Source organism: Streptomyces sp. NPDC025793 (assembly GCF_055558375.1).
This window is the reverse complement of sequence record NZ_JBVHMR010000007.1, coordinates 1-57,426: the sequence shown is the minus strand read 5'-3', so window position 1 is coordinate 57,426 and position 57,426 is coordinate 1. Positions and strand designations below refer to the sequence as shown.

Sequence of the window (57,426 nt, the reverse complement as noted above, 5' to 3'; positions counted from 1 at the left end):
TCCTGGCGCAAGGAGGCGGCCCGCGCCCCGGCCCGGGCCGCCGTACCGGCCTGCTCGGCGGCGTAGGCGACGACGCCGATCTGGATCCCGGCCAGCGCGACGATCAGCAGGACGGGGATGAACCCCAGGTATTCGATGGCCACTTGGCCGCTGTCCCGGCCACGAAGGCGACGGCGGTACGGCATCTCAGTCCTTCACCTCCTCCACGGCACCGGCGTGCCCGTGCACGGTGAGGGGGAAGTCGACGGAGCCGGGGAAGAGGACCGGGACCTTGACGCCCACGTCCACGGTCACATAGCCGCTCTGGTCGCAACCGCTCACGCTGGCACCCCCTCGCCACGCCCCCGACAGATGCTTCAGCGCCGCCTGCCGGCACACCCCGTACCGCTCCCCCCGCGGCGCCGCCGTCCCCGCCCGCACCCCCTCGTCCGCAGCATTCCCCGCGAGCGTGAAGGCGTACCCCACGAGCACGGCCTGCCACACGAGCACCAGGGTGAGAATGATCAGCGGTGTCATCCCGAGGAACTCGATGCTCACCTGCCCCCTGTCCCCGCCGGGCCTCCTCATCGCCCGCTCACTCCTTCCGCCGCCGGAATCCCACCGCGCCCCGTCCGCCGCCCCGATGGGCCCCCTCGGCCGCCGCCTTCACGAGGCCCAGCTCTCCGGCGAGCGCCCACAGCGCCTGCTTCACGGTGCTCCTGCCGTCGAGTTCATGGACCCGCCCCGCGTCCACGACGGCCTGAAGTTCCTTGAAATTGGCGGGTACGGCGGTGCGCGCGAGCGCCGTGCCCGTGATGCGCCGGACGAGCGCGGGCTGGATCTCCGCGCTGCGCGCCAGCCGGTTGACGACGGTCGTCGTCTCCTCGGCCTTGCGGATCTGGAGCCGGTCCCACATCCGTACGGTCCGTTTGGCGGCGCGGACGGCGATCACGTCCGGGGTCGTGACCAGCAGCGCGGTGTCGGCCATCTCCACGGCCGCCGCACCCGCGCCGCTCAGTTGGGCCCCGCAGTCGACGACGACGACCTCGTAGCGGGAGCGCAGGGCGCGGACGATCTGCCGGGCGGCGCGGTCGCTGACCTCCTCGCCGCGTTCTCCCTCGGCCGGGGCGAGGAGCAGGGCGAGCCCGGTGTCGTGGCGGAAGACGGCGTCGGCGAGGACGCGGGGCGAGATGTCGGTGATCGCGGCGAGGTCGGCGACGGACCGGCGGAACTGGATGTCCAGGTAGGAGGCGATGTCCCCGGTCTGGAGGTCCAGGTCGACCAGGGCGGTGGGCCGGCCGGAGGCCTGCGCGGCGAGGGCGAGCTGGATGGCGGCCAGCGTCGTGCCCACTCCCCCCTTGGCGCCGCTGACCGTGACGACCGTACCGCCGACGCCGCCCAGCACGTCGGTGCCGTGGCCGAGATGGCGCCGTACCCCGGTCGACCACTGGGCGACGGCCTGGACGCGGCTGGCGAGTTCCTCGTACGACAGCGGGAGGGCGACCAGGCCGCGGGCGCCGGCGTCCATGGCGGCGGCGAACAGCCCGGGGCTCGCGTCGGTGGTGACGAGGATGACGCCGACGGCCGGGAAGCGGAGCGCGACCTCGCGGATCAGGTCGAGGGCCGCGACCGGGCCGACCCGTTCATGGACGACGACGACCTCCGGCAGCTCCTCCACGGACTCGGCGGCGAGCCGGGCGAGGGTGTCGACGAGCTGGGTGGAGTCGACGACGGGCGGCTGCGGCTCGGCGTCGGGGAGCTGGCTGAGGAGGGTGACGAGGGAGCGGACGGCGTCGGGGTCCGCACCGGCCGGGAGGATCCTGGTGGGCATGCGGGCCGCCTCTCACTTGTCCGTCGCGAGTTCGTACGTGCGGTCCTTGTCCGGAACGCTGGTCTCGCTGCCGGGGGCCACCAGGGCGAGCCGCACGCGCTGGGCGAAGGACTCGGCGTAGGTGATGCGCTGGGCGTCGAGGGTGGACAGCGCGAAGGTGATCGGGACGCCCTCGCTGAGCTGGCTCTGACTCTGGCTCTGGGTCTGGTTCTTGGTGGAGTCGTCGAGGGCGGTGATGCGGCCGACGTCGAGGACCCGGGCGTTGGTGACGATGATCTTCGACTGGTCGGGATCGCCGTTGTTCTTCCCGGCGAAGGTGGCGTACACGTTGACCCGGGAGCCCGGAGTGATCTTCCCCGCGACCCCGGTCGCCGCGTCGATCATGATGGCGACCTCCTGCTGTCCGGGCTGGAGGGCGGGCTGGTCGACGATCATGTCGCTCTGGAGGAGCGACCCGGCGCGCAGGGTGGTGACGGCGATCTTGCCCTGGATCTGCCGCAGGTCGGTGACGGCGTTGTCGGACAGCCACCGCTTCGGCATCTCGATCTTCTCGAACTGGCCGGTGTCCAGGGCGGTGTACGGCTTCACGTCGGACCTGACCCGATAGGCGCTGACCTCGGGCCCGACCTTGGAATTGACGTTGTGGACGACGGAGAGCACGCCGGCGAACGCGCCGAGAGCGCACAGGACCGACAGGATCAGCAGTATCACGCCGCGGCGCTGACGGGAGTTCATGAACCGTGCAACCTCGTTGGGGGAATCGGTCGAGCGGGATACGAGTCTGTTTTCCGGGGCCGGTCAGGCGGGCGAGCGCTGTTCCAGGGCGCGGGGCGCGGCGGGTTCGTGGGCGGGCGGGGTGGCGGAGCAGAAGACGCACAGGTCGCCGATGACGTCCAGGCCGCACCAGTGACAGCTGGTCTGCCGTACGGAGGCGACCAGTTGGTAGAGGACCGACAGATCGGCGAGGTAGCCGCAGAACTCGATCACGCGGCCGGTCCCCCACCAGTCCCTGGACTCGGCGGGCAGCGGGACCTCGCGCAGCCCGTGCACGCTCCACTGCCCGCCGAGTCCGCCGACCCACTCGCTCTGCAGCTGCCCCTTGGCGACGAGCATCCAGGTGCTGAACTCGGGCCCCTTGAGCGTGACTTCGGGCGCGATCTTGACGAGCTGCGGCTCGGGGTGGGCCAGCACGGCGAACTGGCTGCCCGGCACCCAGGATCTGGCGTGGGCCTTGAGCCCGACCGGCACCCGGTCCAGGCGCGCGACCGAGCCCAGCACCGCCCCGGCGTGGAGGTAGTGGGTGAGCAGCCGCCCGGCGGAGGCGAGGATCCCCGGGCTCAGATCGCAGGAGGCGAGCTGGCGCAGCTGCCGGGCGAGCACGGCGATGCCGAGCGGGGGCAGTTCGGGCCGGAAGAAGGCGACACGGTCGCTCTCCAGCAGCGAGCGCAGGGTGTACAGCCGCTGCATGACGCTCGCGGGCGTGGCGCTGGAACAGACCACGACGAGGTACCCGTACTGCTCGATCAGGGCGTGGAGCTCCACGACCGCCTGCTCCAGCGGCTTCTGGTCGATACCGCTCAGCACGACGGCGGGCACGGTCCGTTCGTCCTGAGCCGGCAGTGCCATGTCGGCACTGGTCACGGCAATGGCAGTTGGCACGCGCAGCTCCCCGCTCTTCACACCCGCCGGCCGTCCGGGGCCACTCCCGTTCCGCCGGGACGACTTCACTGCGTGACTACGTGAGCACTGTATCCACGGCCGTATGGCCGGAGAACAGCGTTTGTGAAGCTCGCGTGGAACTCTCTCGGCACAAAGACCGCGCAAGTCCCGCCAAAACAGGACAGGTTGAGCGAGGTTGCGAAATCCATTTTGGTCTGGACCTCTTGACACCCGAATTGGTCTGGACCAAATTGTCAGCCCAGCGACGGCAACCATCCCTCCCCCATCTCCCCTTCTCCCTCCCGGAGGCCCCAGTGGAGCGCGCACCAGACACAGGCATACCCGGATACGGATACGGCAGACGACGCATGACCCTGCTGTGGTCGGCCGTCACGACCCTGGCCCTGTCGGTCGCGGGCCTCACGGCGACCGCCGCCCCGGCAGCCGCGGCGGACGTCAACAACGCGACGAACGCGGGCTTCGAGTCGGGCCTGAGCGGCTGGACGTGCACGGCGGGCAGCGGCACGACCGTCTCCTCCCCGGTCCACAGCGGCTCGTCGGCACTGAAGGCGACCCCGGCCGGCCAGGACGACGCCCAGTGCACCCAGGCGGTCGCGGTCGCGCCCAACTCGACGTACACGCTGAGCGCGTGGGTGCAGGGCGGGTACTCCTACCTGGGCGTGACGGGCACGGGCACGACGGACGTCTCCACCTGGACCCCCGACACGACCACCTGGAAGCAGCTGTCGACGACCTTCACCACGGGCGCGTCAACGACCTCGGTCACGGTGTACACGCACGGGTGGTACGGCCAGGCGGCCTACTACGCCGACGACGTCTCGGTCTACGGCCCCGACGGCGGGGGCGGAGGCGGCACCCCGCCCCCCACGGTCCCGGCGACCCCGACCGGCCTGTCGGTCTCGTCCACCACGTCCTCCTCGGCCACCCTCTCCTGGTCCCCGGTGTCGGGCGCGACGGGCTACGACGTCTACCAGGACGGCACGAAGGCGACGGCGGTGACGGGCACGTCGGCGACGCTGACGGGGCTGACCGCCGCCACGTCGTACAGCTTCCAGGTGACGGCGACGAACGCGGCGGGCGAGTCGGCGAAGTCGGCGCCGGTGACGGCGACGACGTCCTCCGGATCGAGCGGTGGAGGAGGCGGGGGTGTGCTGCCGAAGCACGCGGTGACCGGCTACTGGCAGAACTTCAACAACGGCGCGACGGTCCAGAAACTCTCCGACGTCCCCTCCTCCTACGACATCATCGCGGTGGCCTTCGCGGACGCGACGACGACGCCGGGCGCGGTGACCTTCAACCTCGACTCGGCCGACCTCGGCGGCTACACCGTCGACCAGTTCAAGGCGGACATCAAGGCGAAGCAGGCGGCCGGCAAGAAGGTCGTCATCTCGATCGGCGGCCAGAACGGCACGGTGTCGGTGAGCGACTCGACGTCGGCGACGAACTTCGCGAACTCCGTCTACTCGCTGATGCAGACGTACGGCTTCGACGGCGTCGACATCGACCTGGAGAACGGCCTCGACGCGACGTACATGACACAGGCGCTGCGCGCCCTCTCCGCCAAGGCCGGCTCGTCCTTCGTCCTCACCATGGCCCCGCAGACGATCGACATGCAGTCGACGTCGAACTCGTACTTCCAGACGGCCCTGAACGTGAAGGACATCCTGACGGTCGTCAACATGCAGTACTACAACAGCGGTTCCATGCTGGGCTGCGACGGCAAGGTCTACAGCCAGGGCTCGGTCGACTTCCTGACCACCCTCGCCTGCATCCAGCTCCAGGGCGGCCTCTCCCCGTCCCAGGTGGGCCTCGGCCTCCCCGCCTCGACGAGCGCGGCGGGCAGCGGCTACGTGTCGCCGACCGTGGTGAACAACGCCCTCGACTGCCTGACGGCCGGCACGAACTGCGGCACCTTCAAACCGTCCAAGACCTACCCCGACCTCCGGGGCGCGATGACCTGGTCCACGAACTGGGACGCGGCATCGGGCAACGCGTGGTCGAGCTCGGTGGGGGCGCATGTGCATGCACTGCCGTGAGGTGAGATAGGCGCGGTGGTCACGCCCGGACCCAGAGGGTCCGGGCGTTGCTGCCTGTCAAGGGCAGGACATGACGCTTGCCCACTCCGGCGGCGGTACGACGTCGTGATCAACTAGCTAGGCCGCCGCAAGTTCGCACCACACGTACTTCCCCCGGTCCCCGAACCGTGCCGACGGCTGCCACCCCCACAGGTTCGCGCAGGCCGACACCAGCCCCAGACCCCGCCCGTCCTCCGACTCCCCCACCTCCTCCAGCGCACGCGGCGGATCGGGCGACGCCGGGTCCGTGTCCCACGCCCCGATCCACACGACGCCCTCCGAGGTGCGGCGGACCCTGAGCGCGGCGGGGCCCTTCGTGTGCCGTACCGCGTTCGACACCAGCTCCGCGGCGAGGAGTTCGGCGGTGTCCACCAGGTTGATCAGACCGTGCAGGGCCAGGATCAGGCGCAGCGTGCGGCGGCACACCGTGACGGCTCTGGGGTCGTTGGGGATGTAGAGGGTGTAGTCCCAGGTTTCGGGCATGCGTCATCAACTCCGGGGAAACGAGGTGGATTTCACGCACAGGGTGGCAACGCCGCGGCACGCGGTGCACTTCCGCTGCGTGTGCGGTACGTCACTGACGGTAGGGCATAAATTTCATTCGCTGCAAGCAGGTCGCGTAACGTGACCCCGAACGAGTCACCTCACCAGGGCCGTTGAGGAAAGAAGGGCGCTGTGCCAGCACGACGGAACCCCACAGCACGCCAGGTACGCCTGGGCACCGAACTACGCAGGCTGCGCGAGGCCGCCGGACTCAAGGCAACCGAGGCAGCCGGCCTGCTGGGGACGAACTCCGTCCAGATGAGCCAGATCGAGTCCGGGATCGCGGGCGTGAGCGAGCAGCGGGTGCGGCGACTTGCCGCCAACTACGCCTGCTCCGACGGCGAGTTGATCGACGCGCTCGCCGACATGGCGAGCGACCGAACCCGTGGGTGGTGGGAGGAGTACCGGGGCACCCTGCCCGCCGCCTACCAGGATCTCGCCGAACTGGACCATCACGCGAGGTTCCGTAACGACGTGGCGGTGATCCACGTGCCCGGACTTCTCCAGACCGAGAACTACGCCCGAGCCCTCTTCGCCTACATGAACCCCGAGTTCCCGGACAGCGAGGTGGATCTCCGGGTTGCACATCGAATGAAGCGCAGGGTCGTCATCGAGGGCGCCGACCCCATCCCGTACGAGACCGTGATCCATGAAGCGGCGCTGCGGATCAGGGTGGCCGGGCGGGCAGCCTCCCGGTCTCAGCTCGGCCGCATCCTGGAGGTGTCCGAGGCCGACCACGTCACGGTGCGGGTCGTCCCCCTCGCGCTGGACGACTTCGCCGGAGCCGGAAGCACCATGGTGCACCTGGGCGGATCGGTCCCACGGCTGGACACCGTCGTACGCGACGCTCCCCATGGCACGGCCTTCGTCGACTCGGAGGCCCAGCTGGAGCACTTCCGAAGGCTCTTCCGTAAGGTGAAGGAACAGGCACTGCCCCCTCAGCAGTCGCGCGATCTCATCCACCGGCTCACGAAGGAGTTGTGAGGACCCGCATGAGCGCCCCCACCTCGTGGAAGAAGTCGTCCTACTCCGGCGGGGGTGAGGGGAACGACTGCGTCGAAGTGGCCGACCAGGACACCCACATAGCCCTCCGCGACTCCAAAGCCCCCGCCCGAGCCACCCTCACTTTCCCCGCCACCGCCTTCGCCCCCTTCATCGACGCCCTGAAGCGGTCCAGCCGGTGGCGGAAGTCGCCCCTCTCCCTCGGCGACACCGAGAAGTGAGGAACCACCGGTCGAGTCACGACTCGACCGGCCGGCGTTCCGTCTCCGTCTACTCGCCGTCCTCGAAGTACGCGTCCAGCACCGCGTCGATCTGCTCGTCCCACTCCTTGAAGCGGGACCTCGACGCCGCCTCGATCTCGATCGGGAACCAGCGGCGCTCGGGGGTGTGGACCGTGATCGTGTAGCGCTTGCCGAAGCGGGGGGACTCCGTCTCGACCGCCGCGATCTCGTCCCAGCGGAACTCGCAGGACTCCTCGTCGAGGCGGAGGCGGACGCCCTTGCGGTCGGCCACTATCCGCGCCCGGCGGTCGGACGCCTCGAAGACCGGGCCGTCGCCGTCAGCGGCGTCGCCGTCAGCGGCGTCGCTGTCCGTGGCGTCGTCGGCCGTGACGTCGTCCGGCGTGGCGGTACCGGCCGCCTCCTCCGACTTCTCCGGAGCCGGAGCCGGATCCGGGTCCGGGTCCGGCTTCGCCTCCTTCGGCGTCGACGTGTCCGCCTTGGCCGGAGCCGTGAGCCCCGGGATGAAGGCCGGGTCGAAACCGGCGCCCGTGACGGGCTCGGTCTTCAACGGCTCGGCCTTCGACGGCTTGCTGCTCGCTCCTGTGCGCTGCTCCACGGCGGCAGTATGGACGACTTCCCTGTGCCGGAACCAGTCGGACCGCTCATCCCATGGGCAACATCAGTCACCTTCGGAGCCTTCACGGCCTTTGGAGCCTTCAGACGAACAGGCTCATTGCCGCCGCCACGGCGAAACCGGACACCGAGAGCACGGACTCCAGGACCGTCCAGGTCCTGAGCGTGTCGCGTTCGCTGATGCCGAAGTACTTGGCGACCATCCAGAAGCCGCCGTCGTTCACGTGCGAGGCGAAGATCGAGCCCGCCGAGATCGCCATGATGACCAGGGCCACGAAGGGCTGGGAGTGGTCGCCCTCGGTGAGGAGAGGGGCCACGATGCCCGCCGTCGTCACGATCGCCACCGTCGCCGAGCCCTGCGCCACCCGCAGGACCAGCGAGATCAGGTAGGCGAGGACGATCACCGGGAGGCCCACGCCGTGGAAGGTGTCCGAGAGGGCCTGGGCCACCCCGCTCGCCTTCAGCACCGCGCCGAAGATCCCGCCCGCGCCGACGACCAGCAGGATGTTGCCGACCGGCTTCAGCGACGAAGTGGACACGGCCTCAAGGGACTTGCGGGTCCAGCCGCGGCGGATGCCCAGCAGGTAGTACGCCAGGAGCAGGGCGAGCGTCAGGGCCACCATGGGGGTGCCGAAGAACTGGAGGACCGAGCGGGTGGGGGACGGGTCCAGGACGATGGAGGAGAAGGTGGCCGAGAGGATCAGGACCAGCGGGGTGCCGATGATCGTCAGGACCACGCCCAGCGGGACCGGGTTCTCCCGTGGTTCCACGCCCTGCGCGCGCTGCTCCGCCGCCACCGCCCGCTTCGCCTCCTCCGCCGCTTCGGCCATGTCCTGCGGTACGGCGACGAAGATCCGCCGGCCGATCCAGGCGGAGAAGGCCCACGCGGCCAGTACGGCGGGGATGCCGCAGACGACGCCCATGAGGATGACCCAGCCGAGCTGGACGTGCAGCAGGCCGGCGGCGGCGACCGGGCCGGGGTGCGGGGGCAGGAAGGCGTGGGTCATGGAGAGGCCGGCGAGGAGGGGGAGGCAGTAGAGGAGGATCGACTTGCCGCCTCGTTTCGCCGCCGCGTAGACCAGCGGGGCCAGGACGAAGATGCCCACGTCGAAGAAGACCGGGATGCCGAAGATCAGGCCCGTCAGGCCCATGGCCAGCGGCGCCCGCTTCTCACCGAACAGCGTCAGCAGGCGCGCGGCCAGTACCTCCGCTCCGCCGCTCACCTCCAGGATCGCGCCGAGCATCGTGCCGAGGCCGATGATGATCGCGACGTGGCCGAGGATGCCGCCCATGCCGGACTCGATGGTGGAGACGGCGCTGGAGCTCTGGACGGTGCCGAAGAGTTCGGTGACCGAGAGGCCGGCCAGCAGGCCCACGGCTATGGAGACGGCGAGGAGGGCCACGAAGGGCTGGAGCCTGACCTTGATGATCAGGAAGAGGAGGAGGGCTATGCCGATTCCGGCGACCGTGAGGAGTCCGGGGGTGCCGCCCAGGAGGAGCAGCAGGCCTCCGGTGTGGGGTGGGGCGGGTGGGATCGTCGCGGCCAGGGGGAGGGAGAGCGGATGGGACATTGGGGGTCCTCTTCGTAAATGCATCGTGCTTTCGGGCAGGGCGGGGCGCGGCACGGCGGCCCGGGGGTGGGGGACGCCGTGCCGTGCGGGACGTGCGGGAGGTGAGGGATCGTCAGGGACTCAGCCGAGTACGGCGAGCGCGTCGATCTCGATGAGGAGGCCGGCCGGGAGACCGACGTAGACCGTGGTCCGGGCGGCGGGCGGCTGGGTGAGGCCCTGCTCCTCGAAGTAGGTGTTGTAGATCTCGTTCATCTCGGCGAAGTGGTCCACGTCCGTCAGGTAGACGCGGATCATCATCACGTCGTCCCAGCTCGCGCCGCCCTCTTCGAGGATCGCCCGGACATTGGCGAGGGTCTGGAGGGTCTGCTCGCGCAGCGTGGGGCCGGCCGGTGTCGGGGGCCTGCCCTCCTCGGCCGGCAGGAAGCCGACCTGGCCGGCGACCTGGAGGATGTTGCCCTTCCGCACGCCGTGCGAGAACTTCGCGGGCGGGGTGGTGTGGGTCTTCGGGGTGAGCGCGGTCTTCTCGGTCATCAGGGGGTTTCCTTGATCGGGGTTCTGCCGGAGTACTCGCTGCTGATCGCGTCCGCCGTACGGCGCACCAGCGGGAGCAGGGTGAGGAGTTCCTCGGCGGTGACGACCACGTTCGGCGCGGAGACCGACATCGCGGCGACCACCCGGCCGTCGGCGCCGCGGACGGGGGCGGCGACGCAGTTGATGGACTCCTCGTGGCCGCCGAGGTCGGTGGCCCAGCCCTGTTCGCGCACCGTGGCCAGCTCCTTGAGGTAGGCCTCGGCGTTCGGCGTCGAACGGGCCGTGTACAGGGGGTAGTCGAGCCGGTCCGCGAGGGCGCGGCGCTCGGGTTCGGGCAGGTCGGCGAGGAGGAGCTTGGCGACGGCCGCGACCGTGATGGCGACGGGCTTGCCGATCCGGGAGTACATGCGGACCGGGTAGCGGCTCTCCACCTTGTCGATGTAGAGGACCTCGTTCTCCTCGTGGACGGCGAGGTGCACGGTGTGACCGCAGGCCTCGTTGAGGCGGACGAGGTGGGGGTGGGCGATCTCGCGGATGTCGAGGTTCTCCATCGCCTCCTGCGCGAGGGCGAACAGGCGGGCGCCGAGGCGGTAGCGCTGGTCGGACTGGCGGTAGACCATGCCGTGTTCGTGCAGGGTGCGCAGCAGGCGCAGCGCCGTGGACTTGTGCACGCCCAGGCGGTCGGCGACCTGCCCGAGGTCTGCGGGGCCCTCGGCGAGCAGCGGCAGGATGCTCAGGGCGCGGTCGACGGTCTGGCTCATGGGGTGTTCGCCTCCTGTTCGGCCACGTCGGCTTGCGTCCAGCCGGGGCCGAGTCGAAGTCTCCCCCATGCGGCGCTGCCGAGGGCGCTCAGCCGGTCGGCGTGGTCCCGGGCGGGGGGCGGGGCGAGGTCGCCGGGGGTGGTGAGGGCCGCGGCGGCGAAGAGGTGGCCGTGGCGCAGCCGGAGCGGCAGGGGCAGGCCGCGCAGGGTGGCGGAGAGGAAGCCGGCGGCGAAGGCGTCGCCGGCGCCGGTGGTGGCGACGACGTCCACGCGCAGGGCCGGTTCGAAGACGGGCGGCCGATGGCTCGCGAACGCCGTCGCGCCCCTCGCGCCCTGCTTCACCACCAGCACGTCCGGCTCGGGCAGCGCCGCGCGGACGGCCTCGGGGCCGCCCTTGACCCCCCAGGCCTGCTCCGCTTCGTCCTCCCCCACGAACACCACGTCCACGCGCCGGGCCAGGTCCAGCAGCACCCGCGGCGCTTCGGCCGTACGCCACAGCCCCGGCCGGTGGTTCACGTCGAAGGAGAGCAGCGGCCGCCCGGCGCGGGGCGCCGTCAGCGCGTGCATCAGCTCCCGGCACTCGGGCGACAGCGCCGCCGTGATCCCCGACAGGTGCAGCACCCGGCCCGCCCGTACCGCCCCGAGGTCCACGTTGCCCGGGCTCATCACCGACGCCGCCGAACCGGTCCGGTAGTACGCCACCTCGTGCGCGCCCGTGCCGCGGTCGCCGGCCGTGCGGAAGTAGATGCCGGTGGGCCGGAGCGCGTCGGTGCCCACGGCGCTCGTGTCGACCCCGTATCCGGCGATCCCCTCCACCAGGTGCTGCCCGAACCCGTCCGCGCCCACGCGGCTCACCCATCGCGCGGAGTGCCCGGCGGCCGCCAGCACGCAGGCCACGTTGGACTCGGCGCCGCCGATCGCGCGGTCGAAGGAGGGCACGTCCGCGAGGCGTCCCGGGCGGCTGGGCAGGAAGGTGACCATGGACTCGCCGAGGGTCACGACGTCCACAGGCTCGTGCGGAACGGTCCCGGCGCACACGGCGTCGTAAGCAGCGTCGTCGATGATGACTCCTGTCGATGGCCGGGCGGCGGCTCCGTTGACCCGGTGTCGGCGAGATGCTAGACACCAGTTAGCAATGCACGCAATGGCCGTTGCATAGATTGCAACAGTCAGGAGAGGGGCTCCATGCGCACCGAAGCGCTCGCCCGACTGGCCGAGGAACGTGTCGACCACCGCTTCAAGGGCCTCCCGCCCGACGCCGACGGCCTGACCGTCGGCGAACTGGCCGCCCAGCGCCGCAACCTCTTCCGCGCGGCCGACGGCTTCGCCACCCCCGTCCTCGCCCTGTCCGCCGAGCGCCTGGAGCACAACCTGGCGCTGATGGAGGCGTACGCCGCCCGGCACGGGCTGGCCTTCGCCCCGCACGGCAAGACCTCCATGGCCCCGCAGCTCTTCCACCGCCAGCTCGAACACGGCGCCTGGGGCATCACCCTGGCGGTGCCCCACCAGGTGCGCGTCGCCCGGGAGTTCGGGGTCCGGCGGATCTTCCTCGCCAATGAACTCGTCGACGCCGCCGCCCTGCGGTGGATCGCGGCCGAGCTGGCCGCCGACCCGGAGTTCCGGTTCGTCGCCTACGTCGACTCCGTGCGCGGGGTGGAGCTGATGGACGCCGCGCTCAAGGGTTCCGCCAGGCCCGTCGACGTCGTCGTCGAGCTGGGGGCCGGCGACGGAGCCCGCACCGGTGTGCGCACGGAGGCGGACGCGCGGGCCGTCGCCGAGGCCGTGGGCCGTGCGTCCGGCACGCTGCGGCTCGTGGGGGTCGCGGGGTACGAGGGCGAGGTGCCGCAGCCCGATCCGGAGCGGGTGCGGGCGTATCTGCGCCGGCTGGTGGCGCTCGCCGCCGGGCTGGACCGCGCCGGGCTGTTCAAGGGCGCGCAGGAGATCGTCGTCAGCGCGGGCGGCAGCGGCTGGTTCGACTCGGTGGCCGAGGTGTTCGCGGAGATCCCCGAACTGTCCGCGCCCGTACTGAAGCTGCTGCGCTCGGGTGCGTACGTCTCGCACGACGACGGGCACTACCGCCGGATCACCCCCTTCGCCCGCGTCCCGGAGGAGGGCGCGCTGGAGCCCGCCTTCCGGCTGTGGGCGCAGGTCGTGTCGCGGCCGACCCCGGAGCAGGCCTTCGCCAACGCGGGCAAGCGCGACGCGGCCTACGACCTGGACCTGCCCGCCGCCCAGGTGGTACGCCGCGGCGAGGTCGAGCGGCCGGCCGACGGGATCACCGTGACGGGGCTGTCCGACCAGCACGCCTGGCTGCGCACCGAACCGGGCGCGGACGTGGAGGTCGGCGACTGGATCGGGCTCGGGCTGTCGCACCCCTGCACGTCGTTCGACAAGTGGCAGTTGATCCCCGTGGCGGAGGCGGACGGGACGGTGGTCGACTTCATCCGTACCTACTTCTAGGGGGCCTTCCGTGGAGGACCTGGTCATCCGGGACGCCGACGTCGTGGACGGCAGCGGCGAACCGTCGTACCGCGCCGACGTGGTGATCGACGGCGGGCGGATCGTCTCGATCGTCGAGGAGGCCGCCCAGGCCGGCTGCCGGCGCCCGCGCGCGATGCGGGAGCTGGACGCGGAGGGCCTGGTCCTCTCCCCCGGCTTCATCGACATGCACGCCCACTCCGACCTGGCCCTGCTGCGCGACCCCGACCACAGCGCCAAGGCCGCGCAGGGCGTCACGCTGGAGGTGCTCGGCCAGGACGGGCTGTCGTACGCACCGGTGGACGACCGCACGCTCCAGGAGGTGCGGCGGGCGATCACCGGGTGGAACGGGTACGGCGACGACCTCGACGTCGACTGGCGGTCGGTCGGGGAGTACCTGGACCGGCTGGACCGGGGCATCGCCGTGAACGCCGCGTACCTGATCCCCCAGGGCACGGTCCGGGCACTCGCCGTCGGCTGGGAGGACCGCGCGGCGACGCCCGAGGAGCTGGACCGGATGCGGCGGTTGGTGGCCGAGGGCATGGAGCAGGGCGCGGTCGGGATGTCCTCCGGGCTGACGTACACGCCCGGCATGTACGCCCCGGACACCGAACTGACCGAGCTGTGCCGGTTGGTGGCGTCGTACGGCGGCTACTACTGCCCGCACCACCGCTCCTACGGCGCGGGCGCCCTGGAGGCCTACGCCGAGATGGTGGAGCTGGCCCGGGAGGCGGGCTGTGCGCTGCACCTGGCCCACGCGACGATGAACTTCGGCGTGAACAAGGGCCGGGCGCCCGAGCTGCTCGCCCTGCTCGACGCGGCCCTCGGCGCCGGCGCGGACATCACGCTGGACACCTATCCCTACACGCCCGGCTCCACCACGCTGGCCGCACTGCTGCCGAGCTGGGCGAGCGCGGGCGGGCCGGAGGAGATCCTGGCCCGGCTCGGCGACCCGGCGACGGCCGGGCGGATCCGGCACGGCCTGGAGGTGGCCGGTGCGGACGGCTGTCACGGGGTGCCGGTGGAGTGGGAGACGATCGAGATCTCCGGCGTCACCGACCCCGCGCTGGGCGCGTTCGTGGGGCGTACGGTCCGGGAGGCGGCACGGCTGCGCGGCGAGTCTCCGTGGGACACCGCCCGGCACCTGCTGCTGGCGGACCGGCTCGGCACGACGATCCTCCAGCACGTCGGGCACGAGGAGAACGTCCGCGCGATCATGCGGCACCGCGCGCACACCGGCGGCTCGGACGGCATCCTGCAAGGCGCCAAGCCGCATCCGCGCGCGTACGGCACGTTCCCGCGCTATCTCGGCCACTACGTACGGGAGTTGGGCGTGCTGGGCCTGGAGGAGTGCGTCGCGCATCTGACGTCCCGGCCCGCGGCCCGGCTGAGGCTGGCGGACCGCGGGCTGGTGCGCGAGGGGTACCGGGCCGACCTGGTGCTGTTCGACCCGGCGACGGTGGCGGCGGGCGCCACCTTCGCCGAGCCGCGCAGGCTGCCCGTGGGGATCCCGTACGTCCTGGTCGACGGCCGGTTCGTCATCGAGGACGGCAGGCGGACGGACGTGCTCGCGGGCCGCTCCGTCCGCCGTGCTCCGAAGTGACCCTGTTTCCCTACGGCTTGGGCAGGGTGCAGCCGGAGGCGTCCAGGTTCAGCTTGTTGCCGGTGGTGAAGCAGGCCGGGATGCTGTACGTCTCCTCGGCGTAGTTGATGCCCTGGCGGACGGTGACGTTGCCGCTCTCGTCGACCTCGCAGGGGTTGTTCTCGGTGCAGCGCTCGCCGTCCTCGTTGCCGGTGTTGTTGACGGCCACGACGTTGCCGGTGGCGGTGTCGATCACCGGGGAGCCGGAGGTGCCGCCGATGGTGTTGCAGGCGGAGGTGTAGCGCAGGGAGTCCTTCCAGGTCCAGTCGCCCTCCTGCAGCCGGTACACGAAGCCGTCCACGTTGCAGCTGTAGATCGTCTTCCAGTAGCCGGAGACGACCTTGATGGCGGCGCCGGCGGTCGGGTGGGTGTCCTGCACGGTCAGCGGGCTGATGCCGTAGCTCTTCTTGATCGCCGCGTACGTGGTGGTCGTGCGGTAGATCGTGACGTCCGTGTCCGTCATGGTCGAGTACACGACCTGGTTGGCGCGCAGGGTGGCGATCTTGCTGCCGGCGGAGTTCAGCAGGCCGAAGGTGCGGCTGGAGGACTGGCCGGTGATGACCTCGCCGGGGCTGGGGAAGCCGGTCTCCAGGCAGTGGCCGTTGGTCAGGACGAGGGCCGGGTCGGTGTCCGCGGAGCCGGGGAAGCGGATGACCGAGCCGGAGCAGTTGCTGAGCGAGACGGTGCCGGCGAAGTCGACCGTGACCGCCTTGGCCGCGGGCGTCTTTGCGGTGTGCGGCTGCGCCGGGTGCGGGGCGGCCACCGCCGGGGTCGCGCCCAGGGCGGCCAGGGCCACGGAGGAGAGCACGGCAAGGAGAGGCTTGTTCATGTGGGGGTCCCCTCTGACGACATGGGCGACCGGAGATCTTCCGGCCGCCCTCATGTTTGTCATGCGCATTCTCAAGGCGAGAGAGGGGTGTGAACAAGAAGGCGTCGAGCGCCATAGGGGTTTCCCTGTGCGCCGCCCAGCGTCCGCACGGGCGCCCGGCGGCACCATCCGCGTGCCTCACGTGGCGGAAGACACGGCCCACGAGGCGATACCGGGCCGTAAGCTCACACATATGCAGGTGATCCAGTCGACCAAGCTCGCCAACGTCTGTTACGAGATCCGGGGCCCGGTGCTCGAGGAGGCCATGCGGCTGGAGGCAGCCGGTCACCGCATCCTCAAGCTCAACACCGGCAACCCGGCCGCCTTCGGCTTCGAGTGCCCGCCGGAGATCCTGGAGGACATCCTCCGCAACGTCTCGACGGCCCACGGATACGGCGACGCCAAGGGTCTGCTGGCCGCCCGGCGCGCGGTCGTCATGCACAACCAGACGCTCGGCATCGAGACCGACGTCGAGCACGTCTTCATCGGCAACGGCGTCTCCGAGCTGATCGTGATGGCCATGCAGGGGCTGCTCGACGACGGCGACGAGGTGCTCGTACCGGCGCCGGACTACCCGCTGTGGACCGCCGCGGTCTCCCTCGCCGGCGGCACGGCCGTGCACTACCGCTGCGACGAGCAGGCGGACTGGACGCCGGACCTCGCCGACATCGAGCGCAAGGTCACCGACCGCACCAAGGCGATCGTGATCATCAACCCGAACAACCCCACGGGCGCGGTCTACGACGAGGCGGTGCTCAAGGGACTGACGGACGTCGCCCGCCGGCACAACCTGCTGGTCTGCTCCGACGAGATCTACGACAAGATCCTCTACGACGGCGCCACGCACACCCCGACCGCGAAGGTCGCCCCCGATCTGCTCACCCTCACCTTCAACGGCATGTCGAAGGCGTACCGGGTGGCCGGGTACCGGGTGGGCTGGATGTCGATCTCCGGTCCGCGCGCGCACGCCGACTCCTACATCGAGGGCCTGACGATCCTGGCGAACATGCGCCTGTGCGCCAACATGCCGGGACAGCACGGCGTGGTCGCCGCGCTCAGCGGACGCCAGTCGATCAACGACCTGGTGCTGCCGGGCGGCCGGCTGAAGGAGCAGATCGACACCGCCCATGAGCTGCTGACCCAGATCCCGGGCGTGAGCTGCGTACGGCCCAGGGGCGCGCTGTACCTCTTCCCGCGCCTCGACCCGCAGGTCTTCAAGATCAAGGACGACCGGCAGATGGTCCTGGACCTGCTCCGCCAGGAGAAGATCATGGTCGTCCAGGGCACGGGCTTCAACTGGCCCGAGCCGGACCACTTCCGGGTGGTGACCCTGCCGACGGTCGGCGATCTGCGGGACGCGATCACCCGGATCGGGAACTTCCTGGACGGATACAGCCAGTAGTAGTCGACGGGCTTCATTCCGTGACACGACTCAACTTTAGACGAAATCCAAGCTAGGATGGTTTCCTGTCACGCACAGGAGGCCATCCCCCATGTACGAACCGATCCGCGCCAAGTCGGTCCACAGCACAGTTCCCGGCGCCTCCTCCGACTTCCCCCACCGGTCGCGCGAGGAGGAGCTGGACATCCAGCTCGCCGGACACCTCGCCGCGCTGCTCGCGGTCACCGACGAACTGCGCGGGCTGGCCCCGTCGGCCGACCTGGACACCGCCGCCGAGCGGCTCGCCGGACAGGTGGCCCGGCTCCGCGGCGGGCGCCCCCCGCTGCGGGCCACAGCGTCCGCCGCCGGCGACCCCGCCGCGCTGCACCGGCGCGCGCACACCCTCGCGGGCCGCGCGCTCGTCGTCGCCGCGTCGCGCGCCGACACGGCGGTGGCGATCCTGACGGCCGGGCGGATGGACGCCCACGCCGCCGCGCTCACCGACCCGAAGGAACTCAGCACCGCCCGCTGATCCCGGGCCGGGGTCCCCCGCGGGGCGCGTCGCAGGGCCGGGGCCGGTATGTCACCCCCCGTTCATGGGCCGGCCCCGGGGAACGCTGGATTCCGCGAGCACGCTCCCCGGCGTGAGACGAATCGCGGGAATCGTCCTCGCGGTGCTGCTGATCGGCGGTGTCGTGGCTGCCGTCGTCGCGGGCCGGCACGGGGACGACAAGGGCACGGCAACGAAGACCGTGCGGGGAGTGATCGGATCGGAGAAGGCGGACTTCTTCGCCGATACCGACGTGGCGAAGGCCCTGGCCGCCAAGGGCTGCACCGTGCGGGTCGAGTCCTCCGGCTCCTGGGCCATGGAGGGACTGGACCTCAAGGGGTACGACTTCGCGTTCCCCCCAGCCAGGCGCCCGCCGACGCGCCGGCCGCCAAGTACCACGCCCAGGAGCCGCTGCCCCGGCCCTTCTACTCGCCGCTCGTCGTCGTGGCCCACCGCAGCGCGGCCGACGTCCTCGCCGCCAACCGGCTCGCGGTACTCGACGGCAGGAACCGGGGCACCCTGAACATGGGCGCCTACCTCGACGCGGCCAGGCAGGGGCGGACCTGGCAGCAGCTCAAAGAGGCCTTGGCGCACGGGGAGTTGACCGGACCGCTCCCCTGCTGCATCGGCTCGTCAGCGTCCAGGGCGCCCAGCAGTCCAGTTCGGACGCGGTGTTCCGGGACTTCGTCAGCGGCGCCGGGAATCCGCTGGTGCTCGTCCACGAGTCCCGGATCGCCGCGCCGCTCCGACAGCAGCACACGGTGGACGACCTCGTCGTGCTCTACCCGGACACCACGGTCAACAGCGACCACACCGTCGTACCGCTCGACGCGAACGGCCGCGCGTTCGGGGAGCTGCTCAGCACCGACCCGACCCTGCGCCTGCCGGCCGTACGGCACGGGTTCCGGCCGCAGGGCGACGCGAGCGAGTTCCTGTCGGCCACCGCCGGTGCGACCGGCTGTCCCGACCAGAAGCTCACCGGCGTACGGCAGGCGCCCGTGCCCACCTCCGAGGTGCCGGCAGGACGTCCCGGAGGCGGTGGACGCCTTCGTCCGCACCCGCTGGTGAACCCGGCCGACCCCGGGCACCGCGCCGCCCGAGCGGCATCCGGAGCGCCGGCTCGGCGCGCTGCACGAGGAGGCCGAGCGGCTGGCCTCGGCGCTGCGGGACGCGGAGGGGCGCCGGCAGGAGGCGCACACGCGGTACTGGAGGACCGGGGCAACTGACACGGGTGCCCCGCACGCCGTTGTGCGGGGCACCCGGGGTCGTCCCACGGCCGGTCGTGACGATCGCTGGTCAGGGCATCCCAACCGGCCGTGGAGTCCGGGGCGGGGCTACGGCACTAGCCGAGGCGCTCCACCAGGGCGTGGTACTGGTCCCACAGCTCCTTCGGGGTGTGGTCGCCGAAGGTGTTCAGGTGCTCGGGGATGAGCGCGGCCTCCTCGCGCCACACCTCCTTGTCGACCGTGAGCAGGAAGTCCAGGTCGGACTCGGACAGTTCGAGACCGTTCGTGTCCAGCGCGCCCTTCGCGGGGAGCACGCCGATCGGGGTCTCGACGCCCTCGGCCCTGCCGTCGAGGCGGTCCACGATCCACTTCAGGACGCGGGAGTTCTCGCCGAAGCCCGGCCAGACGAACGCGCCCTCGTCGTTCTTGCGGAACCAGTTGACGTAGTAGATCTTCGGCAGCTTGGCCTGGTCCTTGTCCTTGGCGACGTCGACCCAGTGGCCCATGTAGTCGCCCATGTTGTAGCCGCAGAACGGCAGCATCGCGAACGGGTCGCGGCGCAGCTCGCCGACCTTGCCCTCGGCGGCGGCGGTCTTCTCGGAGGCCACGTTGGCGCCGAGGAAGACGCCGTGGTTCCAGTCGAAGGACTCGGTCACCAGCGGCACCGCGGAGGCGCGGCGGCCGCCGAAGAGGATCGCCGAGATCGGCACGCCCTTGGGGTCCTCCCACTCGGGCGCGATGATCGGGCACTGGGCGGCGGAGACCGTGAAGCGGGAGTTGGGGTGCGCGGCGGGCTCGGCCGAGTCCGGGGTCCAGTCGCGGCCCTTCCAGTCGGTCAGGTGGGCCGGGGTCTCCTCGGTCATGCCCTCCCACCACACGTCGCCGTCGTCGGTGAGCGCGACGTTGGTGAAGACCGCGTTGCCCCACAGGGTCTTCATCGCGTTGGCGTTGGTGTGCTCACCGGTGCCGGGCGCGACGCCGAAGAAGCCGGCCTCGGGGTTGATCGCGTACAGGCGGCCGTCCTCGCCGAACCGCATCCAGGCGATGTCGTCGCCGATGGTCTCCACGGTCCAGCCGGAGATCGTGGGCTCCAGCATGGCGAGGTTGGTCTTGCCGCAGGCGCTCGGGAAGGCGGCGGCGACGTACTTGGACTCGCCCTGCGGCGGGGTGAGCTTGAGGATCAGCATGTGCTCGGCCAGCCAGCCCTCGTCACGCGCCATGACGGAGGCGATGCGCAGCGCGTAGCACTTCTTGCCGAGCAGGGCGTTGCCGCCGTAGCCGGAGCCGTAGGACCAGATCTCGCGGTCCTCGGGGAAGTGCGAGATGTACTTGGTGGAGTTGCACGGCCACGGAACGTCCTGCTGGCCCTCCTCCAGCGGGGCGCCGAGGCTGTGCACGGCCTTCACGAAGAAGCCGTCGTCGCCGAGTTCGTCGAGGACGGCCTGGCCCATGCGCGTCATCGTGCGCATGGAGACGGCGACGTAGGCGGAGTCGGTGATCTCCACGCCGATCGCGGACAGCTTGGAGCCGAGCGGGCCCATGCAGAAGGGAACGACGTACATCGTCCGGCCGCGCATCGAGCCGCGGAAGATCCCCTTCTCACCGGCGAAGATCTCCCGCATCTCGGCGGGGGCCTTCCAGTGGTTGGTGGGGCCGGCGTCCTCCTCCTTCTCGGAGCAGATGAAGGTCCGGTCCTCGACGCGCGCGACGTCGGACGGGTCGGAGGCGGCGTGGTAGGAGTGCGGGCGCTTGATCGGGTCGAGCTTCCTGAACGTTCCCTTGGCGACCAGTTCTTCGGCGAGCCGCTCGTACTCGGCCTCGGAGCCGTCGCACCAGACCACGCTGTCCGGCTGCGTCAGTTCGGCGATCTCGTTGACCCACGAGATCAGTTCCTGGTGGTTGGTGGGGAGGGGAGCCGCGTTGTCGCGCGCCACGGTTGCTCCTAAGTGAGGGTTTTTGGTTTGTCGCCCCGTGGGGGCCGCGACCCGGATGCTTCGCCGCGCCGATCTTGCGCGCGCTCATCCGGTGCCGACCGCACTCATTTGATCATCCGATGCGAATGCCCATCTGTCCAGGGGGCATCACAGGTGAGCGACGTGACCCATGCCACGATTTTCATCGAGTTCCATGATTCTTTGCGTCCATGTTGGATTCAGCGGAAAGTTCTTTTGCGTTTTCCCTGGTCACCATCAGCCGTTGACGGACGACTTACGGTGTCGTAGGTACCATGCGCGCATGACTGCGTCCGCCCCCGACGCGCCCACGGACACGCCGGCCCACGGCCGCGGTCCCACCGCGCTCTCCTTGCCGCAGCAGGTCAAGCCGAAGCTGCGTGGCTGGCTGCACCTCGGCATGTTCCCGGCCGTACTCATCGCGGGGCTGGTGCTCACCGCCCTCGCCGACTCCACCAGAGGCCGCATCGCCTGCGGCATCTACATCCTGACGGCCTGCCTGCTCTTCGGCGTCAGCGCGCTGTACCACCGGGGCAACTGGAGCCCGCGGATGGACGGCATCCTGCGCCGCCTCGACCACGCCAACATCTTCCTGATCATCGCGGGCACCTACACCCCGCTGACCCTGCTGCTCCTGCCGGGCGGCAAGGGCGAGTGGCTGCTGTGGGGGATCTGGGCCGCCGCCGCGGCCGGCATCGTCTTCCGCGTCTTCTGGGTCGGCGCCCCGCGCTGGCTCTACACGCCCTGCTACCTCGCGATGGGTTGGGCGGCCGTCTTCTTCCTGCCGGACTTCATGCGCACGGGCGGCATCGCCGTCCTGGTCCTCGTGATCGTCGGCGGCCTGCTCTACAGCGCCGGCGGCGTCGTCTACGGCTTCAAGCGGCCGAACCCGTCACCGCGCTGGTTCGGCTTCCACGAGGTCTTCCACTCCTTCACGCTGGCCGCGTTCGTCGTGCACTACGTCGGCATCTCGCTGGTGGCGTACCAGCACGCGTAACCCCCACCGCTCACCACGGCCACAGCTCACCCGAGCTGTGGCCGTTTTTCATGCGCGTGACACCACCTCCCCATTGACAGTAACCATATTTTGAGAGCTACTCTCATTTCATGGTTGCTGTCACTGCGAACCCTCGACGCTGGTGGGCCCTCGGGGCCCTGGTCGCGAGCATGCTCACGCTCGGCTTCGACATGACGATCCTCAACGTGGCGCTGCCGACGATGGCCGCCGAGCTGGGCGCCGGGACCGGCGAGCAGCAGTGGATGGCGGACGCGTACGTCGTCGTCTTCGCCGCCCTGATGCTCCCGGCCGGCCTCCTCGGCGACCGGTTCGGGCGGCGCCGGATGCTGATCAGCGGACTCGCCCTCTTCCTGGCCGGCTCCCTGATGGGCGCGCTGGCCCCCGACGTGAACTGGGTCGTCGCGGCCCGGGCGTTCATGGGCGTGGGCGGCGCGCTCGTCACCCCGCTCGCCCTGTCCGTGCTGCCCTCGCTCTTCGGCGCCGACGAGCGCGCCAAGGCCGTCGGCATCATCTCCGCCGCCTCCGCGCTCGGCCTGCCGCTCGGCCCGATCATCGGCGGCTGGCTGCTGAACCACTTCTGGTGGGGCTCGGTCTTCCTGGTCAACGTCCCGATGGCCGCGATCGGCATCGCCGCCTGTGTCCTCCTGCTCCCCGAGACCGGCGACCCCGCCTCCCCGCGGGTCGACGTCCGGTCCGCCGCGCTCACCGCGACCGGCCTCGGCGCCCTCATCTACGCGATCATCGAGGCGCCCGACCGCGGCTGGCACGACCCCCTGATCGTGATGACGTTCGCGGCGGCCGCGGTGCTGCTCACCGCACTCGTGCTGCGCGAGCGGCGGGCCGAGCGCCCCATGCTCGACATGACGCTGCTGGCCCATCGCGGCTTCCTGTTCAACACGCTCGCCGCGACCCTGGTGATGTTCGTGCTGTCGGGCCTGCTGTTCGTGCTGCCTCCGTATCTCCAGGCCGTCCTCGGCCACGACGCCCTCGGCACCGGCGTGCGGCTGCTGCCGATGATGGGCGGCCTGATGGTGGCCGCGCGGGGCGCCCAGCCGGTCGTCGCCCGGTTCGGCGCGCGGGCCGTGGTGAGCGCCGGGCTGGTGGTGCTGGCCTTCGCCGCACTGCTCGGCAGCCGTACGACGGCGGGCTCCGGCTACGGCTTCGTCGCGCTGTGGCTGTCGATCACCGGTGTCGGCTTCGGCTTCGCCGTCGTGCCCGCGATGGACGGCGCCCTCGCCGCCCTGCCCCGCGACCGGGCCGGCAGCGGCTCGGGCCTGCTGATGACGCTGCGCCAGGTCGGCGCCGCCGTCGGCATCGCCCTGCTGGGCAGCCTGCTCGCCGGGATCTTCCGCGACCGGCTCGACGTCACCGGGCTGCCCCCGCACGCCGCGCACACCGCCGGCGACTCGGTGGTCGCCGCACACCTGATCGCCCGGCAGGCGGGCCCCGAGAGCGCGGCCCGCCTCGCCGCCTCCGCGAACGACGCCTACGTCCACGGCATGGGCGTGACCTTGCTGGTGTGCGGGATCGCCGCGCTGGCCGCCGCGCTGCTGGCGGCGGTCCTCCTGCCGAGGACGGCGTCACCCGCGCGGGAGGCGGAAAGCGACGGCGCCGCCATGGTCGTCGCCGCGGAGGATGCCTGACAATGAACCGTATGACGGCCGCACGTTCCCCCCTCTCCCCCGCCGAGCGCCCCCAGCTGGGCCTGCGCGAACGCAAGAAGATCAAGACCCGCGAGGCGATCCGCACCGCGACGTACGCGCTGATCAGGGAGCAGGGGTACGACGCCACGACCGTCGAGCAGATCGCCGAGCGGGCCGAGGTGTCGCCGTCGACCGTCTTCCGGTACTTCCCGACCAAGGAGGACATCGTCCTCACGGACGAGTACGACCCGCTGATCGTGGCGGAGTTGCGCGCCCGGCCCGCCGGCGAGCCGTGGATGGAGTCGATGCGGCACGTCATGCACAAGGCCCTGGAGGCCGGCACGGGCGAGGACCCCGAGGTGGTGCGCCTGCGCACCCACCTCACGGTGCAGGTCCCCGCCGTCCGCTCCCGGATGTTCGAGAGCATGTCGGAGACCGGCCGCCTGCTCCGCGGCGCCCTCGCGGAACGCTACGGCCTGGACCCCGACGCCCTGGAGGTCCGCGTCTACGCGATGTCCCTGATCGGCGGCCTGATGGAGGTCTCCATGTACTGGGCCGAGAACGACTTCGCGGGCGATCTGGGCGACCTCATGGACCGGGCCCTGACCGTCCTGGACCGGGGCCTGCCCCACGAAAACCGCTGAGAGCGCCCCGCCCGGGCATGCGATGCTGACGAGGTGAACGCAGCCGAGATCCACGTCGAAGTCGCCCCCGCGCTCCATGTGTTCGTACCGCAGTCCCGGCGCGGTGGTGCGACGGCGCTGGCCACCGACGGCGTCTCCACCCTCGGCCATGTCATCGAGTCCCTGGGCGTCCCGCTGACCGAGGTCGGCGCGCTGGTCGTGGACGGCCGCGAGGTGCCCGTGTCGCACATTCCGCGGGCGGGCGAGCAGGTGCGCGTGCGCCCCGTCGAGCGCCCCCAGCGGGTCCCCGGCGCCCCGCTCCGCTTCCTCCTCGACGTCCATCTGGGCACCCTGGCCCGCCGCCTGCGCCTCCTCGGCGTGGACACGGCGTACGAGTCGACGGACATCGGCGACCCCGCCCTCGCCACCCGCTCGGCGGCCGAGAAACGCGTGATGCTCAGCCGCGACCGGGGCCTGCTGCGCCGCCGCGAACTGTGGGCCGGGGCCTTCGTCTACAGCACCCGCCCCGACGACCAACTCCACGACGTCCTCGACCGCTTCGCGCCCGACCTGCGCCCCTGGACCCGCTGCACGGCCTGCAACGGCCTGCTGAAGCAGGCCACGAAGGACGAGCTGGCCGACCGGCTCAAGTCCGGCACCCAGCGCTCGTACGACGTCTTCGCCCAGTGCACGTCCTGCGGCCGGGCGTACTGGAAGGGCGCGCACCACGACCAACTGGAGGCGATCGTGGAACGCGCCCTGTCACAGCGCGGCTAACGCCTGCTCGCATCCCCCTTGTCGCACGCGGTTCCGTTCCTGTTCCGGTCCAGCCCCAGCGGGTCGTCGCCGCCGTTGACCTTCAGGAGCCCGTAGCCGTTGCGCTTCAGCCAGGCGCACCGGGCGGCCGTCGTCTTCCGCACCCCGGGCGGGAAGGCCGTCGGCACGCACACGTTGATCGAGCCGTAGTGCCGGTCGCAGCCGGAGAGGGTCGGGCTGACCTGCTGGGACGTGCGCTTCTTGGCGGGGCCCGCGACCTTGCCGGTGAGGCCGTCGGCGAAGGCGTGGATGTGCGGGGACGCGGCGGTCAGGGCCGCCGGGCCCGTCAGGTGCACCCACTGGGCCACCGAGGGCACCCCGTTGGCGTCGACCGCGAAGAGCATGTACCAGCCGGGGGGCGCCAGGTTGGGGTTGTTCGTCACGTTCAGGTCGACGTTGTTGCCGTCGACCGAGAGGGGCAGGTCGACGAAGCGCTGGTTGGGATCGGAGGAGTGGGTGACCGCTGCCGGGCGGATCAATTCCGCCTTGGCGATCGGGCGGTCGACGGTGATCCGCTGGGTGTCGCCGTACTTCCACTCCTGGCTGATCACCGAGGTGATCGTCGGCCGGGGACCCTTGTAGAGGTAGGGCGGGGTGTAGATCGACACGTTGTGGTTCCAGCTGCCGTTGCCCGGGTTGTCGCCGGTGGCCATCACCCGGCCGTCGGGCAGCAGGAACGCCGAGGAGTGGTAGCCGCGGGACTCGGGGTCGGCGGCGACCTGCTGGAAGGCGTTGGTGGCGGGGTCGTACAGCGAGGACTCGTACACCGGGTTGGCGCGGTTGTGCAGGGCGCCGCCGGTCTCCAGCACCTTGCCGTCGGGCAGCAGCACCGTGGAGACGTACATCTTGCCCTGGCTGCCGGTCTCCGGGACCTTGCCGTTGCCCAGGTCGACCGTGCCCTGCGGGACCGGCGGACCGGCGACGTACGACGGGTTCGCCTGCTTGAGGTCGATCACGTCGGTGAGGCGGCCCGCGTCCGGGTTGGAGTCGATGTTGCCGCCGCCGACCGTCAGCACCCGCTGGTCCTGCGCCGGAGGCAGCAGCACGGACGACGACTGGTCGCGCTCGTCCTTGTTCTGCAGTCCCGGGATCTGGGTGACCGTGTTGGCGCCGTAGTCGTAGATCGCCGAGCCGGTGCCGGGGATGTTGTTGCCGAAGACATGGCTGCCCGTGTAGAAGAGGCGGCCGTCCTGCATGAGGACCATCGCCGGGTACAGGCCCCAGAACGACCAGGTCTGGTTGACCTTCCACGTCGGCAGCCACTGCTGGTCCTTGTCGGACCAGCGCTCGGCGGTCACGGACCCGGTGGAGTCCTCGCGCAGCCCGCCGAAGGTGATGACGTCACCGTTGCCCAGCTCGGTCGCCGACGGGTACCAGTGGCCGTCGTTGAGGTCGTTGGTCCTGGTGTAGGTCTCGGTCTTCGGGTCGAAGATGTACGAGTCCTTGAACCCCTCGTAGCCGTGGGTGCCGTTCGGGTCCGGATAGGACTTGTTGCCGCTCAGCACGAGCACCCGGCCGTCCTGCAACTGCACATGCCCCGCGCAGAACATGTCCTTCGGGGTGGGGATCACCTTGTACGTGCCGTTCACCGGGTCGTACACCGCGCTCGTGAACGTACCCGCGTTGAAGGCGTCCTGGCTGTTGCCGGAACCGGCGATCAGCAGCACCTTGCCGTTGCTGAGGACGACGGAGTGCATGGAACGCACCGGGTTCTGCGTCGGCAGGACGGACCAACTGCCGCCCGCGCACTGGTCGTTGGTGCCGGTGCACTGGGCGGGCGGGGTCACGTCCGGGACCTGGTCCATGGTGTAGTCGTCGGTGGTCGCCGAGCCGGTGCCGTAGACGGAGACACCCCAGGTGATGCGGTCGGTGCCGGGCGGGATCTCGGGGGTGCGGACGGTGGCCTGCGTCCAGGCCGAGGCCATGTCGAGGGTCTTGACGTCGGTCCAGTACTGCCAGCCGGCGGTCGTGTCGTGCCGGAACAGCGTGACGTTGGCGTCCGGGGTGGTGGTCTTGTACCAGACCCCGAGGTCGTACTGCTTGCCGACGGTCACGGCCGGTGCGCAGTCGGTGGACTCGGTCAGCATCGCCTTGCGGTCGCCGTCGACCCGGCGGGTCAGCGTGACCTTCATGGCATTCGACCCGGAGTGCGCGTCCGAGGTCGTCTCGAAGCTGAAGTCGTTGTCGCCCCAGCCCGATTTCTCCCAGCAGTACGGCATGCCGTCCGTGCCGGCGGTCTCGAAGCCGGGGTTCTTGATCAGGTTGGCGGCCTCGGCGCTCTGCGGCGCGGCCAGGAGCAGACCGGCGGTCAGGGCGCCCACCCCGGCCAGCGCGGTCCGTCTGCGGTACGTGCTCAAGCGGCTCTCCTTGCTCGGCTCCCCCGGCGGCGGGGGAGGTAGACCAGCGCTTCGGTCCCGACGAAGCGCAGGACGAACGTCATGACCAGCGCGAGTGCGGTGGCCGGCAGGGCGCCCATGCCGAACCGGCCGACGAGCAGCGCGATCAGCGGGATGCGCAGCACCAGGTCGGCGTTGGCGAGCAGCGTGAACCGGCCGAGCCGGTCCCACCAGCGGCGGTGCGCGCGCCGGTCGCGGAACAGCAGCTGCTCGATGAGCAGGAAGTTCCAGGCGACGCCGAGCTGGTTGGCGAGGATCTCGGCGGGCACGTAGTGCATGCCGAGGGCGGTGAGCGCCCACAGCCCGGCGAGGTTCGGCACGAACCCGCTCGCGCCGATCAGCCCGAAGCCGACCATGCGGGCGACGGGCGAGGCGGTGCGCAGTCCGGCCAGATGGCGCAGGAAGCGGAAGCCCTCCTGCGCGGTCGACTTGGACTCCCCCGCGAACCGGTCCTGGAAGACGAACGGCACTTCGGCGACCCGGCCCGTACGGCTGCGGACGGCCAGCTCCAGGAGGATCTTGTAGCCGAGAGGCTTCAGCACCTCGGCGCTGACCGCGCTGCGCCGGATGGCGAAGAAGCCGCTCATCGGGTCGCTGATGCCGTGCAGCCGGCGCGGGAAGAGGGCCTTGGTGAGCCAGGTCGCACCGCGCGAGACGGCCACCCGGTAGCCGCCGGCGAGCCCGGCCCGGCTGCCGCCCTCGATGTACCGGGAGGCGACGACGAGCCCGGCGTTCGCCCGCTCGCCGGTGGCCACCAACTCCGGTATCAGGGAGGGCGGATGCTGGCAGTCGCCGTCCATGACGACGATCCACTCCGAGGTCGCGGTCTTGATCCCCTCGACGACCGCCCCGCCGAGCCCGCCGACGGGTTCCGCACGGTGCAGCACGGCCACCGGGAACGGGCAGTCCTGGGCGGCCGCGCGGATCACCTCGGGCGTGCCGTCGGTGGAGTCGTCCACGAAGACGACCTCACAGGGCAGCCGCGCGGGCACCGACTCGGTGATCAGCCGCAGCAGCCGCCGGATGTTCGCGGACTCGTTGAAGGTCGGGACGACGACGGTGACGGCGCCGGGCTCAGCTATCTCTGCGGCGTCCAGGCCGGGTATCGGGGCGGTGTACTCGCTCATCGGGCGCCGCCCACTGCCTGGATCCGGCGGATCTCGATGCGGTCCGGGCCGCTGCCGAAGGTGGCGACCGGCACGGAGTGCTGGATGGCGGCCCTGACGCCCGGCAGGTCCCTGGCGTCGCGGCGGACGGTCGGCGAGGCGACGACGTAGTCGATGTCCCGCCAGCCGTGCGGCATGGTCCTGGTGACGGCCGGGTCGAGGTCGGCCTTGTAGAACCAGATGGCGCCGAGCCCGGGCCGGTATCCGGCGTGCACGAGGTCCAGCCAGAGGGCGTCGTCGACCAGGACCCGGGTCTCCTTCGGGTCCGCCACCTTCGTGCTGAGCCAGTGGGAGGCCTGCCGGTAGGGCTTGTTGGCGTCGGCGGTGACGGCGGTGCGGTCGCCGTCGTACCAGTGCGGTACGACATAGGCACAGGCCGCGAGGGTGAGCACGGCGACGGCCGCGTACCGGCCGCCGGTGACGTACCGCCTCTCGCCCTCGGTCCGCCGGCGGCGCAGCACCGCGTGTGCGACGCAGGCCACGCCGCCCGCCAGCACCAGGGCGAGGAAGGGCAGCGCGCCGATGATGTACATGGCGGGCAGATAGCCGTTCGGCCGCAGGGCGACGAGCGCGAGGATCGCCACGGCCAGGGCCGGTCCGGCGAGCGCGCGGGCGGTGCCGGACCAGCGCCGGGTGAGCAGCAGGAGCAGGGCTCCGGCGAGGCCGCCGAGGGGCAGGACGCGGTCGTAGTACAGCCAGGAGTGGAGCACGCCGTACGACCCCGAGCCCCGGTCGAGGAGGAAGCCGGAGCCGGGCCGGGACATCTGGTAGGTGATGCCGTCCCACAGGGACACGTGTCCGGCGCCGGGGAACAACTCGCCCTTCAGCAGCGCGAAGAGCGGGTAGGACAGGCCGATCAGGGCGCAGGCGGTGACGGCTCCGGTGAGGGCGAACTTGCGGGTGTCGCGGTGGCCGTGCCGCCACAGGGTGACGAACAGGGCGGGCAGGACGACGAGCATCGTCTCCTTGGTGAGCACGCTCGCGGCGGCGGCGAGGCCCGCGCCGAAGTGGTGCCAGAGGTGGCGGCTGGGCGAGGCGGCGAGGCAGAACGCCAGCAGCAGCCACATCACGGCGATGTTGTCGAGGAAGATCTCCCGGCTGAGGACGACCGCGAGCGGGGAGAGCCCGAACAGGGCCGTGCCGAGCGCGGCGGCCCAGCGGGGCAGCGAGAGCCGGCGGCCGAGGACGTAGACGAGGACCGCGCTGACGCCGCTGATCCCGAGCATGGCGAGGCGCATGGTGGCGACCGTCATGGAGCCGGGGCTGAGCGCCGAGGGGATCCAGCCGAGCAGGGCTATCTGGATCCAGCCGAGCGGCGGGTGGTCGTACCAGTAGGTGTAGTGGGCGAGGCCCCGGCCCTGCTGGACGGCCCAGGCCTGGGCGAGGTAGGTGCCCTCGTCGTCGCTGAGGGTCGGGTAGTCGGCGATGTTCCAGCCCTGGACGACGAGGATCACGACGAGCAGGGCGCCGCAGAGCAGCAGGTCGGGCCGGGAGGAGCGGAGCCGTACCGGTGGCTCGGCCTGGCCCGCCGGAGGGTCCGCGGGCACAGGCCGGCCCTGCGCGGGGACCGTGGCTGCGGTCACCGCGGGAAGAGTGGAGGTCACGCGGGAACGTCCTCTCGGATCGGCTCGGCCGCGGTGAGGTGCGCGCCGACGTGCGAGGTCAACTCCCAGTCGTTGCGCCCGCGTTGTTCGCGCCACACGGCGCGGATCGCGGCACCGGCGAGGAGGACCTGGTAGAAGGGGCCGCCCACGATGAGCTTGACGTAGTGGGTGAGGCGGACCCGCAGGCCGTACTGGACGCCGAAGTCGTGCAGCCCGACCACCTCGAAGACGAAGGTCACGACGGCGGTGACCAGCGGCAGGAAGGTGAGGAAGGCGACGCCGACGGGCACGTCGAGGAAGAGCGCGACGGCCGCGTTCAGCGGGATGACGACACCGGAGAAGGCCTGCATGAACGGGGTCATCAGGGTGTACCGGGCGAGCAACCGCTGCCCGAACCCAGGGAGTTCGCGCCAGTCCTTCTTCCGGTACACCTGGAGGAAGCCCTGGTTCCAGCGGGTGCGCTGCTTGAGGAGCGACATGAGCGAGCCCGGTGTCTCCTCGCGGGTGACCATGTCGGAGTCGTAGGCGACGACGACCTTCTTGCCGACGGACGAGAGCCGCACGCCCAGGTCGCAGTCCTCGGCCAGGCAGTCGGGGTCCCAGCCGTCGGCCTCCCTGAGGACCTGCGTCCGGACGAAGACGGTGTTGCCGCCGAGCGGGATGAACCCCTTCTGCGCGTGCAGGTGCAGCCGGGAGCGGAACCAGAAGAAGTACTCCAGGCAGTTGCGCAGGCTGTACCAGCTGGAGTGGAAGTTGATGAGCTGGACGCCGCCCTGGACGACGTCCGCGCCGGTCGCACGGAAGGCGTGGTCGACGTGGGCGAGCAGCTCCGGATGGACCTGGTCCTCGGCGTCGAAGACCCCGACGACGTCGCCGCGGCAGTGCGGCAGCGCCGTGTTCATGGCCTTGGGTTTGTTCTTCTTCTCGTGGGTGTCGACGACGACCCGCACGCGCGCGTCACGCGTGGCGGCCTTCTCGGCCACCTCCGTGGTCTCGGGGTCGTCGTGCCCGACGATCACGATGATCTCGAAGTCGGTGTGTGTGGACTCCAGCAGCCGCTGGATGGTGTGGTCGAGCACGGCTTGCTCGTGCCGGGCCGGCAGGAGCAGCGAGAAGGACAGCTGCTCGCCCCCCTCCGGTCTGCCGAAGCGGGTGGAGGCGAGCACCTCGGGCGTGCGCCACGCGTGCATCTGCCACCACAGGGTGAACGCCGCCATCCAGAAAAGGGCAAGCGAGACGGCAGCGATGAAGACAGACGTCAGCAAAAGATCCCCCCAGATCCCCCTGAAACCCCTGAGCGCACGACGGTCGGTCATCACCGGATCACCCGTCGTGTCGATGTGGAGATCGTAGGAGGGATCTGTGAAGCGTGGGAGCTCTTCAGATAAATAGCTTGTTTCGGAACGGGGGTGCGGTAAGCGGTATCTATCCGAACACCCGCTCACTATCGGACAGTTGCCGCTTACCGCCTGCCGTGCGTGTCCGCAGCTCAGTGCTCGTTCAGGGCCGTACGCAACCGCTCCGGATCGGTCGTCGGCGCCTCGCACGTGAAGTTACGGCAGACGTAGGCCGCGGGCTGACCTTCGACGAGCGGGCGGTCCGCGAGAAGCGGGAACTCGTCGCTCCCCGCCGCGCCCACGGCGACGACGGCACCGGGGGCGGTGCCCAGAAGTGCGGTGCGATGCAAGGCCGTTGCGCTCTTGTCGGGGGTGGTGCCGGTTCCGACGACGGCGATCTCCCGCGGCCCGTCGCGCAGGGCCTCGGCGACGGCGAGCCCCCAGCCGATGAACCGCGGCACACGCGGACCGAGCGTGGTGACGACCCCCAACGCCCGCTCGGCGGCGGTCCGATGGGGCTCGGAGCCGGTGTGCGCGGCGTAGCCGAGCAGCGCGCCCGCCGCGGCGGTCCAGCCGGAGGGGGTGGCGTTGTCGGTGGGGTCCTGCGGGCGGCGGATGAGCCGCTCGGCGTCGGCGGCCGTGTCGTACAGCGCGCCGGTGTCCGGGTCGGCGAAACGGGTGAGCACGTGGTCGAGGAGCAGCCCGGCGAAGTCGAGCCAGACGCCCTCCCCCGTGACGGAGGCGAGCGCGAGGAAGCCCTCGGCGACGTCGCCGTAGTCCTCCAGTACTCCGGCGTTGGCGCCGGCGCGGCCGTCCTTGCTGGTCCGGGCGAGCCGGGCGTGCTCGTCGAGGTGCACGCGCACGAGGAGGTCGGCGGCGCCGAGGGCGGCCTCGACCAGGTCGGGCCGGTCGAAGTAGGCGCCGGTCTCGGCGAGCGCGGCGATGGCGAGCCCGTTCCAGGCGGCGACGACCTTGTCGTCCCGTCCGGGCGCGGGCCGCTGCCGGCGCTCGTGGAGCAGCCGTTCCCTGATGGCGGCGATCTTCCCGGCGTCGAAGAGGGTGTCCCGCTGGGGAAGCTGGAGGACGGACTGCCCGTGCTCGAAGGTGCCCTCGTCGGTCACGCCGAAGTACTGGGCGGCGAGGTCGCCGTCCGCGTCCCCGAGGACGGCGCGCAGCCGCTCCGGCGTCCAGACGTAGTACGCCCCCTCGACGTGCCGTCCGCTGCCGTCGTCGCTGTCGGCGTCGAGCGCCGAGGCGAACCCGCCCTGTTCGGTGCGCAGTTCACGGACGAGGAAGTCGGCGGTCTCCAGGGCGACGCGCCGGGCGAGGTCGGCCCCCGTGGCCCGCCACAGGTGCGCGTACACGCGGCAGAGCAGCGCGTTGTCGTAGAGCATCTTCTCGAAGTGCGGCACGACCCAGTCGCGGTCGACGGAGTACCGCGCGAACCCGCCGCCCAACTGGTCGTAGATCCCGCCCCGGGCCATGCGCTCACAGGTGTCCCGGGCCATCTGCAGCGCACCCTCGGCGCCGGTGCGCGCGTGGTGCCGCAGCAGGAACTCCAGCACCATGGACGGCGGGAACTTCGGCGCCCCGCCGAATCCGCCGCGCTGCGGGTCGTACTCCCGGGTCAGCCCGAGCAGCGCCCGCGCCAGCTCCTCCTCGCCGGGCACCCGGTCGCCCTGGTGGCTGATCTCCCGCTGGGCGAGGTCGCGCACGATCTTCCCGGCGACCTCGCCGACCTCGTCCCTGCGGGTGTCCCACGCCTGCCGGACCCCTTCCAGCACCTGCCGGAAGGAGGGCATGCCGTGCCGGGGCGCGGGCGGGAAGTACGTGCCGAAGTAGAAGGGTTCGGCGTCCGGGGTGAGGAACACGGTCATGGGCCAGCCGCCCTGCCCGGTGGCGGCCTGCACGGCCTCCATGTAGACGGCGTCGACGTCGGGGCGCTCCTCGCGGTCGACCTTGACGCTGACGAAGTGTTCGTTGAGGTACTCGGCGGTGGCGTGGTCCTCGAAGGATTCGTGCGCCATCACGTGACACCAGTGACAGCTGCTGTATCCGACGCTCAGCAGCACGGGCCTGTTCGTCCTGCGGGCCTCGTCGAAGGCCTCGGCCGACCAGGGCCACCAGTCGACGGGGTTGTCGGCGTGCTGGAGGAGATACGGGGACGTCTCATGCGCCAGTCGGTTCACCGCTCCACTCTCCCACGGGCTCGGGGAGGGCGTAGAAACGCATCATCACCGGGCGCGCCCCCTCGGGCGCCTCCTCGCGCGCGTGCCCGAACCGGTCGAGCAGCGCGTGGTACTCGCGCATGAACGTGAGCAGTTCCTCCCGGGTCAGCCAGGTGCCGTGGCGCTGGATCTGGGCCCAGCCCTCGGGTCCGCGGTACTCCTCGTGGGCGCGCCGGTAGAGGGCGGAGTCGAACTCGATCTTGAGGTGGGCCAGTTCCGCGGCGGCCGCGTACTCCTCGGGGGCCATGGTGGCCGGGTCGGGGGTGGTGTGGCTGAACGGCAGCGACCGCCACCACCGCTCCCGCCCGCCGGACTTCTCCGGGATCTCCTCGATGAGCTTCTGCTCGGCGAGTTTGCGCAGGTGGTAGCTGGTGGTGCCGGAGCTCTCGCCGAGTTCACGGGCGAGCACGGTGGAGTTCGCCTCGCCGTGCCGGCCGAGGTATTCGAGGATCCGGCGGCGCAGCGGATTGCCGAGGGACTTGTAGAGGGCGGTGCGCTCCAGGCCGGTCATCTCGGGCATGCCGTCGGTCATGGCGCCACCGTAACCCTGAGAACCCTGAGACGTCCCCGATGAATGCCGAGATTTCTTTGCAGAATTTTCTCTGCGGTCTACGGTGAAGACAGTCGCGGTGCGCAGACCGGAGAGCGGAGACCAGGGATGGGAGAGGTGGCGAGGGGGACATGAGCATGGGCGGGAAGTGGGCCCTGGTCCTGCTGGGATCGGCGGCGGTGCTGCTGGTGCCGTGGATGGTGGTGCTGGCCATGACTCTGCCGGGCAGCGCACAGGTGGACAACTGGCCGCTGGCCTGGATCGGCCTCGACGTCCTCATGGCCGCGGGCTGTGCGGCGACGGCCCTGCTCGGCCTGCGCGCCGACCCCCGCGCCCGGCTCACGGCCTCGGCGACGGCGACGGCGGCGGTGCTGGACGCCTGGTTCGACATAACGACGGCGGGCACCGGCGCCCCACTGGCCGAGGCGCTGCTGTGCGCGGTGGCGGAGGCGGCCCTCGCGGGAGCGTGCGTCCACTTCGCCCTGGCCAAGGACCACCACCGCCGGCCGGTCGTCGGCACGAAATCCTCACCCCTCCGGTGATCGTCGCACCCTCGCCATCTCGTCCCGCCCGAAGGACACTCGTAGGCAAGGACATTGCCGCCGGAGGGGACGGGACATGCGCGAGAACCATCGGGCGGAGGCCGAACGGCTGCTGGTGCGGGCCGTGGAGGAGGAGGTACGGCGCTCGGGCGGCCGGATCGACGGGCAGATACTGCTGTCGCGGGCGCGCGGCGCGCTGGAGGCGATGGCGGGGGCGGCCGGCGAGGAGTACGAGGCGTACACCCACGCGCTCGACGAGACCGAGGCCGGACGGCTGACCTTCGCTCAGCGCTACGGCCGCGCGGGCGCCGGAACCTCCTTACTGGTGGCGGCCGTTGCCGCGGTCGCCGCGGCGGTGACCGACCTGTCCCTCGGCACCGGCACCGGTACGGCCCTCGGCACGGGCGTCGCCGCGGGCGTGGCCGGTGCCGCCGCCTCCGTGGTGAAGGTGGCAGGCTCCCATCTGCCCGCCGCCCACCACCACGCCGGTGCGACGGGGCAGCCCGGCGGGCCTGAGCAGTTGCGGTTGCAGTGGCTGACGGCGCTGGAGGTGCGGGGCATCCGCCCGTTCCTCGACCAGCAGCGGATGCTCAGCGCCTCCACGGGCCCGAAGAAGACCGCGAGCCCCACCCTGCGCGGCGCGGACAAGAGCGCGGCGGCCCGCAGGCGCTCGGTGCTGGAGCAGTCGTTCGGCCAACTCCCCGAGCCGGACGGCCGGTTCGCGGGCCGCAGGACGGAGCTGGCGCGGATCCGCCAGTGGGCGCAGGCGGCCCGCGCGGCCACCGAGACCCGGCCGACGGTGGTCCTCCTGCACGGCGAGCCCGGCTCCGGCCGGACCACGCTCGCGGTGCGCGCGGCGCACGATCTGCGGGACCACTTCCGCGGCGCCGTGGTCGTGGACCTGCGCGGCGGCGGCCAGGAGCAGGCGCCACTGCCCACCCGCGACGCCCTGCTGCACCTGCTCAACCGGCTCGGCGCACCCCGCGAACAGCTGCTGTTCCGGGAGCGCTCGTCCCCCGACCAGCAGCTCAAACGGCTCTCCGAGCTGTACCACCAGCACCTGACCGGCCTGCCGGTGACGATCGTGCTGGACGACGCCCGCGACCCGGAGCAGGTGCGGGCCCTGGTGCCGGAGCGCTCCGACAGCCTGGTCCTGGTCACCGCCCGCACGGACCTCGACCTGCCCGCGGACCTGCCGGCCTGGGTGCACCACCTGCCGGTCGAGGCGCTGGACGCGGCGGGCGCCGAGGAGTTGCTGAACGCCGCCGCCGAGGACGCCTCGGGCCCCTACGACGCCGATTCCGCCGACCGGATCCGGGACCTGACCGGCGGTCTGCCGCTGGCGCTGCGCGTCGCGGGCTCCGCGCTCGGCCCCCGCTCGCCCCGCCAACTGGCGGCGGACCTCAGCGCGTACGGCCCGGTGGAACCGGCGGAGCGCGCCCTGTGGCTGCGCTACAGCGACCAGCCGGAGCCCGAGCGCCGGCTGCTTCGACGGCTCGCGCTCGCGGGGCGCGCCTCGCTCGGCGTCGCGGCGGCCGCCGCGCTGCTCGCCACGGACGAGGCCGAGGCCACCCGCCGGCTCACCGCCCTCGCCCGGGCCGGACTCCTCGACCATGTGCGCGGCAACCGCTACCGGCTGCACGACGTGGTGCGCGTCTTCGCCCAGGCCCGGCTGCTGGACGAGGAGGACCCGGCCGAGCGCACGGCCGCGCAGGAACGGCTGATCGTGAACTACGCGGAGCTGGCCGACTCGGTGCTGCGCCTGGTCGACGGCAACATGTCGACGCGCTCGCACCAGTTCGGCCCGCACGGCTTCACCTCGCTCGACGAGGCGCTGCGCTGGCTGGACGACGAGTCCAGCTTCATCACGGCGACCCTGCGCCAGGCGGAAGGCGTGAACCAGGCCGCGGTGCTGAACCTGCTGGGCGCGCTGTGCGACTACTGCCTGCTGCGCGGCGACCTGTACCGGCTCGGTGAGATCAGCGAGCTGGCGCAGGCCGTGGACGAGGGGCTGCTCATGCGCTCGGTGCAGTGGCGCACCGGCATCGCGGCCCGGCAGCTGGGCGAGCTGGACAAGGCGCGCACCACCCTCGCCTCGGTGGTCGACCTGTACCGGGAGGCGCATCACGACGCCGGCGCGGCCCGCGCCCTGTGCTCGCTCGGCATCACGCTGCATCACCAGGGCAACCTCACCGAGGCCGCCGCGAAACTCCAGGAGGCGCTGGACCTGCAGGCGGCGCCGGAGCTGGCGACCGACCGGGCCTGGACGATGCACGCCCTCGCGGCCGTCCAGCGCGACCGGGCACGGCTGTCGGAGGCGCTGGAGCTGCTCACCCGCTCCCTGGTCCTGCACCGCGAGGGCGGCTCGGTGCACGGCGAGGCCTGGGCCCACTTCCAGCTCGGCCAGCTGGCCCTGCGCATGGGAGACGTACCGCGCGCGGAGACCGAGCTGCGCACCGCTCTGGAGCGGTACGGGCAGACGCGTGACGCGCGCGGCGAGGCCTGGGCGCTGACCCAGCTGGCCCGGGCCCGCCTGGTGGACGGCGACGCCGCACCGGCCGTCGAGGGCCTGCGGCAGGCGGGCGCCCGGCACCGGGAGAACGAGGACGCGCGCGGCGAGGCGTGGACGCTGTACTACCTGGGCCAGGCGCTGGAGGAGTCCGGCGAGCTGGACCAGGCGGTGCGCGACCTGGAGCGGTCGCGCACCATGTTCTCCCGCATGCGGGACGTCTACGGCCTGGCCTGCGCCCGGCACCACTCGGCCCGGGTCACCCGGGACCAGCGGGCCGCGCAGACCGGTTCGCTGCGCAACTCCGGCTTCGCCCGCCAGCTCCTCGTGGACGCCCGCGCCGACTTCCAGCGCATCGGCGTCGCCCACGGCGAGGCGTGGACCTGCCTGGAACTGGCCGTGGTCGACGCGGGCAACGCGCGCACGCAGGCGGCGCTGGCCCTGTGCGACGAGGCACGGGACCTGTTCGCCTCCTACGGCGACCAGCGCGGCGAGGACTGGGCCCGCTTCCTGCGCTGCACCCTGCTGCCGTACGCGGCACCGGGCGGTACGGAGGTGGGCACGGCGGTCGCCCAGGAGGAACTGGCCCAGCTGGCCCGCGCCTCGCATCCCCTGCGGGACGAGAAGCTGGCCGAGGGCCTCGCGGCGTACGCCGTGCTGCTGGAGCGGGGCGCCAGCCTGGAGGCGGGCTGGCAGGCCTGGCGCCTGCGCATGACGCCGGACCGCCACGCCCGCGAGGTGATGGGAGTGGCGGTACCGGCGGGGCGCTGACGCCCCGGGTCAGCCTCGCTGCGCCGCGGAGTCCGCCTTCTGCTCGGCCTTCGTGTCGGAGGCCTCCTTGAAGTCGACCTTGCCCATGTGCTTGCTCATCGACTTCATCAGGCCCCACACGGCCAGGGCCATCACCGCGAAGACGATGAAGCCGAGGACACCGGGGGTGACCTTGTTCTCGTCCACCTCCTTGGCGAGGGGGACGAGGTGCGTCACTGCCAGGCTCACGCTTGCGCTCATATCAGGCATTGTGGCGGATGCCCGCGAAGAGGTCGTCCTCGGGGAGGGATGTATCGACGAGAGACTTCGCCAGCTCGTACTCCTCCGTGGGCCAGACCTCCTTCTGGAGCTCCATCGGCACCTTGAACCAACCGCCGTCCGGGTCGATCTGCGTGGCGTGCGCGATCAGCGCCTTGTCCCGGATCTCGAAGAAGTCCGCGCACGGAATGTGCGTGGTCAGCGTGCGCTCGACGCGCTCGATCTCGCTCCAGCGCTTGAGCCACTCCCCGTACGGCGACTCCAGTCCGCGGTCGAGCATCGCCTGGTGCAGCGCCTCGGTGCGGGGGCGGTTGAAGCCCTGGTTGTAGTAGAGCTTCAGCGGCTGGTAGGCCGGGCCGTACTCGCTCTCGGGGTACTTCTCGGTGTCCGCCGCGCCCTCGAACGCCACCATCGAGATCTTGTGGGTCATGATGTGGTCGGGGTGCGGGTAACCGCCGTTCTCGTCGTAGGTGGTGATCACCTGCGGGCGGAAGGCGCGGATCTTGCGTACCAGTTCGCCGGCCGCCTTGTCGATGTCCTCCAGGGCGAAGCAGCCCTCGGGCAGCGGGGGCAGCGGGTCGCCCTCGGGCAGGCCGGAGTCGACGAAGCCGAGCCACTCCTGCCCGACACCGAGGATCTCGCGGGCCTCGTCCATCTCCTTCTTGCGCACCTCGTGGATGTGCTCCTCGATGTACGCGTCGCCCTGCAGCTTGGGGTTGAGGATGGACCCGCGCTCTCCCCCGGTGCAGGTCACCACCAGGACGTCGGCCCCCTCGGACACGTACTTCGCCATGGTGGCCGCGCCCTTGCTGGACTCGTCGTCGGGGTGCGCGTGTACGGCCATCAGTCGCAGCTGGTCAGTCAAGACTCAATCCTTGGTTAAGTCGGCGCCCCGCGGCTTGGGGTGCGTTCGGCGGCTTCTATAGTGACCGAATCGGGGGGCGAATAATTCCGCGGAGAGGACGATCATGAGTACGGCGAGTGCGCGGCTGCCCGAGGGCCGCTACGGCCGCTCCTCGGACGAGCGTGCCGACCGCAAGCTCCGGGTCGCCGCCGTGGTGCTGGGCGCCCTCCTGCTCTCCCTCGTCGGCTACTTCGCCTACCACTACGTCGCCGAGACCAGGATCAGCGCCCAGGTGATCACCTTCGAGGCCTCCGGCAACGCGGTCCGGGTCCATCTGGAGGTCCACAAGGACTCCGGCACCGACGGCTACTGCACCCTGCGCTCCCAGGCCGCGGACGGCTCCGAGGTGGGGCGCGCGGACTTCCGCTTCGACGGCAGGGCCACGCGGATCGACAAGGTCGTCACGCTCCGTACGACGGCGAAGGGCACCACGGCCGAGCTGCTCGGCTGTCACACGGGTTGATCCATCACCCCCAATGGGCACATGCTGACCTGCGTTGATGTGATTCTGATGGCTTATGTCCTCCCCCTTTGGCCCGTGAATTGTTAGGCTCGTGGTTTCGCCCATCCAAGAGGGAACATTCTTCTGGGTAGGGCGATGCTTTGTATTCCCAGTACCGACGAGGAGCACCCTGTGACCCAGACCAGCGAGAACGTCACCTGGCTGACCCAGGAGGCGTACAACAAGCTCAAGGCCGAGCTTGAGTACCTTACTGGTCCTGCGCGCACGGAGATCGCCGCCAAGATCGCGGCCGCGCGCGAGGAGGGCGACCTGCGCGAGAACGGCGGGTACCACGCGGCCAAGGAGGAGCAGGGCAAGCAGGAGCTGCGTGTGCGGCAGCTGACCCAGCTTCTCGAGAGCGCTCAGGTGGGCGAGGCTCCGACCTCCGCCGACGGCGCCGTCGCGCCGGGCATGGTCGTCACGATCGCCTTCGACGGTGACGAGGACGACACCCTGGAGTTCCTGCTCGCGTCCCGTGAGTACGCGAGCACCGACATCGAGACGTACTCGCCGCAGTCCCCGCTCGGCTCCGGCGTCCTCGGCCACAAGGTCGGTGAGGACGCGGAGTACGAGCTGCCGAACGGCAAGAAGGCCTCGGTACGCATCCTGAAGGCCGAGCCGTACTCGGGCTGACCCACCGGCCCTTCCTGGCATCGAGCCCCCGGTGTCCGCCGGATCCCGTGGACACCGGGGGCTTCGCCGTGCCCGGAGCCGTCAGGCGGTGGCCGAGCGGTACTTGCGGACCGCGAGGGTGCGGAAGACGGCGATGATCAATATGGAGTAGATCAGCGAGGCCCAGACCGGGTGCTCCATGGGCCAGGCGTGCGAGGTGGACTGCCCGGGGTCGGCGAAGAGCACGCGGCAGGCCTGCGCGGTGGCGCTGAAGGGGTTCCACTCGGCGACGTGCCGCAGCCACGGGGTCATGTGGCCGGGGTCCACGAAGGCGTTGGAGATGAACGTGACCGGGAAGAGCCAGATCAGTCCGCTGGACGTGGCCGCCTCCGGGGTGCGGACGGACATGCCGATCAGCGCGCCGATCCAGGTGAACGCGTAACCGAGCAGGAGCAGCAGGCCGAAGGCGGCGAGGACCTTGGCGACGTCGGTGTCGCCGTGGGTTCCGACGCGCCAGCCGACCAGCAGGGCGACCACGGCGAGCACGACCAGGGTGACGGCCGTCTGCACCAGGTCGGCGAGCGTGCGTCCGGTCAGCACCGCGCCACGCGCCATCGGCAGGGAGCGGAAGCGGTCGATGAGCCCCTTGTGCATGTCGTCGGCGATACCGGCGCCGGAGCTTGCCGTCGCGAACGTGACCGTCTGCGCGAAGATGCCCGCCATGAGGAAGTTCTTGTAGTCGACGGCGCTGGTGCTGCCGCCGATCTGCATGGAGCCGCCGAAGACGTAGGTGAACAGCACCACGAACATGATCGGCTGGATCAGCCCGTAGATGATCATCTCCGGGAAGAGTGTGCGTGGGTGTGGTTCTGGTTGCAGCAGTCCCCATCGTCGTCTTCGTAGGTCTCCAGCGCCTCCAGCTCCAGGGCTGCGAACTTCGGATCGATACTGCCCGTGACCTCCATGGGAGGCAGGACCAAGAGCGGCGGGACAGGGACGCCGCCAGCGCCCTTCAGAGCGCCCATGGCAGCCTGCCAAGCACCCGAGGTGCGCCAGCCCTCCGCACGCCGTCGCACGGCGCTCCAGGAGTTCCCGGAGACTTCCACCTCGTTCCACCGGGCAGCGGTCCGAAGCTTCCACAAGATCGCTTCGAACATCTCACGCTTCGGTGTCCAGTTCTGGCGAGAGTCCGGAAGGACGGCGTCAACCATCCCCCACTCCTGGTCACTGACCTTGAGAGGCACCAGCGTGCCCGTCTCCCTGTGCCACTCGGTGAGGGGGTCGGCGATCCCCTTCCGACGCGTCTGTCCCTTGCCGGTCACCTGTACGCGGATGTCCAGAAGATCAAGCAAGTCCCGACGCTGATCGGCCGTGAAGGAGTCCATCTCGGTTGCCTGCTCCTCCACCAGGACAATGATCTCGTCCGCGCGGTGCTGCTGTTCTTCGGCTTCTCGGAGCCAGCGAGCCAAGCGCTCCCGTTCAGCGGTCAGCTCGTCTTCCTTCGCTTGGAGGGCTTGCTTCACTTCCCGGATGGTGTCCTGATCGATCTCATCTCCGGCGCCCTCGCCAAGCTCGTCTTCGAAGAGCTGGGTGAGCTTCGCGAGGATCTGCCCCTTGCGGCTGGACCGCTTCTTCTCGATCTGCGCGTCCAGCTCAGCGAGTCGCCTCCGGTACGTCTCAGCGCGCGCCGGGATCGCCCCCAACCACTTCGCGGCGAGAGCCCTGAACTTGCCCACGTCGGAGAGTAGGGCCTCAATCTCGGCCCAGACCGCCTTCTCGACGTCGGGTGCAGGGAGTTCCGCGCACTCACACTCCAGCCCCAGCCGCTTGCCCATGCACCGGTAGTAGCCGATGGGAGACTCGGCGGACTTTCCACCCGTGTAGTAGCCGCCGCACAGCGCGTGCATGCGGCCGGTGAGCAGGTAGTGAGTCAGATGCTTCTTCTTGAACGAGCGCCGGTTGAGGGCCTTCCGCAGAGCTTCGACCCGCTTCGGATCACTGATCGGTCGAGGCACCTCGATCCGAAAGACCTCGAAGGTCTCCTCTTCATCGTCTTCGGCGGTGCGCTCGATGCGGAACTCCACGTATCCGTCGAGAGCTGTGGAGTTGAGGCGCTTGGCGAGGTTGGTACCGGTCCACGGCAGGCCCTTGCGGGTGCGAGAGCCAAGGTTGTTCAGGTGCTCGGCAGCTTCGTCACGCGAGTAGCCGAGGTCTACGAGCAGACTCGTCGCAATGTTGATCACTTGCACTTCGTCCTCACAGAGGACAGGAATCGCCTTGCCTCCCTTGCCGCTGAGAGTCACGCCGTACGGAGGCTGTCCGAGAGGCCAACCGCCGGCCGCCAACTTCTGATCCCGGCCACCCATGGTTCGCTCAAGGATCAGCGTGTGCTCCAGCTCCGCCATGTACGACAGCAGGCTGAGCATGATGCCGAACAGCTCATCATCGCTGTCCAGACGGCCGTCCGCCGTGGCAACCCTGATGCCATGGTGCTTAGTGGCGTTGAACACCCAGAGGTGGATGTCCTCCATGGTCCGCCCGATGCGGTCCAGCTTGCCGAAGACAACGAGGTCGATGAGACCCTTTTCGATGTCCTCGGTCATCGCGTCGAGTTCGGGGCGAGAGTCCTTCTTTCCCGACTCTCCACCATCGACGTAAATCCTGTGAATCTTGTACTTGCCAGGACCGAGCTTGTAGTTCAGCCATGCCTTGCATTGATTATCCTGAGTGTCGAGGCCGTATCCCTCAATCTGCTTCGCCGTCGACACTCGAAGGTAGATGGCTACCCGAATCACGCCCCGAGCGGTCCTGCGCCCGCGCATGACGGTACCCTTCCCCATGTCAGTCCCTTCGTGACTGGCAGGCTGGTCCACGACCGGCCTGGCCCCAGGGGGTGCCCGCCCCCTGGGGTCTCCATGTGATGCTCACTCAGGTTAGCTGCCGTACCGGCTACTCGACAGGCCGATTTCTGCAATCATCAGACTTCTTAGGCCTGTTGGGTAGTCGGCGAAACAAGAGATCGGCTAAAAGCTGCTCTTCATGTTCCCCCCACTCGACAGCGCGCCATCGCGAAACCACTTCTCCGGGGTGCGCCTGTCTCCGTTTCTTCGGGCAGCTCATTCGTCCCACCCTCGATCTGCCATGGCTTCCCGGGCGAACACTCGGTTTTGGGCAAGGTCTTCGGCGATTCCGACGGCGAGTTGAGCAGCACCAGGGGTGTGGCCGGATCCCACGTAGTGCCAGCCAACTTCTGTGACTGTGTTCTCTCCCAACTCCCCCTCATCCGCGCTATGCGAAGCACGGGCAGCACGCAACGCTGCGTAGGTAGTGGAGTAGGCCCGGGATTTGGTGAGGATGTGGCCCCGGTAGCCGAGGGTATGAGCCCAGGCCCTGAGGCGGAGGGCGTCGTACTCGGAGAGGCCGCCGAGATGCCAACACGCACGCATCAAGGTGCGGACATGTTCGCTGACGCGTGCCAACCCGATCTCTGCGCGGCCGGTCAATGGGTGGTCTACGCCGGCGCCTGTCTCACTCGCTCCTTTGGTGACGTACTTGGCCACGTACGCGGCCACCGCGTCATCATCGGGGCCATCGCCGTCTACGTGCAGAGGCCGGACGTCGACTTGTGCGCCCCAGCGCAGCGCCAGCTCACCTACGGCGGGACTGTAGGGAGTGCGGACGAGGACACGCTTGGCGGAGAGGCGCACGGCATGGGCCAAGAGGTCGGTGGTACCCCAGGCCGGGGGTTTGTCGTCGCATCCGTTCGGGCCGTCGAGGCGGACGACGGCGTGCACGTGGACGGCAGCCCGCCTCTGGTACTCAGCGACGCGCGCGAAAGACAGCCGGGCGTGCCGGGCGAAGCGGGACTGCACCAGGCCGGCTGACGATGCGATGCGCCGCCGGACGTCGATGACGAAGCGGTCCCAGAGCTTGGAGGCGTGTGCGTGCCACAGCACGTGGGCTGCGTAGTCGTAACAGTCAGGACAGAGCGGTTGTCCGACACTCGGTGCGTCCGGCGTGTGGACAAGGCGGCAGCCGAGGGAGCGTCCATGTTCACAGGTGCCGCCGTCGCGGCGGGGACGACACGGCTCCCCGGCGCGGTGGACGGGTCCGAAGGACGGAGCGGTCAGGGTGACGAACAGCCGAGCGTGGTGACGGACCGTGTCGGGGACGTTCTTGCCGCCGAGGAGGCCAGCGCGGACGAGGTGGTAGGTGTCCCCGGCATGGAGGCGGGAGCAAGCCGGGCAGACGGTTGCACGGCGGTTGCGGCAGCGGACAAGGAGTCGTTCGCCGGGTTCGGTTCGGGTGTCGTAGTGGTGGAGGATCTCGCCGGTTGCGCCGTCCACGGTCGTGGTGGAGCCGGAGAGGTGGACCGGGTGGGAGCAACCTCCCGTGGCGGCGATCTGCTCCAGCAGGCGGGGGAACTTCGGGTCTTGGGCGAGGCGGATGGCGTCTCGGTCTGCTTCGGGGAGCTGACGCAGGCGCGCCGCGCGGTCGAGGGCGGCGCGCCGGTCAGCCGGGGTGAGGTCCGGGGTGATGGTGGTGACCTTCCGGGGTGGGCCGCCGAGGCGGCACGGTGGTTGGTGGGTGGTGCGCCGTGGGTCATGGGGATCACCTCCGTGTCGGGGGCGGGTTGGTGGTCAGCGGATGGTTCCGGTGCCCCGGCAGACGCGGCAGCGGCGCGTTCGTCCGGTCCAGGTCTTGCGGGCTCCGTCGCCCTTGCAGTGGGGGCACCTGACGCGAGGCATGGGCATGCTCGGTGTGTCCTTCCTGATCAGAAGTGGTGGAAGCCGCTGAGGAACCAGGTCAGGAAGCCGTTGACCGTCAGGGCCACGGGCGTCTCGCCGAGGTACATGCCGAACAGGGCGATGCAGGCCGCTTCCCAGATCCGCACGTCACGGGAGCGGACGAGGAGGAAGGTGACAATCCCGAAGACCACGACGAGCGAGACGGCGGTACCCGTGCTGATCACTTGGCGTCTCCTTCCAGACCGGCGAGAGCGCGGCCTATGGCGGGCAGATCCGGGGTCGTTGCGACGTACTTCCGAGACGTCGACACGGCCTCGTCGGTCGACGTGAGGTGGGAGCGGGCACGGCTCCACCCGCCGTCCGGGCCCGTGCAGACAGCCACACCGCGTTCCTCCGCCGTGATCGACTGGGCCACGGCGACGGCGTCCTTGTTCAGGTCGCCGAGGGTCATTTCGGCGGTGCCGGGGTCGTTGACCCGGTGGCAGATACGCCCGCTGAGCTGGGCGCGCAGGGCGGTGACGCCGGGGCCGAGGTCGGAGCCGACCCGCTGTCCGGCCACGACCAGGTGCAGGCCGAGCGCCGCACCGAGTTGCCCGATCCGGAGCAGGAGCGTGGAGCACTGCTCCGCCTCTGCCTTGCTCTCGCGGGTGCCGTCGGACAGGTACAGTTCCGCGATCTCGTCCACGATCACGACGACCGGCACCGGCCGCACCTTCTCGTGCAGCTCCCAGATCGAGCGCACTCCGGCCGCCCGGCAGGCGCTCATGCGGTCCTGCATGTCGACCACCAGCGCCGACAGCACGGCGACCGCTTCACGCCGGCAGGTCGCCAGCGCGCTCAGCCGCCGGGCGAACAGGCCCAGTTCCATGCCGCCCTTGCAGTCGATGCCGACCAGGGCGACCGGCTGAGGGGCGAGCTGGGTGATCAGCCGGGCCAGAAGCGTGGACTTCCCGGATCGAGTGGCCCCGACGATGAGCCAGTGCGGGACCAGGCGCAGGTTCATCACCCAGGCGCCGCCGCTCTCCAGGACCCCTATGAGAGCGGACAGCAGCTCGACAGGGGCCGAGGCTAAGCCGGGCCGCTGAAGCGGATCCGCGGCCGTCGCGGTCAGCAGCACGAGCCCGCGTTCCGGCGAGGTGACACGCACCGCATGGACCTTCCACGCGTGCACCAGCGCATCCGCCGCCTTCAGGAAGGTCGCCGGGGTCTGGCCCGCGTGCAGCCTCACCACCACCGTCAGGCCCGTACGGGTGGCCCGCGGGAAGGAGATCCGGGGAGGCACCGGCCGCAGCGGATCGCCCTTGACGACCACGTCCCCAAGGAGCCCTCGCGGCGGGCGCTTGGCTACGGCGAGGTCGTTGAGCATCGCGACCTTGCGCCAGGTGAACACCACCCGCCATGCGGTCGCCGGGTAGCCGACCAGGTACCAGTGCCAGGCGGGACGGTGCCGGCGGACCAGGTCACCGACGACGAGCACCCACGCCAGTGCCGCGAGGCCGAGGGCGAGCAAGACGGGTCCCATCACGCGTCACCGCCCTTGGCGTGTGCCGGGCCGCCGGTGACGGGGGTGATCGCGTCGGCGCGGAAGCTGACGCCGTGCCGGTCGCCCATCGCCCAGGTGAACGCCGTCAGGCCGGTGACCTTGACGATCTGCCCTTCCTCGATGCCCTTGGGCTGTCCGCTCACGGCGATCTCGATGACGGAGATCCGTCGCCTGTCCTGCCGCACGGTGACGGCGACGGTCCAGACCGGGTTGCCGTCCCGGTCCCTCTTCACCTCCTGCGTCTCGGGGTTGGTGAGCTTTGCTTCCGGCGCGATGGCGCACCGCAGTACGCCCAGTCGCGTCGTGTCCACGGGAATGGACTGCATTGTGTTTGGCCTCCTTGGCCGATCAGGACGCCAGAGACATTCTGACGTCACTTGTCCTTATGAGTTATGACTATGGAGCTCTGTACGGCGAGAGCGCAAGTACTTATGCTGACGAGTGATGTCGCGCGTGCGACGTGACTATGACCTCAGACCGGAGATGACCGAATGTCGGAGATCCAGCGCCCAGGAGCCCTCTACCAGCAGGTGGCCGCCGCGATCCGTGAAGCGATCCTGTCCGGCGAGTTCGCACCCGACTCCCTGTTGCCGTCCGAGGCCCAGCTCATGGCCCGCTACGGCGTCTCCCGACCGACCGTCCGCAACGCCATTGCCGCCCTGCGGGCCGAGGGCCTCATCGATGTCCGGCACGGCAAGGGCAGCTTCGTACGCTCCAGCGGACAGCCCACCTTCACCCTCGTACGCCGCATCAGCCGCACCCCGGACGACAAGTTCGTCATGCCAGGCGGCGACGTCTGGCAGGAGGCCGAGGAGCCGAGCACCTACCGCAGCCGCACCACGAAGGACACCGGCCGACTCCTCCAACTGGACGAGGAAGAAGCACTGTTCGGCTGTGACCGACTGCTCATCGACCCCGACACCGGCACCCGCGCCATGCACCGCACCCTGATCCCCTTCGAGGTCGCCGACGCCGTTCCGATGCTCGGCAAGGAGCCGTGCAAGCCACCGGCGGCGATCTACTGGGTGCTCACCCAGGCCGGACACAAGCTGTCGTGGGCCGAGACGGTACGGGCGCACATGCCCCTGCCGGACGAGCGGGCGGCCCTCCGCCTGCCGGACGCCACACCGATCCTGCACGTGGCCCGCGTCGCGCACGGAACCGACGAACGACCGCTGATCCTCGAAGAGCTGCGCTTCGGCGCGGACCGTGCCGAACTCGCTTACCGGATCACCGCCGACAAGCAGCCCGCACGACGCACCCGCGCCTGAGCGCCGAGGGCAATCGGTCGAAACAACCTTCACTTCCTCAAGGGCGCGCCTGCGGCGCGCCGGGGCGCCCGGCCGCCCCGGCCGGGCGTGCGGCGTGGCCGCCGATCCCGTCCGGTCGCCCGACGCCCCCGCCCGCAGCACGCCCAAGGAGACGAGGCGTCGACCAGCCGACGCGGGCCGGGGCGTGGGGGGCTGGGGGTCGCCGGCCTCCGAGACTTTAGGCAGCCACCATGGGGCGAGCCTCGAAGAACAGGGGGCCGATCGGGCTATTGCGGGCAGCTCCAAGGACTGCCCGATCCGCTGGCGAGCGTAAGGCCCCCTGTTCACTCGCCCCATGGCAGCTCCCGCCCAAAGTCTCTGCGGCCGGCGACGTGCCCACGTGCACCACTCACCAGCGAAAACCCGCTTCACGCCGCATCACCGCCGTCGTCCGCGGACCGCCACAGGAGCTCGGCGAGTCGGATCACGGCACCGGGCAGAGCCACCAGGCGCACGACCCCACGGCCGTCATCGGTCGTCGCCGCAACGGCCCGCAACTCGAAGGGTTCGAAGCCGGATCCGAGAAACGCCAGGTTGGCTTCATCGGCAGCTTCACGGGCCTCACGCCAGCCCGCCATGTAGTCGACGCCGCGCACCCACAGTCCGAAGTCTTCGCCCGCCAGCTCCGGGCCTTCCACGGGCCACTCAGCCTCTGCGCCGGTCACGTTGCCACTCCCGCCCTTGTAACTGTTCGTCAACTCTCTTGGCACCAGGGCGAATGCACAGCACAACGACCCCGGTACCATCAGGCACCGGGGATCGTTGCGTCCCCTCCCGGACCACCCCGGTAGCTGCCAGGCGCGGGGGTGGTCCGGTCTCGGTCTTCGGTTGTGAAGCGCAGCCTCCTGGAGCTGAGTGGGGATCCCATCCCCAGGAGGCCGACACTCCGGCCGGTCAGCAACCGGCCAGCCGGGCCCCCACGCGCGCGATGTCGAGAGAACGCGAGCAGCGACCCGGGGTCAGTCAGGGCGAAGAGCCGTCCGCCCCCTCGTCCAGGTCGAAGCGGCACCACACGGTCTTGCCGCCCTCGTCCCCCGGCGTCCACCAGACCGCCGTCGCCAGCCGCTGAACGATCAGCAACCCTCGGCCGCTGTCGGGCAGGATCGCTTCCGACAGCGGCCCCACGAGCCCCGGCGAGAAGGTGTCGCCGAGGGGGAGCAGAGGCGGCGTCGAGTCCTCGTCACCGACACCGATGAACAGCCACTTCGGCCAGGCCTTGAACGTCACGTCGATGCGACGACTCGCACCCGGCCAGGCCAATCGCCGATCCGGAACCGCGTGGTTCACGACATTGCCGACCAGCTCCGACACGACCGTCCGGGCATCATCGACGACCGCATCCGCAGTGCAGTCCCCGAGGAACTGAGCCGTCATGTCCCGCGCGACGCGCGCTGTGTCCTGGAACTCGGCGAAGAGCGTCAACGCCAGAAAGCGCCCGCCCGTCGACGGATCCGGAGCCGCGAACCAGTGAGCGTACGCATCTAACTCGCTCTTCACCCGTTCATGCCGCCGCGCCTCTCTCGCGTTCATGACACGAACCACCGTCTCTGGTCACGTCTGCCGAGGCCCTCCCGGCAGGGTGACCCGAGGGTGCACCACGCATCCCTGCCTCGACTCCCCCCACTTGGGGACCCCCCTCTTGGGGACCCCCTGGGTAGACTCGCCGGACAGACAAGGCGCGATGATCGAGAGAGAAGACCGAGCAGGATCAGACGTCAGGTCAATCACGATGGGGAAGTGAGATGACCACAGCTGCACCGACACCGGCAGCTCTTCCGCCTCACGTGCTGGAACGCGCGGACGTGCGGTCGGCAATCGCCAACCACGACTTCGGCGAAGTCTTCAGACTCGCCAAGATCCACGGAAACCTCAGCTACGCCAAGATCGCCGAGGCCGTCGGCTACAAACGCGAGCACATCGGCAAGATGGCCCGACCAGAGACCGACGGCAAGGGCGTCCGCCCACGGATCACCCAGTTCCACAAGATCCTCGAAGTGGTCGACGGCCTACGCATCCCCGGTCATCTCGCAGGACTCACCCCACGCCCCTGGGAGCTGGACCGACCGGCCAACAACACTCAGCCGGAGGACCCGAGCACCCTGATCGCACAGGGTGGCGCAGGCATATGGGACATCGCGGAGATGCTGCGCCGCACGGAGATGTCCAGCATCAACAGCGCCGCCCTGGAGTCGATCGAGAAAGGCATCGATCAACTGGCCCGCGCCTACCCGTACGCCGACGCCGACTACCTCCACGAGCGCACCCGCAACGGCCTGCAATACGTCACCGAGCAACTCGAACGCCGCATGACCCTGCGCCAGCACCAAGAACTACTGGTCGACACCGGATGGCTGTTCCTGCTCAACGCCTGCGTCCAGTACGACCGGGGCCAGCGCGAAGCCGCCAACCTCAGCAAGGCCGCTGCACTCCGCATCGGCGAGGAAGCCGGACACGGCGAGATCAAGGCATGGGCATGGGAGATCGAGGCATGGTTCGCCCTCACCCAGAGCCGATGGCAGGACATGCTTTCCGCTGTCGAGGCTGGACACATGGCGGACCAGACGCACTCGGTCGGCGTCCAGCTCTACGCCCACAAGGCCCGAGCCGCCGCACGCATGGGTGACGCCCGCCTCGTGCGTGACTCCCTGGATGCCGGCCGAGCCAGGCTGGACCGACTTCCCAAGCCCGACCACCCCGAACACCACTTCATCATCGACCCCGACAAGTGGGACTTCTACGAGATGGACGCCTACCGTCTCCTCGGCGACGACGAGCGCGCCGCCGCCCACGCCCGATCGGTCATCCGCATCAGCACCGGTCCCGACGGCACCGAGATCTCACCCATGCGCGCCGCAGAAGCCCGCCTCACACTCGGAGTCGCAGCCGCCCGCACGGGCGAGATCGAAGAAGCCATCGGCATGGGCACCAAGGCCCTGGAAGCCGACCGCAAGTCCCTCCCGTCCCTGCTTTTAGTTGCCGACGAACTGGACAAGGAACTCAGGTCCCGGTACCCCCGCGAAGCCGCCAGTCGCGACTTCCACGAGCAGGTCATGAGCATCAAACGGGGCGCCGCCAAGACCGAGCTTCCGTTCTGAGTTGGACTATCTCACCTTGCGCCCGGTTGTCTGATATGGGAGCCAGGCGTGGAGCTTTGGAGGTGGGGACGCCGACCGGGCCGCTGGCGGCTGACTGGGAGAGTTCTGCCTCTATGACCCCGTATCGGCGTACAGGACAACCTGTGCAGCCAAGCCAATTACTGCCAACATCTCAAGAATAGATATGCTCAACGGCAGGAACGCTGCCGTTCCGTAGCTCCAGAAGGCGACGAGAGCCGCCACGGGAATAGCGGAGAATACGGCGAGGTCTACTGCGCACTGGATGATCTTGCGCTGTGTTCTGCGGCCATCAGTTCGGTGGGCCACTTCCCACCCGAAGATACTCGCCTGCTCGCCGGCGAGCGCGCTAAGGCGAGGTCCGAGATCGGTCCGGATGTAGCTACCGATTGCAGTGATCTTTTGGTCATTCGCCAGGTAAGTCCATCCAAGCACAGAAGTGGCAGCCGGTAGCGCTAGGAGCAGTGTCGCGCAGTGAGTCTGAGCCGAGCCAATCAGTACCGTGACCATGGCGGCCAGGGTTACGTAGAGTAGATTATCTCGGAAGCCAATTCGAGTCTTTTGCTCCTCTTTTACCCTGTCGTACTCGGCCAGTAGTAGTTTGCCGACGGAAATTTCTTCGGTCGTTGTCACGGCAGTTCCCGACGCTGAGAGTGAAGGTAGCGACGTACGATTCTGCCTTGGGTCGGTGATGATGGGAAGGAGTAGGCAGTCCGGCCAGGATGAGTTGCGTCCTTGACGCTGCATCACGAGGCTGATGAAGCCGTCAATAGGCAGCAGCAGGCTCAGCAGAAACGTGACCACACGCTCTCCTCCTGCGGAGCCACCGCGGAACAAGTTCTGATCGACAATGGCGCCGCACGCGTCCGTTGCGCGTGTGACCCGGCAGGGCCGTTAGGGTTGGCCCGAGTGAGCCGTGGGAGCGGAGGCGAGGCCGTGGGGCCGAGTAGGGTCGTGGTGGTCCTTACTGCATTGCCTGTGGAGTTCGAGGCGGTGCTAGCGCTGCTGGAGGACCGGGAGATGCTGGTTCATCCGATGGGTACACAGTTTGTTATGGGCACGCTGTCAGGGGTGCCCTGGCAGGTGGCTGTGGCCCGGGTGGGCGCGGGGAACCTGCGGTCCGGAATCCTCGCGGAACGAGCCCGGCAGTGCTTCGAGCCCGAAGCGATGTACTTTGTCGGGGTTGCCGGTGGCCTGAAGCCTGAGGTTGCGCTCGGCGATGTGGTGGTGGCGAACAAGATCTACTGGGCACACCCCGGTAAGGACACGGAAGACGGCTTTCTGGCCAGACCAGTGCCAGGTGCGGTGTCGCATCGGCTGGAACAGGCAGCGGGGGTCAGCCTCACCGGGACCGCGTGGCACGCAAGGCTGGCACCGGCGGTACGCGACGCTTGGGGCGACCGTTATCCCGAGGTGCACCTCAAGCCGATCGTGGCCGGGGAGGTCGTCCTGAACGCGGCGGACTCGCCACTCCGCGACCAAATTGGGTTCAACTACGGGGACGCAGTGGCTGTCGAGATGGAGAGCGCCGGCGTGGCTCATGCCGCCGAACTCACAGACGGGCTCCGCATCCTGACAATCCGCGGCATCAGTGATCACGCGGATGCGAACAAAGCCGCCGCTGACTGTGATGGTTCACAGCACCGCGCCGCAGCACACGCCGCCGCCGCGCTGGCCGCCTGCCTGTGCGGCCTCGCCGCAGGCCAGGAGACTTCGGCCGCCAGCGGAGAGATTCGTACGGCCTCAGGTTCCGCAGGCCATACGAATCAGGACGCACTCGCTCGACCCGCCTCTAGGAGCGTTGTCGGGGAGGTCCTCATATCCGATAAAGAACTGGTAGACGCTCTGGAGCAGTTCGCTGACATGGCCCGGGCGGACTTCCGTCAAGACATGCTGGCGGACATGGGACGCGTCCTGGGTCTGCCGCGCCCCTTCAGTGCGGCAGAGCGAGCCGTCCCTCGTGAGCACCTGCGGGAGATCGTCCGACGTATCAACGCCTACCGAGATCCGCCAGCTGCTCGGCAGGCACTGTACACAGTACTTGAGAACGCCTGTCCGGACGACAGAGCGCTGGAGCCGCTCAGCGCGCTGATCGGCGACGAATGAGCTCGGAGGTGTTCACGACGCGCGCACAGCGCTGGTGCCGCGTGCGTGCCGACAGTAACCCGGACGAGGACCTCTTCCCACTGGACGAGGACGGCTTTCTCGGACAGGACCACAACTACCTGCTCGCCAGAATCGACGGATCCGAGCCCCAGCCCGGGGCGCTCGTGGCACCCAGCGACCTCCCCCGTACGGGGGCGACAGTGCTACTCGGCGAACCAGGTATTGGCAAGACCTCAGTGCTCCGGTCGCTGGTCGAGGGGTTGCCTGCCTGGGACGATCCATCTACCGGCGATGGGTCGGACAGGTACGTTTGGGTCTACGGTGCCGAACTGACCGAGCCCATGTACGAGGAGATGATCGGATACCATCTCAAGGCTCTACCTGATACGGCTAGCAACGGAGATGCCGAGCGGACCGGCGTCCTGACGATCGTGCTCGACCAGGTAGATGAAAGTGACATGCTCGCCCGCAGCCTGCCCATCTACCTCAAGCGCTCCCTCAAGAAGAAAGATGTACGCGGCCTTCGGCTGCTGCTGGCCTGCCGGACGGGTGACTACCCTGCCGTGCTCACCAATGTTCTCCGCGGCGCTTTCGGCTGTTGCTCGCTGGTGGATCTAGCCCCGCTGTCCCGCGCGGACGCGGTGATGCTCGCGGATAGCGCCGGCGTGCCCGGCGAGAAGCTCATCTCGCGTGTGGTCGCTGTACGCTCAGGCGCGCTGGCGAGCGTCCCGCTGACCCTCGAGCTGATAGTCAGGGGGTATCAGAGGCACCGCCGGATCGCCGACGGGGCGGAAGAACTCTTTGTCGAGGGAGTTCAGCTACTCGCCGACGAGTACAACGACGAACGTATCCCCGTGCGCGTGCTGGCGACTACCTGGTCTCAGCGGATCCGCGTTGCTGGCCGGATAGCTGCGCGGATGCTGCTCTCGGGCCGCCGTACAGTGCGGTACGGAAGCGTCCGAGTGGATGAGCCGCAGGCGTCCGACCTGGATGTGGCCATGTTGACGGGCGGAGTCGAAGAGACCGCTCCGGGTGATCACTTTGAAGTGACGCGGGCCGTTGTTCAAGAGACGCTCGCCACTGGGCTGTTTACAGCGAACGGTGACCTTCGGCTATCGTTCCGCCATTCCTCGCTAGCCGCGTATCTCGCCGCTCGGTACCTCATCGACCGTTCAGTCAGTGTTGCTGCACTGCGACGCCTCTTCCTGGTGGAGGCTCCAGACCAGGAGTCTGCTGGCATCCCGGCGTCTCTTCGAGAGACAGCAGGGTGGCTTGTGGCACTCGATCCCGGACACACCGAATGGCTGGCCTCTGCCGACCCCGAGAGTCTGACCATGCACAGCGGTTTGGTGCGCTCCGACGCCATAAAGAAGTTGGTCGTCAGCCGACTTCTCGACCGTGCTGACGCAGTGGAACTTGGCGACATCCCGTGGCAGTTGACTCGCTGGAAGCTGGGACACCCGACACTCGCCGCACAGCTCGTCCCAGCCCTGGATACCGACCCCTCCAGTTTCGTCGACGACTGGCCGGCCTATGCCCGGGCTCGTGTGGCCCTGCGGCTGGCCGAGCAGAGTCCCGGGCCCGAACTGATGGGCCCTCTACTGGCGGTCACAGCCGACGAGCTCTGGCCGGAATCGGAGCGCTCACGCGCTGCCCGAGCCGCCTTCGCCTGCGACAACGTCAAGGCTGCACCCTCCCTGATGGAGGTCCTGGGCGCCCTCGACACGACGGCCGACGGTGCCCTCGGCTCAGAGCAAGGGCTTCGAGGTACCTTGCTGTCCCTACTCTGGCCGCGCCTCCTCGACACGGCGAGGATGCTTAATATGCTTTGTACCTCAGGGAACGATTACTCGTATGGAGCCTATGAGCACTTCCTGAGTACGTTGCCAGACGAATGCCCGGAAGGCGACATCGGTCACGTCATCAGTTGGCTGGTCGGTGATTCTGAGGTTGGCGGGGGCGGGGTTATCGCCACTTCTACGCACACGGGTGCCGCGGGTTCGTTCGTTTCCCGCGTGATCGATAGAGCGCTGGATTCTCGTTACGCAGAGCGCCTATTGCCGGATATCGCTGAGCTGGTCACGAGACGATTTCTGCAACACGCCAACCTGGCTTACCCCTATGCCCTCGATCGACTGACGCCCGACGGCCTGGAACCTCCGGCCGTCCGAGACCTCCGACGTAAGCTGGCCGATGCACTCGTCCGATGCGGTACTGAGACGGGGCAGTCTGCTCAGTATTTCACCTGGCTCATCGTACGTGGGTGGGACAGCAATCGTTCCGTACTGCACAAGCCCCCGCACCCGCATGCCAATCGCTTCGTGCTGCTGGATGCCGAAGATTTCCACTGGGGACTGGATCGTGCAGAGGCAGCGATCAACAACCCCCCGCTAGACGAGTGGTACGGAAGCCTCGCCGCGAAGCTTTTCGATCAAGAGAGGGCGGACCACTTCGAGACGGCGTACCAGCGGCAAGATAATCCAGCTTGGCCGGAACTTGAATGGTTCTACCAGGGCATCGAGGTACAAGGGACTCTAGCAAAGGCCTGGCGGACTAACTATCGCGCCAACCTGAAGGCTTCGTGGCCCGATGCAGCCGCATTCATCACCAATCAGCGAGAACGGCTTGAGAAAGCAAGAAATCAGGACAGCGACAGCTTCTGGGCCTTCCTGTGGAACCTGCAGATCAACCCCGAAACAGGGAAGGGTGAACACCAATCTGATGTAGACATCACCAACTGGCCTGGATACGCCGTCTACGGTCCAGAAGAACTCGCGACATTGCCTGAGTGTGCCCTCCACTACCTCCAGAGCGAAAACGATCACGCCAAAGAGTGGCTGGGCCAAGAGCGATGGGATAAACGCGCCTGGGCTGGCTACCTGGCGCTGACGCTGCTCGACCACGCAACCCGGCTAGACGACCTGCCCCGCGAGGCATGGGCGGGCTGGACCGCGGCGATCGTAGCGCCTTCTCCCCTGTCGTCGAAGACTAGCGGTCGTCTGCTATGGACGGCGGCTCAGCACGCGAGTGAGCAACTAGCCGAAACCGTGCTCTGCTCGGCGCGCGCGGATCTGGCCAAGGGAGTCGAGCCATTGGTGCTGCAGAACCTCGACCCGAAGTGGTCGAGCGCCCTGGCAGCAGCGCTCGAAAGTCTGCTGCGCTCCACCTCAGCAAAGCTGGTGCCGGGCTTCCCATCCCCTGCTCCGTCAGAAGCCCTCATCGTGCCGGATCTGCCGGCCTCTCGGGCTGTCCTTGTTCATGTCTGGTCGCGTCTCTTGACCAGTCTCGTCGCGGACGCCTACCCCTTCGCCCGGATGCTCGCCGAGGACGTACTCGACGCCGCCGGAGAATGCGAAGAACCGGAGGTCCAGCTTTCGGTGCTTGCCGCCCAGGCGCTGTTGGCGGCAGACGCTGCAACTACTTGGCCGCGCGTGTTGGAGGTGGCCGCGAGAGCCGAATCCTTCAGTAGTTCGCTTGTCGAATCCTGTGCTGACCTCTCAACTCGGCATCTCTTCGAGGATTCAGCGGACGAATCACTGCTGGCGCATCTCTATCGGTGGCTCAACACGCGGTACCCCGAGGACACGTTTGCCCTTCGACTAGGGGTGCACCGCGTTACAACTACTGAGGACGCGCAAAGATGGCGAGAGTCCCTCCCCGTCACCTTGAGTCGGCGTGGCACGCCTCAAGCCCTGGAAGAACTCAAGGTGCTGGCCGCCGAGTTTCCTCAACGGCTCGTTCTCCAGGCGGCGGTGGTAAATGCGCGGAAATATTGTCTGGCCGCGACATGGACGCCAGCAGATCTCGACGAGGTAATCGGGATCCTGTCCGGCCGGTCGATACTTTCCAGGTCGGCGGAGAACCTGACCTCCCTTGTCGGCGCCCTCGGGGCCTTTCAGGACATGGCGCGACTAGACTTCCGCATGAGCATCCTGCAAGACATGCAGGAGACCTTGGACTGGGTGGGCCCTCTGCAGATCGCGGAACGCAGCGTGGCGCAGGAACATTTCCGGGAGATTGCCCAGTACGTGGTCACGTGCGAAGACACACGGGCTGCCCGGTCAGCCCTCTACACCGCCTTGGAGCGGGCCGTGCCCGATGATGGAGCTCTAGTGCGTTGACCACGAACGTTGCCGGGGTGCTGGGGACGCGCCGGTCGATGCTCGCGGTGCCGGGTGTGTAGGCCTCATCCTCGATGTCGACG

49 protein-coding genes and 2 pseudogenes (1 of these 51 only partly in view) are annotated in these 57,426 nt (G+C 69.6%); 21 read left to right on the top strand and 30 right to left on the bottom strand.

Annotation, left to right across the window (positions count from 1 at the left end):
* From ACZ4MF_RS16075 to ACZ4MF_RS16055, 5 genes are all read right to left on the bottom strand, one after another.
* Positions 1–185: the 5' portion of a TadE/TadG family type IV pilus assembly protein gene (locus ACZ4MF_RS16075; protein ID WP_356026374.1), read on the bottom strand. The gene continues 166 nt to the left of window position 1, outside the view; the window shows 185 of its 351 coding nt (coding positions 1–185); its start codon is at positions 183–185; its stop codon lies off the left edge, out of view.
* Between the two features lies 1 nt (position 186).
* Positions 187–567, bottom strand: a complete 381-nt coding sequence (locus ACZ4MF_RS16070; RefSeq protein WP_467492624.1) for a TadE family protein — start codon at positions 565–567, stop codon at positions 187–189.
* Positions 568–574: 7 nt separating this feature from the next.
* Entirely contained in the window at positions 575–1,810 is a 1,236-nt protein-coding gene (locus tag ACZ4MF_RS16065) for an AAA family ATPase (protein ID WP_467492623.1), read from the bottom strand.
* Positions 1,811–1,822: 12 nt separating this feature from the next.
* Positions 1,823–2,545, bottom strand: a complete 723-nt coding sequence (gene cpaB / locus ACZ4MF_RS16060; protein ID WP_467492622.1) for a Flp pilus assembly protein CpaB — start codon at positions 2,543–2,545, stop codon at positions 1,823–1,825.
* A 63-nt stretch (positions 2,546–2,608) separates the two neighbouring features.
* Positions 2,609–3,436, bottom strand: a complete 828-nt coding sequence (locus ACZ4MF_RS16055) for a hypothetical protein (protein ID WP_467492823.1) — start codon at positions 3,434–3,436, stop codon at positions 2,609–2,611.
* A 401-nt stretch (positions 3,437–3,837) separates the two neighbouring features.
* Here ACZ4MF_RS16055 and ACZ4MF_RS16050 point away from each other — a divergent pair, with 401 nt between their 5' ends.
* On the top strand, positions 3,838–5,526 hold the full coding sequence (locus tag ACZ4MF_RS16050; RefSeq protein ID WP_467492621.1) for a chitinase: 1,689 nt from the start codon (positions 3,838–3,840) through the stop codon (positions 5,524–5,526).
* Positions 5,527–5,643: 117 nt separating this feature from the next.
* Here the strand turns inward: ACZ4MF_RS16050 and ACZ4MF_RS16045 are convergent, their stop codons facing one another.
* Positions 5,644–6,048, bottom strand: coding sequence for an ATP-binding protein (locus tag ACZ4MF_RS16045; RefSeq protein ID WP_467492620.1), 405 nt, complete (start codon positions 6,046–6,048; stop codon positions 5,644–5,646).
* A 192-nt stretch (positions 6,049–6,240) separates the two neighbouring features.
* Between ACZ4MF_RS16045 and ACZ4MF_RS16040 the strand changes: the two genes are divergently transcribed.
* Both ACZ4MF_RS16040 and ACZ4MF_RS16035 read left to right on the top strand, forming a co-directional pair.
* Positions 6,241–7,092, top strand: coding sequence for a helix-turn-helix domain-containing protein (locus ACZ4MF_RS16040; protein ID WP_467492619.1), 852 nt, complete (start codon positions 6,241–6,243; stop codon positions 7,090–7,092).
* A gap of 8 nt (positions 7,093–7,100) precedes the next feature.
* Entirely contained in the window at positions 7,101–7,331 is a 231-nt protein-coding gene (locus ACZ4MF_RS16035; protein WP_467492618.1) for a DUF397 domain-containing protein, read from the top strand.
* Positions 7,332–7,380: 49 nt separating this feature from the next.
* Here ACZ4MF_RS16035 and ACZ4MF_RS16030 read toward each other — a convergent pair whose 3' ends face one another.
* The 5 genes from ACZ4MF_RS16030 to ACZ4MF_RS16010 form a co-directional block, all read right to left on the bottom strand.
* On the bottom strand, positions 7,381–7,947 hold the full coding sequence (locus ACZ4MF_RS16030) for a hypothetical protein (protein WP_467492617.1): 567 nt from the start codon (positions 7,945–7,947) through the stop codon (positions 7,381–7,383).
* Positions 7,948–8,047: 100 nt separating this feature from the next.
* Positions 8,048–9,535, bottom strand: a complete 1,488-nt coding sequence (locus ACZ4MF_RS16025) for a GntP family permease (RefSeq protein ID WP_467492616.1) — start codon at positions 9,533–9,535, stop codon at positions 8,048–8,050.
* Positions 9,536–9,655: 120 nt separating this feature from the next.
* Entirely contained in the window at positions 9,656–10,066 is a 411-nt protein-coding gene (locus ACZ4MF_RS16020; protein ID WP_356026353.1) for a RidA family protein, read from the bottom strand.
* Positions 10,066–10,827 (bottom strand): IclR family transcriptional regulator, encoded by a 762-nt coding sequence (locus ACZ4MF_RS16015; protein ID WP_467492615.1) that lies wholly within the window; start codon positions 10,825–10,827, stop codon positions 10,066–10,068. The genes ACZ4MF_RS16020 and ACZ4MF_RS16015 overlap by 1 nt, the downstream gene beginning before the upstream one ends.
* Positions 10,824–11,834: a sugar kinase gene (locus tag ACZ4MF_RS16010; protein WP_467492614.1), complete on the bottom strand. Its 1,011-nt coding sequence runs from the start codon at positions 11,832–11,834 to the stop codon at positions 10,824–10,826. The genes ACZ4MF_RS16015 and ACZ4MF_RS16010 overlap by 4 nt, the downstream gene beginning before the upstream one ends.
* Positions 11,835–12,011: 177 nt before the next feature.
* Here ACZ4MF_RS16010 and ACZ4MF_RS16005 point away from each other — a divergent pair, with 177 nt between their 5' ends.
* Together ACZ4MF_RS16005 and ACZ4MF_RS16000 are read left to right on the top strand one after the other, a co-directional pair.
* Positions 12,012–13,286, top strand: coding sequence for an amino acid deaminase (locus ACZ4MF_RS16005; RefSeq protein WP_467492613.1), 1,275 nt, complete (start codon positions 12,012–12,014; stop codon positions 13,284–13,286).
* A gap of 10 nt (positions 13,287–13,296) precedes the next feature.
* Positions 13,297–14,907: an N-acyl-D-amino-acid deacylase family protein gene (locus ACZ4MF_RS16000; protein WP_467492612.1), complete on the top strand. Its 1,611-nt coding sequence runs from the start codon at positions 13,297–13,299 to the stop codon at positions 14,905–14,907.
* 10 nt (positions 14,908–14,917) lie between these two features.
* On the opposite strand, the gene ACZ4MF_RS15995 is transcribed toward ACZ4MF_RS16000, so the two are convergent.
* Positions 14,918–15,775, bottom strand: coding sequence for a trypsin-like serine peptidase (locus ACZ4MF_RS15995; RefSeq protein ID WP_467492611.1), 858 nt, complete (start codon positions 15,773–15,775; stop codon positions 14,918–14,920).
* A 232-nt stretch (positions 15,776–16,007) separates the two neighbouring features.
* Here ACZ4MF_RS15995 and ACZ4MF_RS15990 point away from each other — a divergent pair, with 232 nt between their 5' ends.
* The 4 genes and pseudogenes from ACZ4MF_RS15990 to ACZ4MF_RS15975 form a co-directional block, all read left to right on the top strand.
* Positions 16,008–17,216 (top strand): pyridoxal phosphate-dependent aminotransferase, encoded by a 1,209-nt coding sequence (locus ACZ4MF_RS15990; protein WP_467492610.1) that lies wholly within the window; start codon positions 16,008–16,010, stop codon positions 17,214–17,216.
* 91 nt (positions 17,217–17,307) lie between these two features.
* Complete coding sequence (locus ACZ4MF_RS15985) at positions 17,308–17,727, top strand: SCO4983 family protein (RefSeq protein ID WP_467492609.1); 420 nt, start codon at positions 17,308–17,310, stop codon at positions 17,725–17,727.
* 112 nt (positions 17,728–17,839) lie between these two features.
* Positions 17,840–18,761: pseudogene (locus ACZ4MF_RS15980) on the top strand (hypothetical protein); the annotation flags it as partial.
* Between the two features lies 1 nt (position 18,762).
* Positions 18,763–18,951 (top strand): annotated as a pseudogene (locus tag ACZ4MF_RS15975) (hypothetical protein); the annotation flags it as partial.
* Between the two features lie 136 nt (positions 18,952–19,087).
* Here ACZ4MF_RS15975 and ACZ4MF_RS15970 read toward each other — a convergent pair.
* On the bottom strand, positions 19,088–20,905 hold the full coding sequence (locus tag ACZ4MF_RS15970) for a phosphoenolpyruvate carboxykinase (GTP) (protein WP_467492608.1): 1,818 nt from the start codon (positions 20,903–20,905) through the stop codon (positions 19,088–19,090).
* A 301-nt stretch (positions 20,906–21,206) separates the two neighbouring features.
* On the opposite strand from ACZ4MF_RS15970, the gene trhA reads away from it, so the two are divergent.
* From trhA to ACZ4MF_RS15950, 4 genes are all read left to right on the top strand, one after another.
* The gene (trhA, locus tag ACZ4MF_RS15965) at positions 21,207–21,920 is read left to right on the top strand and encodes a PAQR family membrane homeostasis protein TrhA (protein ID WP_467492607.1); all 714 of its coding nucleotides are present in this window, start codon (positions 21,207–21,209) and stop codon (positions 21,918–21,920) included.
* 110 nt (positions 21,921–22,030) lie between these two features.
* Complete coding sequence (locus ACZ4MF_RS15960) at positions 22,031–23,584, top strand: MFS transporter (protein ID WP_467492606.1); 1,554 nt, start codon at positions 22,031–22,033, stop codon at positions 23,582–23,584.
* 11 nt (positions 23,585–23,595) lie between these two features.
* Positions 23,596–24,228 carry a TetR/AcrR family transcriptional regulator gene (locus ACZ4MF_RS15955; protein ID WP_467492605.1) on the top strand — a complete coding sequence of 211 codons (633 nt, stop codon included), beginning with the start codon at positions 23,596–23,598 and terminating at the stop codon, positions 24,226–24,228.
* A 33-nt stretch (positions 24,229–24,261) separates the two neighbouring features.
* Positions 24,262–24,984, top strand: a complete 723-nt coding sequence (locus ACZ4MF_RS15950) for a Mut7-C RNAse domain-containing protein (protein WP_467492604.1) — start codon at positions 24,262–24,264, stop codon at positions 24,982–24,984.
* Here the strand turns inward: ACZ4MF_RS15950 and ACZ4MF_RS15945 are convergent.
* The 6 genes from ACZ4MF_RS15945 to ACZ4MF_RS15920 all read right to left on the bottom strand — a co-directional run bounded on the left by ACZ4MF_RS15945 (position 24,981) and on the right by ACZ4MF_RS15920 (position 34,286).
* Positions 24,981–27,380, bottom strand: coding sequence for a galactose oxidase-like domain-containing protein (locus ACZ4MF_RS15945; protein WP_467492603.1), 2,400 nt, complete (start codon positions 27,378–27,380; stop codon positions 24,981–24,983). The two genes, ACZ4MF_RS15950 and ACZ4MF_RS15945, sit on opposite strands and share 4 nt — an antisense overlap.
* Positions 27,377–28,546, bottom strand: coding sequence for a glycosyltransferase (locus ACZ4MF_RS15940; RefSeq protein WP_467492602.1), 1,170 nt, complete (start codon positions 28,544–28,546; stop codon positions 27,377–27,379). The genes ACZ4MF_RS15945 and ACZ4MF_RS15940 overlap by 4 nt, the downstream gene beginning before the upstream one ends.
* On the bottom strand, positions 28,543–30,189 hold the full coding sequence (locus ACZ4MF_RS15935; protein ID WP_467492601.1) for an ArnT family glycosyltransferase: 1,647 nt from the start codon (positions 30,187–30,189) through the stop codon (positions 28,543–28,545). The genes ACZ4MF_RS15940 and ACZ4MF_RS15935 overlap by 4 nt, the downstream gene beginning before the upstream one ends.
* Positions 30,186–31,454, bottom strand: coding sequence for a glycosyltransferase (locus ACZ4MF_RS15930; protein ID WP_402063921.1), 1,269 nt, complete (start codon positions 31,452–31,454; stop codon positions 30,186–30,188). The genes ACZ4MF_RS15935 and ACZ4MF_RS15930 overlap by 4 nt, the downstream gene beginning before the upstream one ends.
* Before the next feature lie 224 nt (positions 31,455–31,678).
* The gene (locus ACZ4MF_RS15925) at positions 31,679–33,715 is read right to left on the bottom strand and encodes a thioredoxin domain-containing protein (protein WP_467492600.1); all 2,037 of its coding nucleotides are present in this window, start codon (positions 33,713–33,715) and stop codon (positions 31,679–31,681) included.
* The gene (locus ACZ4MF_RS15920; protein ID WP_467492599.1) at positions 33,696–34,286 is read right to left on the bottom strand and encodes an ArsR/SmtB family transcription factor; all 591 of its coding nucleotides are present in this window, start codon (positions 34,284–34,286) and stop codon (positions 33,696–33,698) included. Before ACZ4MF_RS15920 ends, ACZ4MF_RS15925 begins: the two co-directional genes overlap by 20 nt.
* Positions 34,287–34,435: 149 nt before the next feature.
* Here ACZ4MF_RS15920 and ACZ4MF_RS15915 point away from each other — a divergent pair, with 149 nt between their 5' ends.
* Together ACZ4MF_RS15915 and ACZ4MF_RS15910 are read left to right on the top strand one after the other, a co-directional pair.
* Entirely contained in the window at positions 34,436–34,846 is a 411-nt protein-coding gene (locus ACZ4MF_RS15915; RefSeq protein WP_467492598.1) for a hypothetical protein, read from the top strand.
* 76 nt (positions 34,847–34,922) lie between these two features.
* Positions 34,923–38,126 carry a tetratricopeptide repeat protein gene (locus ACZ4MF_RS15910; RefSeq protein ID WP_467492597.1) on the top strand — a complete coding sequence of 1,068 codons (3,204 nt, stop codon included), beginning with the start codon at positions 34,923–34,925 and terminating at the stop codon, positions 38,124–38,126.
* 9 nt (positions 38,127–38,135) lie between these two features.
* On the opposite strand, the gene ACZ4MF_RS15905 is transcribed toward ACZ4MF_RS15910, so the two are convergent.
* Together ACZ4MF_RS15905 and mca are read right to left on the bottom strand one after the other, a co-directional pair.
* Positions 38,136–38,375 carry a hypothetical protein gene (locus ACZ4MF_RS15905; RefSeq protein ID WP_079173157.1) on the bottom strand — a complete coding sequence of 80 codons (240 nt, stop codon included), beginning with the start codon at positions 38,373–38,375 and terminating at the stop codon, positions 38,136–38,138.
* A complete protein-coding gene (mca, locus tag ACZ4MF_RS15900; RefSeq protein WP_467492596.1) occupies positions 38,368–39,249 on the bottom strand; it encodes a mycothiol conjugate amidase Mca in 882 nt (293 codons plus the stop codon). Before mca ends, ACZ4MF_RS15905 begins: the two co-directional genes overlap by 8 nt.
* 103 nt (positions 39,250–39,352) lie before the next feature.
* On the opposite strand from mca, the gene ACZ4MF_RS15895 reads away from it, so the two are divergent.
* Complete coding sequence (locus ACZ4MF_RS15895) at positions 39,353–39,751, top strand: DUF4307 domain-containing protein (RefSeq protein WP_467492595.1); 399 nt, start codon at positions 39,353–39,355, stop codon at positions 39,749–39,751.
* 171 nt (positions 39,752–39,922) lie between these two features.
* Entirely contained in the window at positions 39,923–40,423 is a 501-nt protein-coding gene (greA, locus tag ACZ4MF_RS15890; protein WP_402063928.1) for a transcription elongation factor GreA, read from the top strand.
* Positions 40,424–40,504: 81 nt separating this feature from the next.
* Here greA and ACZ4MF_RS15885 read toward each other — a convergent pair whose 3' ends face one another.
* The 6 genes from ACZ4MF_RS15885 to ACZ4MF_RS15860 all read right to left on the bottom strand — a co-directional run bounded on the left by ACZ4MF_RS15885 (position 40,505) and on the right by ACZ4MF_RS15860 (position 47,019).
* Positions 40,505–41,284: an ABC transporter permease gene (locus tag ACZ4MF_RS15885; RefSeq protein WP_467492822.1), complete on the bottom strand. Its 780-nt coding sequence runs from the start codon at positions 41,282–41,284 to the stop codon at positions 40,505–40,507.
* Positions 41,239–43,242 (bottom strand): recombinase family protein, encoded by a 2,004-nt coding sequence (locus ACZ4MF_RS15880; protein ID WP_467492594.1) that lies wholly within the window; start codon positions 43,240–43,242, stop codon positions 41,239–41,241. The genes ACZ4MF_RS15885 and ACZ4MF_RS15880 overlap by 46 nt, the downstream gene beginning before the upstream one ends.
* Before the next feature lie 276 nt (positions 43,243–43,518).
* Positions 43,519–44,883, bottom strand: coding sequence for a replication initiator (locus ACZ4MF_RS15875; RefSeq protein ID WP_467492821.1), 1,365 nt, complete (start codon positions 44,881–44,883; stop codon positions 43,519–43,521).
* A gap of 293 nt (positions 44,884–45,176) precedes the next feature.
* The gene (locus ACZ4MF_RS15870) at positions 45,177–45,374 is read right to left on the bottom strand and encodes a hypothetical protein (protein WP_467492593.1); all 198 of its coding nucleotides are present in this window, start codon (positions 45,372–45,374) and stop codon (positions 45,177–45,179) included.
* On the bottom strand, positions 45,371–46,672 hold the full coding sequence (locus ACZ4MF_RS15865) for an FtsK/SpoIIIE domain-containing protein (RefSeq protein ID WP_467492592.1): 1,302 nt from the start codon (positions 46,670–46,672) through the stop codon (positions 45,371–45,373). Before ACZ4MF_RS15865 ends, ACZ4MF_RS15870 begins: the two co-directional genes overlap by 4 nt.
* The gene (locus ACZ4MF_RS15860) at positions 46,672–47,019 is read right to left on the bottom strand and encodes an SCO3933 family regulatory protein (protein ID WP_467492591.1); all 348 of its coding nucleotides are present in this window, start codon (positions 47,017–47,019) and stop codon (positions 46,672–46,674) included. Before ACZ4MF_RS15860 ends, ACZ4MF_RS15865 begins: the two co-directional genes overlap by 1 nt.
* 165 nt (positions 47,020–47,184) lie before the next feature.
* Here ACZ4MF_RS15860 and ACZ4MF_RS15855 point away from each other — a divergent pair, with 165 nt between their 5' ends.
* The gene (locus ACZ4MF_RS15855; RefSeq protein WP_467492590.1) at positions 47,185–47,964 is read left to right on the top strand and encodes a GntR family transcriptional regulator; all 780 of its coding nucleotides are present in this window, start codon (positions 47,185–47,187) and stop codon (positions 47,962–47,964) included.
* A 407-nt stretch (positions 47,965–48,371) separates the two neighbouring features.
* Here the strand turns inward: ACZ4MF_RS15855 and ACZ4MF_RS15850 are convergent, their stop codons facing one another.
* Both ACZ4MF_RS15850 and ACZ4MF_RS15845 read right to left on the bottom strand, forming a co-directional pair.
* The gene (locus tag ACZ4MF_RS15850) at positions 48,372–48,668 is read right to left on the bottom strand and encodes a hypothetical protein (RefSeq protein WP_467492589.1); all 297 of its coding nucleotides are present in this window, start codon (positions 48,666–48,668) and stop codon (positions 48,372–48,374) included.
* A gap of 298 nt (positions 48,669–48,966) precedes the next feature.
* A complete protein-coding gene (locus ACZ4MF_RS15845) occupies positions 48,967–49,533 on the bottom strand; it encodes an ATP-binding protein (protein WP_467492588.1) in 567 nt (188 codons plus the stop codon).
* Between the two features lie 212 nt (positions 49,534–49,745).
* Between ACZ4MF_RS15845 and ACZ4MF_RS15840 the strand changes: the two genes are divergently transcribed.
* A complete protein-coding gene (locus ACZ4MF_RS15840; protein ID WP_467492587.1) occupies positions 49,746–51,098 on the top strand; it encodes a tetratricopeptide repeat protein in 1,353 nt (450 codons plus the stop codon).
* 111 nt (positions 51,099–51,209) lie between these two features.
* Here ACZ4MF_RS15840 and ACZ4MF_RS15835 read toward each other — a convergent pair whose 3' ends face one another.
* The gene (locus ACZ4MF_RS15835; protein WP_467492586.1) at positions 51,210–51,920 is read right to left on the bottom strand and encodes a hypothetical protein; all 711 of its coding nucleotides are present in this window, start codon (positions 51,918–51,920) and stop codon (positions 51,210–51,212) included.
* 105 nt (positions 51,921–52,025) lie between these two features.
* Here ACZ4MF_RS15835 and ACZ4MF_RS15830 point away from each other — a divergent pair, with 105 nt between their 5' ends.
* Positions 52,026–53,222: a phosphorylase family protein gene (locus tag ACZ4MF_RS15830; protein ID WP_467492585.1), complete on the top strand. Its 1,197-nt coding sequence runs from the start codon at positions 52,026–52,028 to the stop codon at positions 53,220–53,222.
* 8 nt (positions 53,223–53,230) lie between these two features.
* Positions 53,231–57,343, top strand: coding sequence for an NACHT domain-containing protein (locus ACZ4MF_RS15825; RefSeq protein WP_467492584.1), 4,113 nt, complete (start codon positions 53,231–53,233; stop codon positions 57,341–57,343).
* The last annotated feature ends 83 nt before the right edge of the window (positions 57,344–57,426 follow it).

Coding starts and splice junctions, on each gene's coding strand:
- ACZ4MF_RS15880 (WP_467492594.1), bottom strand. CDS start 43,242: ATGGGGAAGGGTACCGTCATGCGCGGGCGCAGGACCGCTCGGGGCGTG.
- ACZ4MF_RS16035 (WP_467492618.1), top strand. CDS start 7,101: ATGAGCGCCCCCACCTCGTGGAAGAAGTCGTCCTACTCCGGCGGGGGT.
- ACZ4MF_RS15910 (WP_467492597.1), top strand. CDS start 34,923: ATGCGCGAGAACCATCGGGCGGAGGCCGAACGGCTGCTGGTGCGGGCC.
- ACZ4MF_RS15865 (WP_467492592.1), bottom strand. CDS start 46,672: ATGGGACCCGTCTTGCTCGCCCTCGGCCTCGCGGCACTGGCGTGGGTG.
- ACZ4MF_RS16070 (WP_467492624.1), bottom strand. CDS start 567: ATGAGGAGGCCCGGCGGGGACAGGGGGCAGGTGAGCATCGAGTTCCTC.
- ACZ4MF_RS15905 (WP_079173157.1), bottom strand. CDS start 38,375: ATGCCTGATATGAGCGCAAGCGTGAGCCTGGCAGTGACGCACCTCGTC.
- ACZ4MF_RS15845 (WP_467492588.1), bottom strand. CDS start 49,533: ATGAACGCGAGAGAGGCGCGGCGGCATGAACGGGTGAAGAGCGAGTTA.
- ACZ4MF_RS16020 (WP_356026353.1), bottom strand. CDS start 10,066: ATGACCGAGAAGACCGCGCTCACCCCGAAGACCCACACCACCCCGCCC.
- ACZ4MF_RS15840 (WP_467492587.1), top strand. CDS start 49,746: ATGACCACAGCTGCACCGACACCGGCAGCTCTTCCGCCTCACGTGCTG.
- ACZ4MF_RS16005 (WP_467492613.1), top strand. CDS start 12,012: ATGCGCACCGAAGCGCTCGCCCGACTGGCCGAGGAACGTGTCGACCAC.
- ACZ4MF_RS15920 (WP_467492599.1), bottom strand. CDS start 34,286: ATGACCGACGGCATGCCCGAGATGACCGGCCTGGAGCGCACCGCCCTC.
- ACZ4MF_RS15915 (WP_467492598.1), top strand. CDS start 34,436: ATGAGCATGGGCGGGAAGTGGGCCCTGGTCCTGCTGGGATCGGCGGCG.
- ACZ4MF_RS16045 (WP_467492620.1), bottom strand. CDS start 6,048: ATGCCCGAAACCTGGGACTACACCCTCTACATCCCCAACGACCCCAGA.
- ACZ4MF_RS15960 (WP_467492606.1), top strand. CDS start 22,031: ATGGTTGCTGTCACTGCGAACCCTCGACGCTGGTGGGCCCTCGGGGCC.
- ACZ4MF_RS15860 (WP_467492591.1), bottom strand. CDS start 47,019: ATGCAGTCCATTCCCGTGGACACGACGCGACTGGGCGTACTGCGGTGC.
- ACZ4MF_RS15985 (WP_467492609.1), top strand. CDS start 17,308: ATGTACGAACCGATCCGCGCCAAGTCGGTCCACAGCACAGTTCCCGGC.
- ACZ4MF_RS15955 (WP_467492605.1), top strand. CDS start 23,596: ATGACGGCCGCACGTTCCCCCCTCTCCCCCGCCGAGCGCCCCCAGCTG.
- ACZ4MF_RS16055 (WP_467492823.1), bottom strand. CDS start 3,436: ATGGCACTGCCGGCTCAGGACGAACGGACCGTGCCCGCCGTCGTGCTG.
- ACZ4MF_RS15940 (WP_467492602.1), bottom strand. CDS start 28,546: ATGAGCGAGTACACCGCCCCGATACCCGGCCTGGACGCCGCAGAGATA.
- ACZ4MF_RS16025 (WP_467492616.1), bottom strand. CDS start 9,535: ATGTCCCATCCGCTCTCCCTCCCCCTGGCCGCGACGATCCCACCCGCC.
- ACZ4MF_RS15995 (WP_467492611.1), bottom strand. CDS start 15,775: ATGAACAAGCCTCTCCTTGCCGTGCTCTCCTCCGTGGCCCTGGCCGCC.
- trhA (WP_467492607.1), top strand. CDS start 21,207: ATGACTGCGTCCGCCCCCGACGCGCCCACGGACACGCCGGCCCACGGC.
- ACZ4MF_RS15855 (WP_467492590.1), top strand. CDS start 47,185: ATGTCGGAGATCCAGCGCCCAGGAGCCCTCTACCAGCAGGTGGCCGCC.
- ACZ4MF_RS16050 (WP_467492621.1), top strand. CDS start 3,838: ATGACCCTGCTGTGGTCGGCCGTCACGACCCTGGCCCTGTCGGTCGCG.
- ACZ4MF_RS15895 (WP_467492595.1), top strand. CDS start 39,353: ATGAGTACGGCGAGTGCGCGGCTGCCCGAGGGCCGCTACGGCCGCTCC.
- ACZ4MF_RS16015 (WP_467492615.1), bottom strand. CDS start 10,827: ATGAGCCAGACCGTCGACCGCGCCCTGAGCATCCTGCCGCTGCTCGCC.
- cpaB (WP_467492622.1), bottom strand. CDS start 2,545: ATGAACTCCCGTCAGCGCCGCGGCGTGATACTGCTGATCCTGTCGGTC.
- ACZ4MF_RS16065 (WP_467492623.1), bottom strand. CDS start 1,810: ATGCCCACCAGGATCCTCCCGGCCGGTGCGGACCCCGACGCCGTCCGC.
- ACZ4MF_RS15990 (WP_467492610.1), top strand. CDS start 16,008: ATGCAGGTGATCCAGTCGACCAAGCTCGCCAACGTCTGTTACGAGATC.